55 protein-coding genes and 1 pseudogene (1 of these 56 cut by a window edge) are annotated in these 56,044 nt (G+C 68.7%); 24 read left to right on the top strand and 32 right to left on the bottom strand.

Translation table 11 applies throughout. The features are described 5' to 3' along the window. Both narI and K228_RS0109195 read left to right on the top strand, forming a co-directional pair. Window positions 1–359 carry the 3' end of a respiratory nitrate reductase subunit gamma gene (gene narI, locus K228_RS0109200; RefSeq protein ID WP_025618184.1) on the top strand. The gene continues 400 nt to the left of window position 1, outside the view, so 359 of the gene's 759 nt are visible here — the last part of the coding sequence; its start codon lies beyond the left edge, outside the window; it ends in the stop codon at window positions 357–359. A 146-nt stretch (window positions 360–505) separates the two neighbouring features. Next, window positions 506–1,723, top strand: a complete 1,218-nt coding sequence (locus K228_RS0109195; protein WP_025618183.1) for a globin domain-containing protein — start codon at window positions 506–508, stop codon at window positions 1,721–1,723. Window positions 1,724–1,771: 48 nt separating this feature from the next. Here the strand turns inward: K228_RS0109195 and K228_RS0109190 are convergent, their stop codons facing one another. Both K228_RS0109190 and K228_RS0109185 read right to left on the bottom strand, forming a co-directional pair. Continuing rightward, window positions 1,772–2,557 (bottom strand): YwiC-like family protein, encoded by a 786-nt coding sequence (locus tag K228_RS0109190; protein WP_025618182.1) that lies wholly within the window; start codon window positions 2,555–2,557, stop codon window positions 1,772–1,774. Beyond that, window positions 2,554–3,252, bottom strand: a complete 699-nt coding sequence (locus tag K228_RS0109185) for a helix-turn-helix transcriptional regulator (RefSeq protein ID WP_025618181.1) — start codon at window positions 3,250–3,252, stop codon at window positions 2,554–2,556. Before K228_RS0109185 ends, K228_RS0109190 begins: the two co-directional genes overlap by 4 nt. A gap of 202 nt (window positions 3,253–3,454) precedes the next feature. Between K228_RS0109185 and K228_RS0109180 the strand changes: the two genes are divergently transcribed. Further along, entirely contained in the window at window positions 3,455–4,864 is a 1,410-nt protein-coding gene (locus K228_RS0109180; protein ID WP_025618180.1) for an acyl-CoA synthetase, read from the top strand. 203 nt (window positions 4,865–5,067) lie between these two features. Further along, window positions 5,068–6,629, top strand: a pseudogene (locus K228_RS25445) (ricin-type beta-trefoil lectin domain protein). A gap of 150 nt (window positions 6,630–6,779) precedes the next feature. Here the strand turns inward: K228_RS25445 and K228_RS0109170 are convergent. Further along, on the bottom strand, window positions 6,780–7,709 hold the full coding sequence (locus tag K228_RS0109170) for an alpha/beta hydrolase family protein (RefSeq protein ID WP_025618179.1): 930 nt from the start codon (window positions 7,707–7,709) through the stop codon (window positions 6,780–6,782). A gap of 151 nt (window positions 7,710–7,860) precedes the next feature. On the opposite strand from K228_RS0109170, the gene K228_RS0109165 reads away from it, so the two are divergent. Then, entirely contained in the window at window positions 7,861–8,442 is a 582-nt protein-coding gene (locus K228_RS0109165) for a TetR/AcrR family transcriptional regulator (protein ID WP_025618178.1), read from the top strand. 65 nt (window positions 8,443–8,507) lie between these two features. On the opposite strand, the gene K228_RS0109160 is transcribed toward K228_RS0109165, so the two are convergent. Continuing rightward, window positions 8,508–10,133, bottom strand: coding sequence for an ABC-F family ATP-binding cassette domain-containing protein (locus K228_RS0109160; RefSeq protein WP_025618177.1), 1,626 nt, complete (start codon window positions 10,131–10,133; stop codon window positions 8,508–8,510). Between the two features lie 360 nt (window positions 10,134–10,493). Further along, window positions 10,494–11,462, bottom strand: a complete 969-nt coding sequence (locus tag K228_RS0109155) for a TerC family protein (protein WP_025618176.1) — start codon at window positions 11,460–11,462, stop codon at window positions 10,494–10,496. Window positions 11,463–11,749: 287 nt separating this feature from the next. Here K228_RS0109155 and K228_RS0109150 point away from each other — a divergent pair, with 287 nt between their 5' ends. Next, entirely contained in the window at window positions 11,750–12,079 is a 330-nt protein-coding gene (locus tag K228_RS0109150) for a helix-turn-helix transcriptional regulator (protein WP_025618175.1), read from the top strand. 52 nt (window positions 12,080–12,131) lie between these two features. After that, window positions 12,132–12,674 carry an AAA family ATPase gene (locus tag K228_RS0109145; protein WP_025618174.1) on the top strand — a complete coding sequence of 181 codons (543 nt, stop codon included), beginning with the start codon at window positions 12,132–12,134 and terminating at the stop codon, window positions 12,672–12,674. Here the strand turns inward: K228_RS0109145 and K228_RS0109140 are convergent. After that, window positions 12,671–13,237 (bottom strand): DUF1697 domain-containing protein, encoded by a 567-nt coding sequence (locus K228_RS0109140; RefSeq protein ID WP_025618173.1) that lies wholly within the window; start codon window positions 13,235–13,237, stop codon window positions 12,671–12,673. The two genes, K228_RS0109145 and K228_RS0109140, sit on opposite strands and share 4 nt — an antisense overlap. 16 nt (window positions 13,238–13,253) lie before the next feature. After that, complete coding sequence (locus K228_RS0109135) at window positions 13,254–13,751, bottom strand: GNAT family N-acetyltransferase (RefSeq protein WP_025618172.1); 498 nt, start codon at window positions 13,749–13,751, stop codon at window positions 13,254–13,256. Window positions 13,752–13,901: 150 nt separating this feature from the next. Here K228_RS0109135 and K228_RS0109130 point away from each other — a divergent pair, with 150 nt between their 5' ends. Beyond that, window positions 13,902–14,282, top strand: coding sequence for an ArsR/SmtB family transcription factor (locus K228_RS0109130; RefSeq protein WP_025618171.1), 381 nt, complete (start codon window positions 13,902–13,904; stop codon window positions 14,280–14,282). A gap of 149 nt (window positions 14,283–14,431) precedes the next feature. Continuing rightward, window positions 14,432–15,214 carry a bestrophin-like domain gene (locus tag K228_RS0109125; RefSeq protein ID WP_025618170.1) on the top strand — a complete coding sequence of 261 codons (783 nt, stop codon included), beginning with the start codon at window positions 14,432–14,434 and terminating at the stop codon, window positions 15,212–15,214. 16 nt (window positions 15,215–15,230) lie between these two features. Here K228_RS0109125 and K228_RS0109120 read toward each other — a convergent pair whose 3' ends face one another. Further along, window positions 15,231–15,653, bottom strand: coding sequence for a VOC family protein (locus K228_RS0109120; RefSeq protein ID WP_025618169.1), 423 nt, complete (start codon window positions 15,651–15,653; stop codon window positions 15,231–15,233). A gap of 112 nt (window positions 15,654–15,765) precedes the next feature. Beyond that, window positions 15,766–16,356, bottom strand: a complete 591-nt coding sequence (locus K228_RS29165) for a hypothetical protein (RefSeq protein ID WP_029723430.1) — start codon at window positions 16,354–16,356, stop codon at window positions 15,766–15,768. A gap of 113 nt (window positions 16,357–16,469) precedes the next feature. On the opposite strand from K228_RS29165, the gene K228_RS0109110 reads away from it, so the two are divergent. Further along, window positions 16,470–17,030, top strand: a complete 561-nt coding sequence (locus tag K228_RS0109110) for a P-loop nucleotide/nucleoside kinase family protein (RefSeq protein ID WP_025618167.1) — start codon at window positions 16,470–16,472, stop codon at window positions 17,028–17,030. Between the two features lie 85 nt (window positions 17,031–17,115). Here the strand turns inward: K228_RS0109110 and K228_RS0109105 are convergent, their stop codons facing one another. Together K228_RS0109105 and K228_RS0109100 are read right to left on the bottom strand one after the other, a co-directional pair. Beyond that, window positions 17,116–18,207 (bottom strand): serine hydrolase domain-containing protein, encoded by a 1,092-nt coding sequence (locus K228_RS0109105; RefSeq protein WP_025618166.1) that lies wholly within the window; start codon window positions 18,205–18,207, stop codon window positions 17,116–17,118. A gap of 12 nt (window positions 18,208–18,219) precedes the next feature. After that, window positions 18,220–18,891 (bottom strand): DUF4097 family beta strand repeat-containing protein, encoded by a 672-nt coding sequence (locus K228_RS0109100; RefSeq protein WP_025618165.1) that lies wholly within the window; start codon window positions 18,889–18,891, stop codon window positions 18,220–18,222. 218 nt (window positions 18,892–19,109) lie between these two features. Between K228_RS0109100 and K228_RS0109095 the strand changes: the two genes are divergently transcribed. Continuing rightward, a complete protein-coding gene (locus K228_RS0109095; protein WP_029723428.1) occupies window positions 19,110–19,844 on the top strand; it encodes a helix-turn-helix domain-containing protein in 735 nt (244 codons plus the stop codon). Window positions 19,845–19,989: 145 nt separating this feature from the next. On the opposite strand, the gene K228_RS0109090 is transcribed toward K228_RS0109095, so the two are convergent. The 6 genes from K228_RS0109090 to K228_RS26900 form a co-directional block, all read right to left on the bottom strand. After that, a complete protein-coding gene (locus K228_RS0109090; RefSeq protein WP_029723426.1) occupies window positions 19,990–20,364 on the bottom strand; it encodes an SCO4402 family protein in 375 nt (124 codons plus the stop codon). Beyond that, window positions 20,357–20,521 (bottom strand): hypothetical protein, encoded by a 165-nt coding sequence (locus tag K228_RS28225; RefSeq protein ID WP_155251567.1) that lies wholly within the window; start codon window positions 20,519–20,521, stop codon window positions 20,357–20,359. Before K228_RS28225 ends, K228_RS0109090 begins: the two co-directional genes overlap by 8 nt. Window positions 20,522–21,460: 939 nt before the next feature. Further along, a complete protein-coding gene (locus tag K228_RS0109085; RefSeq protein WP_025618163.1) occupies window positions 21,461–21,685 on the bottom strand; it encodes a hypothetical protein in 225 nt (74 codons plus the stop codon). Then, window positions 21,685–21,825, bottom strand: coding sequence for a hypothetical protein (locus K228_RS28780; protein ID WP_188116182.1), 141 nt, complete (start codon window positions 21,823–21,825; stop codon window positions 21,685–21,687). Before K228_RS28780 ends, K228_RS0109085 begins: the two co-directional genes overlap by 1 nt. Next, window positions 21,822–22,019 (bottom strand): hypothetical protein, encoded by a 198-nt coding sequence (locus tag K228_RS0109075; protein WP_025618162.1) that lies wholly within the window; start codon window positions 22,017–22,019, stop codon window positions 21,822–21,824. Before K228_RS0109075 ends, K228_RS28780 begins: the two co-directional genes overlap by 4 nt. Beyond that, window positions 22,019–22,243, bottom strand: a complete 225-nt coding sequence (locus K228_RS26900; RefSeq protein ID WP_080671564.1) for a hypothetical protein — start codon at window positions 22,241–22,243, stop codon at window positions 22,019–22,021. The genes K228_RS0109075 and K228_RS26900 overlap by 1 nt, the downstream gene beginning before the upstream one ends. Before the next feature lie 218 nt (window positions 22,244–22,461). On the opposite strand from K228_RS26900, the gene K228_RS0109070 reads away from it, so the two are divergent. Beyond that, window positions 22,462–23,328 (top strand): helix-turn-helix domain-containing protein, encoded by an 867-nt coding sequence (locus K228_RS0109070; protein ID WP_080671563.1) that lies wholly within the window; start codon window positions 22,462–22,464, stop codon window positions 23,326–23,328. After that, window positions 23,321–23,509, top strand: a complete 189-nt coding sequence (locus tag K228_RS0109065; protein ID WP_025618160.1) for a DUF397 domain-containing protein — start codon at window positions 23,321–23,323, stop codon at window positions 23,507–23,509. The genes K228_RS0109070 and K228_RS0109065 overlap by 8 nt, the downstream gene beginning before the upstream one ends. A 132-nt stretch (window positions 23,510–23,641) precedes the next feature. On the opposite strand, the gene K228_RS0109060 is transcribed toward K228_RS0109065, so the two are convergent. Beyond that, a complete protein-coding gene (locus tag K228_RS0109060) occupies window positions 23,642–24,685 on the bottom strand; it encodes a S1 family peptidase (RefSeq protein WP_025618159.1) in 1,044 nt (347 codons plus the stop codon). 422 nt (window positions 24,686–25,107) lie between these two features. Here K228_RS0109060 and K228_RS0109055 point away from each other — a divergent pair, with 422 nt between their 5' ends. Further along, window positions 25,108–25,827 carry a DUF3159 domain-containing protein gene (locus K228_RS0109055; RefSeq protein ID WP_025618158.1) on the top strand — a complete coding sequence of 240 codons (720 nt, stop codon included), beginning with the start codon at window positions 25,108–25,110 and terminating at the stop codon, window positions 25,825–25,827. A gap of 239 nt (window positions 25,828–26,066) precedes the next feature. Here the strand turns inward: K228_RS0109055 and K228_RS0109050 are convergent, their stop codons facing one another. After that, window positions 26,067–28,958, bottom strand: coding sequence for a glycoside hydrolase family 48 protein (locus K228_RS0109050; RefSeq protein WP_025618157.1), 2,892 nt, complete (start codon window positions 28,956–28,958; stop codon window positions 26,067–26,069). Between the two features lie 659 nt (window positions 28,959–29,617). Here K228_RS0109050 and K228_RS0109045 point away from each other — a divergent pair. Further along, a complete protein-coding gene (locus K228_RS0109045; protein WP_025618156.1) occupies window positions 29,618–30,991 on the top strand; it encodes a GH1 family beta-glucosidase in 1,374 nt (457 codons plus the stop codon). Between the two features lie 37 nt (window positions 30,992–31,028). On the opposite strand, the gene K228_RS0109040 is transcribed toward K228_RS0109045, so the two are convergent. Further along, a complete protein-coding gene (locus K228_RS0109040; protein ID WP_025618155.1) occupies window positions 31,029–32,438 on the bottom strand; it encodes an FGGY family carbohydrate kinase in 1,410 nt (469 codons plus the stop codon). Between the two features lie 223 nt (window positions 32,439–32,661). On the opposite strand from K228_RS0109040, the gene K228_RS0109035 reads away from it, so the two are divergent. After that, entirely contained in the window at window positions 32,662–34,563 is a 1,902-nt protein-coding gene (locus K228_RS0109035) for an anthranilate synthase family protein (protein ID WP_025618154.1), read from the top strand. Between the two features lie 212 nt (window positions 34,564–34,775). After that, window positions 34,776–35,687, top strand: a complete 912-nt coding sequence (locus K228_RS0109030; RefSeq protein ID WP_025618153.1) for a glucosyl-3-phosphoglycerate synthase — start codon at window positions 34,776–34,778, stop codon at window positions 35,685–35,687. Window positions 35,688–35,708: 21 nt separating this feature from the next. On the opposite strand, the gene K228_RS0109025 is transcribed toward K228_RS0109030, so the two are convergent. Next, the gene (locus K228_RS0109025) at window positions 35,709–37,103 is read right to left on the bottom strand and encodes an MFS transporter (protein ID WP_025618152.1); all 1,395 of its coding nucleotides are present in this window, start codon (window positions 37,101–37,103) and stop codon (window positions 35,709–35,711) included. Between the two features lie 155 nt (window positions 37,104–37,258). On the opposite strand from K228_RS0109025, the gene K228_RS0109020 reads away from it, so the two are divergent. After that, window positions 37,259–38,653 (top strand): chitinase, encoded by a 1,395-nt coding sequence (locus K228_RS0109020; RefSeq protein ID WP_025618151.1) that lies wholly within the window; start codon window positions 37,259–37,261, stop codon window positions 38,651–38,653. 63 nt (window positions 38,654–38,716) lie between these two features. Here K228_RS0109020 and K228_RS0109015 read toward each other — a convergent pair whose 3' ends face one another. The 4 genes from K228_RS0109015 to K228_RS0109000 all read right to left on the bottom strand — a co-directional run bounded on the left by K228_RS0109015 (window position 38,717) and on the right by K228_RS0109000 (window position 42,659). Continuing rightward, a complete protein-coding gene (locus K228_RS0109015) occupies window positions 38,717–39,106 on the bottom strand; it encodes a hypothetical protein (RefSeq protein WP_025618150.1) in 390 nt (129 codons plus the stop codon). A gap of 33 nt (window positions 39,107–39,139) precedes the next feature. Beyond that, entirely contained in the window at window positions 39,140–39,748 is a 609-nt protein-coding gene (locus tag K228_RS0109010) for a TetR/AcrR family transcriptional regulator (protein ID WP_025618149.1), read from the bottom strand. A 72-nt stretch (window positions 39,749–39,820) separates the two neighbouring features. After that, a complete protein-coding gene (locus tag K228_RS0109005; protein WP_025618148.1) occupies window positions 39,821–41,149 on the bottom strand; it encodes an MFS transporter in 1,329 nt (442 codons plus the stop codon). A gap of 121 nt (window positions 41,150–41,270) precedes the next feature. Then, window positions 41,271–42,659, bottom strand: a complete 1,389-nt coding sequence (locus K228_RS0109000) for an MFS transporter (RefSeq protein WP_025618147.1) — start codon at window positions 42,657–42,659, stop codon at window positions 41,271–41,273. Between the two features lie 124 nt (window positions 42,660–42,783). Here K228_RS0109000 and K228_RS0108995 point away from each other — a divergent pair, with 124 nt between their 5' ends. From K228_RS0108995 to K228_RS0108980, 4 genes are all read left to right on the top strand, one after another. Further along, window positions 42,784–43,785: a 2-hydroxyacid dehydrogenase gene (locus tag K228_RS0108995; protein WP_025618146.1), complete on the top strand. Its 1,002-nt coding sequence runs from the start codon at window positions 42,784–42,786 to the stop codon at window positions 43,783–43,785. 43 nt (window positions 43,786–43,828) lie between these two features. Continuing rightward, window positions 43,829–44,737 (top strand): haloalkane dehalogenase, encoded by a 909-nt coding sequence (locus K228_RS0108990; protein WP_025618145.1) that lies wholly within the window; start codon window positions 43,829–43,831, stop codon window positions 44,735–44,737. 192 nt (window positions 44,738–44,929) lie between these two features. Beyond that, window positions 44,930–45,361, top strand: coding sequence for a RusA family crossover junction endodeoxyribonuclease (locus K228_RS0108985; protein ID WP_025618144.1), 432 nt, complete (start codon window positions 44,930–44,932; stop codon window positions 45,359–45,361). A 45-nt stretch (window positions 45,362–45,406) separates the two neighbouring features. After that, window positions 45,407–45,676, top strand: a complete 270-nt coding sequence (locus tag K228_RS0108980; RefSeq protein ID WP_025618143.1) for a hypothetical protein — start codon at window positions 45,407–45,409, stop codon at window positions 45,674–45,676. A 61-nt stretch (window positions 45,677–45,737) separates the two neighbouring features. Here K228_RS0108980 and K228_RS0108975 read toward each other — a convergent pair whose 3' ends face one another. Beyond that, window positions 45,738–46,439 carry an HAD family hydrolase gene (locus K228_RS0108975; protein WP_025618142.1) on the bottom strand — a complete coding sequence of 234 codons (702 nt, stop codon included), beginning with the start codon at window positions 46,437–46,439 and terminating at the stop codon, window positions 45,738–45,740. A 216-nt stretch (window positions 46,440–46,655) separates the two neighbouring features. Between K228_RS0108975 and K228_RS0108970 the strand changes: the two genes are divergently transcribed. Together K228_RS0108970 and K228_RS0108965 are read left to right on the top strand one after the other, a co-directional pair. Continuing rightward, on the top strand, window positions 46,656–47,465 hold the full coding sequence (locus K228_RS0108970; protein WP_025618141.1) for a metal-dependent hydrolase: 810 nt from the start codon (window positions 46,656–46,658) through the stop codon (window positions 47,463–47,465). Between the two features lie 5 nt (window positions 47,466–47,470). Then, the gene (locus tag K228_RS0108965) at window positions 47,471–48,373 is read left to right on the top strand and encodes an amidohydrolase family protein (RefSeq protein WP_025618140.1); all 903 of its coding nucleotides are present in this window, start codon (window positions 47,471–47,473) and stop codon (window positions 48,371–48,373) included. On the opposite strand, the gene K228_RS0108960 is transcribed toward K228_RS0108965, so the two are convergent. From K228_RS0108960 to K228_RS0108930, 6 genes are all read right to left on the bottom strand, one after another. Continuing rightward, the gene (locus K228_RS0108960) at window positions 48,374–48,967 is read right to left on the bottom strand and encodes a nucleotidyltransferase family protein (protein ID WP_025618139.1); all 594 of its coding nucleotides are present in this window, start codon (window positions 48,965–48,967) and stop codon (window positions 48,374–48,376) included. Window positions 48,968–49,180: 213 nt separating this feature from the next. Next, the gene (locus K228_RS0108955) at window positions 49,181–50,950 is read right to left on the bottom strand and encodes a bifunctional 3'-5' exonuclease/DNA polymerase (protein ID WP_025618138.1); all 1,770 of its coding nucleotides are present in this window, start codon (window positions 50,948–50,950) and stop codon (window positions 49,181–49,183) included. Between the two features lie 98 nt (window positions 50,951–51,048). Then, the gene (locus K228_RS0108950) at window positions 51,049–52,008 is read right to left on the bottom strand and encodes a carbohydrate ABC transporter permease (RefSeq protein WP_025618137.1); all 960 of its coding nucleotides are present in this window, start codon (window positions 52,006–52,008) and stop codon (window positions 51,049–51,051) included. Window positions 52,009–52,020: 12 nt separating this feature from the next. Beyond that, window positions 52,021–52,962 carry a carbohydrate ABC transporter permease gene (locus tag K228_RS0108945; protein ID WP_025618136.1) on the bottom strand — a complete coding sequence of 314 codons (942 nt, stop codon included), beginning with the start codon at window positions 52,960–52,962 and terminating at the stop codon, window positions 52,021–52,023. A gap of 23 nt (window positions 52,963–52,985) precedes the next feature. Then, window positions 52,986–54,389, bottom strand: coding sequence for an N-acetylglucosamine/diacetylchitobiose ABC transporter substrate-binding protein (ngcE, locus tag K228_RS0108940; protein ID WP_025618135.1), 1,404 nt, complete (start codon window positions 54,387–54,389; stop codon window positions 52,986–52,988). 105 nt (window positions 54,390–54,494) lie between these two features. Further along, window positions 54,495–55,457, bottom strand: a complete 963-nt coding sequence (locus tag K228_RS0108930) for a MurR/RpiR family transcriptional regulator (RefSeq protein WP_025618134.1) — start codon at window positions 55,455–55,457, stop codon at window positions 54,495–54,497. Between the last annotated feature and the right edge of the window lie 587 nt (window positions 55,458–56,044).

Below are 56,044 nucleotides of genomic sequence, written 5' to 3'. Positions count from 1 at the left end.
TCGCGGCCGTCATCGTGTTGGGACTGTGGAACACGGTGCGGGGCAACATCACCGAAGGGGGCTACGACTACCGCGCGGACCTCTCGCCCTGGTTTCGGTCGCTGTTCTATTTCAGCCCCGATCCCGAGCTCATGACCAGCGTGCCGATCGGCTTCCAACTCCACGTCGTGGCCGCGTTCGCCCTCTTCGCGTTCTGGCCGTTCACCCGGCTGGTGCACGCCTTCAGCGCGCCGATCGGCTACGTCACCCGACCGTACGTCGTCTACCGCAGCTACGGGACCAGACCGCGACCGTCTCGGCCAGGCTGGGAAGGGCCGCCGACGCTGCCAACCCGCTCCTCGTCCCGAAATCGGGGGTGACGAGCTCCGCGCAGAATCCAGGACCTTCGGCCCTGATCTGGGCTATTGGGTGTCGGTTCGATGGAACCAGGTCACGATTCCGCGTACTCGTCCGGGAGGCGAGCCAAGGAAGCCACGACCTTTTACGCCGATCGATGTCCAAAGGAGTGGTCTTGCTCTCGCAATCCTCAGCAGCAGTGGTAACGGCGACCCTGCCCGCTGTGCAGGCGCACGGTGAAGCGATCACCAGCCGGTTCTATCAGCGAATGTTCAAGGCCCACCCGGAGCTGCTGAACATCTTCAACAAGGGCCACCAGGCCACCGGGGAGCAGCCGGCCGCGCTCGCCGCCTCCGTGGTCGCCTACGCCGAGCACCTCATCGACGGCGGCGACGAGAAGTCGTGGGAGCTGATCCTGAGCCGGATCGCCCACAAACACGCCTCGCTCGGCATCACCGCCACCCAGTACACGATCGTCGGCCGGCACCTGCTCGCCGCGGTCGGCGAGGTGCTCGGTGAGGCAGTGACCGACGAGGTCGCGGCTGCCTGGGACGAGGTGTACTGGCTGCTCGCCTGCGAGCTGATCGCCCGGGAGGCGCGGCTCTACACCCAGGCCGGGGTGGGCGAGGACGGGTCGGTGTGGCGGCACTGGCAGGTCGTGGAGTGCATTCAGGAGACAGCGGATGTCATCTCCTTCCGCCTGGTCCCGGCCGATGGTGGCCCGCTACCCACCTTCACGCCCGGGCAGTACGTCTCGGTCGCGGTCGACCTGGACGGTGGGGGGCAACAGATCCGGCAGTACAGCCTCTCCGGCCGACCCGGCGAGTCCTTCTGGCAGATCACCGTCAAGCGGGTTCGTGCCACCGGCGACGCCCCCGAAGGCGTGGTCTCGACCCTCCTGCACGAGCGGGTGACCGCCGGTGACACGCTCCGGCTCAGCCCGCCGTTCGGCGAGGTCAGCGCGGTCGGGGACGCGGGTCCGCTGCTGCTGGTCAGCGCCGGGATCGGCCTCACCCCGGCGATGTCGGCCCTGCACCACCTGGCCGCGACCGAGCCCGACCGGGAGGTGGTGCTGGTGCACGCCGACCGCAGCGCCGCCGCGCACGCCCGCCGCCACGAGCTCCCGGAGCTGGCGGAGCAGCTGCCGAACTTGTCGGCACAGCTGTGGTACGAGGACGCCGCCGAGGGTGAGTTGGATCGGCTGAAGGCGAAGGTCACCGCCGGCCGCGTGGACCCGAGCCAGATCCCGGTACCGGCCGGGGCCAACATCCACCTCTGCGGGCCGGTGCCGTTCATGTACCAGGTCCGCGCCGAGCTCCTCCGCCGAGGCGTGTCGAAGGACCGGATCGGCTACGACGTGTTCGGCCCGGGAATGCTGCGCGGCTGAGTCCTTCGGAGTGACCCCCACGGCTACGCGGCCGTGGGGGTCACTCCGTCAGGAGACCAGCACCAGCGTGACGAGCACCAGGACCGAGCAGGCGATCTCGATCATGCCAACCGGGGCGGGGCGCAGCCCACGGCCGGGCAGCAGCCACGCCCGGATCAACAACACCAGGAAGATCGGGGCGAGCCCCACGTCGAGCAGGGTCGCCACGACCAGCGCCGCCAGGTGGAAGCCGATGGACAGGCGCCGGTAGGAGGCGCTGCCGCGCTCCCGGATCATGGTCTTGACGTAGCAGACGGTGCCGGTCAGGTAGAGCAACAGCACCACGAAGGCCGGGACAACCCGCTCCGGCGACACACCCGCGACCGTGGCCACGACAAAGATCAGCAGGCAGCTCTGCACCACCGAGGCGAGGTCGTTGAGCAGGGCCCGCTCGCGCCGGCGCCAGGCGTACCCGGCGTTGACCGCCAGCAGCGCCGCAAAAGCCGGGGCGTACCAGAGCACAGCTGGCCGAACGACCACCACCGCCACCGCCAACGGCGCCGCAACCAGGGCGTAGAGCCGGAGCTGGGCAAGGAACCGGCCTGGGCGGCGACTCTTGACGGCCTGGAAGACGTAGTAGGACAGCAGGTAGCCGGCCAACCAGGCACCGAGCAGCGGCAGCTGCGGCCACCCCGGCCCGACCACGGCGACCCCGACCAGGTACGGCAGGAGCAGCATCGCCCAGGCACCGTGCTGCGGGGGCAGATAGCGGCGGAGCACGCGCTGGCGCCTGACCGGCCGCTGGGCGGTGACGGGGTCGGTGGCGCCGGGGGCCGCCGGCGACTGGGTGCTCATACCGGTTGGGTGGCGTCGAACGGGAGAGAGAGCCGCACCACACAGGCGGTGGGCGCGCCGAACGGCTCCAGCACGGCGTCGCTGGTTGGGGCGCCCGCCTGCTCCAGCGCGCCCCGGACGACGCCGACGTGCAGCCCGCAGATGGCGTCCGGATTCTGACTCACCAGTTCGAGGAAGGGACAGGTGTGCAGGTGGATCTCGGTGTGCCCGTCCGCCGCCTGCTTCAGGTCGGGGTCGAAACCCAGGCCATGCAGGACCGCTATCGCGGTGTCGACCGGTTTCGCCCCTCGGGGTGTCGCCGCCGCGAGATGCCGCCCCCAGTCGTGGCCGGCGCGGGCGGCCTCGGCCCGGGCGTCACCCCGACTCTGCCGGGCCAGGTGATCGAGCAGGGCCGCGGTGAGGGCGCGGTACGGCGCCGGGGCGGGGGCCTCCTCGGGCACCGTGCGGTAGCGCCAGGCCGGCCGTCCCGGCTGGCCCCCGCTGGCGCGGGCCTTGACCAGCAGACCGGCGTTGACGAGCCGGTCGAGGTGGCTGCGGGCGGTGGAGGGGTGCAGGCCGGTCCGCGTACTGATCTCGGCGATGGTGAGGCCACCGTCGGCAGCGCGGGTCAATTCCAGGATTGACGCCCGGCTGACGGTGCCGAGCGCCCGATGCCGGGTGGTGTCGATGGCCTGCCCGGTCGGCCCGATGTTCACGGTTGTCACGCTTGGCAATGTTACAACGTCAAACATCGTCAAAACCCGGAGGCGAATCCGCCTCGCCGCACCGCCACACCGCCACTGCGCTGCACCGACCTGGCCGGGGCGGGGCGGCCGGGGCGGGGCGGCCAGGGCCGGGTGGCTGGTGCGGAGGGGCGCGACTACGGTCGGAGGATCCGACGCGCGGAGAGGTGAGCCGGTGCGGCTACTCAGCTGGTTGTCCGAGTCCGTTGACGAGCGGCCGGACGCGGTCCAGGTCAACGACCGGGGCGCGTCCTGGGTAGAGCTGCGGCGGCTCGCCGCGGCCGTCGCCGACGACCTGCACGGCCTGGACCGGGTGGCGGTCGAGGCCAGCACGGATCTGGCGACGGTGGTCGGTGTCGCCGGAGCGCTGCTGGCGGGCACGGCGGTCGTGCCGGTGCCGCCGGATGCCGGGCCGCGGGAACGGGACCACATCCTGCGCGACTCGGCCGCCGAGGCGGTACTCGTGCCGGCGCACGGGAAACGTCGGGGCGACTACTCTGGCCGGCCTCTCATCCCGGTCGACCTCACCCGCCGGGCGGACAGCATCCGCCCGGAGCCCGATCCCGCCGAGACCGCGCTGATCCTCTACACCAGCGGCACCACCGGGGCACCGAAGGGGGTGGTGCTCTCCCGCCGGGCCATCGCCGCCTGTCTGGACGGGCTCGCCGACGCCTGGGGCTGGACCCCGGACGATCTGCTGGTGCACGGGCTGCCCCTGTTCCACGTGCACGGCCTGGTCCTCGGTGTGCTCGGCCCGCTGCGGCTGGGCAGCCGGCTGCAGCACGTGGGCCGGCCCACCCCGGAGCGGTACGCGGACGCGGCCGGCTCGCTCTACTTCGGGGTGCCGACCATCTGGTCCCGAATCGCCGCCGCGCCGGCGGCCGCCCGGGCCCTGCGCTCGGCCCGGCTGCTGGTTTCGGGCAGCGCCGCCCTGCCCACGGCCGTCGGCACCGGTCTCGCCGCGCTGACCGGCCGCCGAGTCGTGCAACGGTACGGCATGACCGAGACGTTGATCACGGTCAGCGCCCGCGCTGACGGTCCGCACCGGCCAGACGCGGTGGGGCTGCCGCTGCCCGGGGTGCGTACCCGCCTGGTTGACGACGGCGACGCTCCGCTGCCCGCCCACGGGGAGACGATGGGCGAGTTGCAGGTGCGCGGCCCCACCCTCTTCGACGGATACCTGCACCGACCGGAGGCCGATGCGGCCAGCCACACGTCCGACGGGTGGTTCCGCACCGGCGACGTGGCCACGATTGGTCCGGACGGCTGGCATCAGATCGTCGGCCGGGCCGCCACCGACCTGATCAAGAGTGGCGGCTATCGGATCGGCGCCGGCGAGGTGGAGGACGCGCTGCTGGCCCACCCGGGGGTCCGGGAGGCTGCCGTGGTCGGCCTCCCCGACTCCGACCTGGGCCAGCAGGTGACGGCGTACGTGGTGAGCGACGGCGTGACGGAGTCGGAGTTGATCGACTTCGTGGCCCGGCAGTTGTCGGCGCACAAGCGCCCGCGGCAGGTACGGCGGGTTGACGCCCTACCCCGCAACGCCCTGGGCAAAGTGCAGAAGTCTCGCCTGACGACGGAGTGACCGGTGGCGCCGGCCAGCCCCAGAATTCGATCTGGCCGAGATGGCTAAACCGCCCCCGACGCCGCTCAGATCCAGTAGCCAACAATTAAGATCCTTAATCTCCGGGGAATAAATAAAATTGACATGCATGTAAACAATAAGTTAACTTAACTGTGAGAGCGCTCTCGTGATCCCACCGCCACCGCCCCCTGGAGGTCACGCGAATGAGCCGCAAGCTGAGCGCGCTGATGGGTCTCGCCCTCGGCACCTGTCTCGTTGTCACCGCCACCCCCGCCGCCGCCCGCCCGGTCGTCCCGCCTGCGGGCGCGTCCGCCACCTCAACGACCCCCGCCACGCCGGCCGCCGCCGCGCCGGCGATGATCCCAGCCGGCCAACTCGAGGCACTGCGCCGAGACCTCGGCCTGACCGCCGCGGAGCTGGCCACGCGACTCGCCGTTGACGCCACCGCGTCCTCGATCGAGCCGCGGATGCGGGCCGAGCTGGCCGAGGCGTACGCCGGAACCTGGGTCACCGCCGACGGGCGCGCCGCGGTGGTCGGGTTGACCGACCCCGCACGCGCCAAGAAGGTTCGCGCGGCCGGGGCAGAGCCCCGGATCGTCGCCCGCAGCCTCGCCGAGCTGCGCGGGTTCACCACCAAGCTGGACCGGCGGGCGGCAGTCGCCGGCGCCGCGGTGCATGCCTGGCATGTCGCTCTGCCCAGCAACACCGTGTCGATCGAGGCCAGCAACGCCGCGGCGGCCACCAGGTTCGCCCGCGCGGCGGGGCTGCCCGACGATGCGGTGTCGGTGGTGGTCAGCCACGACGCCTACCGCCCGCTCTACGACATCCGCGGCGGCGACCAGTACGTCATCAACAGCCGCCTGATCTGCTCGATTGGCTTTGCGGTCGCTGGCGGGTTCGTCACCGCCGGGCACTGCGGCAATGTCGGTGAACCCACCACCGGCTCCGGAGCCGCGCAGGGGGTCATCCGGGGCTCCTCGTTCCCCGGCGACGACCTCGGCTGGGTCGAAACCAACGCCAACTGGACCCCCGGCCCTGGGTTTCCACTTACGACGGCAATGTGGTCACGGTGACCGGATCACAGGAAGCCTCGGTCGGTGCTGCGGTCTGCCGATCTGGCCGGACCACCGGTTGGCAGTGCGGCACCATCACCGCCAAGAACGTCACCGTCAACTACTCCGCCGGACCCGTCTACGGGATGGTCCGCAGTACCGCCTGCGCCCAACCCGGCGACTCCGGCGGGTCCTTCGTCGCCGGCACCCAGGCACAGGGCGTCACCTCGGGTGGCTCGGGCAACTGCACCACCGGCGGCAGCACCGTCTACCAGCCGGTCAACGAGATCCTGTCCCGCTACGGACTGTCGCTAACCACGTCTGGCGGCGGATCAACCCACCGAATCATCGGCCTCGCCGACAAGTGCGTTGACGTGCCGGGCGCCAACGGGGCCGATGGCCAGTACCTGAACCTGTGGCACTGCAACGGCACCAACGCCCAGGACTGGACGCTCCCGGGCGACGGAACGATCCGGGCGGTCGGCCTCTGCATGGACGTGGCCTGGGGGTCGGTCGAAAACGGCGCGGTGGTACAACTCGCGTACTGCAGCGGCAACCCAGCCCAGCAGTGGGTGTTTACCAGCGCGGGAGAACTCGTCAACCCGCAGGCGAACAAGTGCCTTGATGTCAAGAATGGAGACAGCTCCGACGGCGCTCGGCTGCAGACCTACCAGTGCCACGGCGGCGCCAATCAGCAGTGGCGTCTCGGGTGAGGAGGTCCGCACCCTGCGTCGGAGTTGAGGACGAGGCGGCCCCGCTTCGCTGATATTTCGAGAGTTAGGCGATAGGAGGGCGGAACTGCGGTGAACGTGTCTGCGTCCACCGCAGTTCCGCATCGGGGAATCACCGTTGCGACGACCCGGTCACTTGACCGAGATCTGCCCCAACCGATCGATGTCGTCCCGCAGCGCGGCCCATACCGTCGCCCAGGTGTCGTCGCCGGGATAGAGCGCACTGCGCAGGTATGCCGCGGTGAGCTGCTGGACGAGGGCGACTCGCTCGGGACTTTCGTCGGTCGTTTCGGTGACGGTGTAGCCGGCGATTCCACCCAGGGAGTGCTCCGCCCCGTGCAGGGTGAGCAGGCTCTTGGGGCCCGGGCTCAGGTGATACGGATCGGTGAACCAGTCCGGCCCGCGCACGGAGAGCGGCGACTGGTCCTTGTCCCCCGCGACCACGAGCGCCGGCGTCGTCATCTCCGCGAAGCTTGGGCTCATGAAGGGGAAGTGTTCAGCCGCGAAAGGACTCAGGTCGGCCCCGCCGGTGCCAGTTGTGGAAAGCAGCACACCGGCGGTGACCCGGGAGTCGGACATGTTCTCGCCGGGAAGGCCATCCGCTCCGAGGACCCGCGCGCCCAGCAGCATGCCGACCGTCTGGCCACCCCAGGAGTGCCCAGCCGCGGCGATCCGGCCGCGGTCGAGTCGTCCTTCGAGACTGGGAACGGCGGCCTCGATCAGGTCGAGGTCGTCGAGCGTACGCTTCAGGTCGGCGACGCGGAAACGCCAGATCTCCGGGTGCCGAGGATCGTCGGGCGCGATGTTCAGCGTACGGGAGTCGAGGTGGGTGGGCTGGGCCACCACAAAGCCCTGGGCTGCCCAGTAGTCGACCAGTGGGGCGTATGCCCGCATCGACTTGCCGAAGCCGTGCGAGAAGATGAGGATTGGTAGTTCGCGTCCAACCACGGGGGCCGAGATCCGCAACCGCAGGTCCTCGCCACGGTCCCCGGCCGGCAGGGTCACCGGGCTGACCGAGACAATCGGAGTGGGCGCTCCTGCCGCTACGTCGCTGTTGAACATGGATAGAGCTCCTTGATAGTGCTGGGTGATGCGCATACGTGGACCTGAGCGGCCGGCCGGACGCGCAAGCAAGCGGAACCTTGTTCCGATTGCCCCAAGAATACGAAACCTGGTTCCACATCCAATTGATTGTGATGGAGGTAACAGCATCGTGGGCGCACCCGACCGTGGGCCGCAGACGTCCGCGCGGAAGCGGGCCGATGCCCGACGCAACGAGCAGAGCCTGCTCGAGGCGGCCGCCACCGCCTTTCTCGCCGCCGGCGTGGACGTGCCGGTACGCGACATCGCCGCCCGGGCCGGGGTGGGTGTCGGCACGATCTACCGCCACTTCCCGACCCGCGCCGACCTCGTCGTCGCCGTCTACCGGCACCAGGTCGAAGCCGCCGCCGAGGCCGGCCCGACCCTGCTAGCAGCGAGCGACACCCCCTACGCCGCCCTGACACAGTGGATCGACCTCTTCGTCGACTTCCTGGTCACCAAGCACGGCCTCGCCGAAGCGCTCCAGTCCGACGACGCCGCCTTCGAGGCGCTGCACGCCTACTTCCTCGACCGCCTCGTCCCCGTGTGCGCCCGGCTACTCGACGCCGCGGCCACCACGGGTGAGGTACGCCCCGACGTGGCGGCCTACGAACTCATGCGCGGCGTGGGCAACCTGTGCATCGGCGCCGGTCGGGACCCCCGCTACGACGCGCGCCGCCTGGTTGAGCTCCTCATCGCCGGGCTGCGCCCCTGACCTGGTCACTCCCGCCCACAACCGCGCACCGGGAACGCTGCCCCGCGCCGCCCGGCCAACCGGCGTCAGCCGCCATCGGGGACGGCGAACTCCCGTAGCTGCCCGTCGTCGATCCGCAACCACCGCCGTACCCCGATCTCGGTGAGGAACCCTTCGTCGTGGCTGACCACCACGAACGCCCCCCGATATGCCTGTAGCGCGGTCTCCAGCTGCCGAATGCTGACCAAGTCAAGGTTGTTGGTCGGCTCGTCGAGCAACAACAGGTGCGGAGCCGGCTCGGCGTACAGGACGCAGGCGAGCGTGGCGCGCAGCCGCTCCCCACCGGAGAGCACCCCGACCGGCAGGTGCGCCCGCACTCCCCGGAACAGGAACCGGGCCAACAGGTTCATCCGTTCCGACTGCGGTCGGTCCGGCGCGTACCGGCCGAAGTTCTCCGCCACTGTCATGTCGGGGTCGAGTAGGTCGAGGCGCTGCGACAGGTAGGCCAGCCGACCGTCTGCCCGCCGTAGAGTTCCCGCTTCCGGGGGCAGGGAGCCGTCCAGCAGACGCAGCAGGGTCGACTTACCGACGCCGTTCGGGCCGGTGAGCCCGATCCGCTCCGGGCCCCGGACGGTCAGGTCGACGCCCTCGCCGGCGAAGAGGCCGCGGACCCGCAGCCCCTTCGCCGCGACGAGGGTACGCCCGGCGGGCACCGCCGTGTCGGGTAGTTCGACGGTGATGCTGGCGTCGTCGCGCAGCGCGCGACTGGCCTCGTCGAGGCGGACGCGCGCGTCGGCGACCCGAGCGGCGTGCGTCTCGTCGGCCTTGCCGGCCGACTCCTGGGCACGCCGCTTGAGGCCACCGGCGATGACTTTGGGCAGTCCGGCGTTCTTGACGTTGCGCGCGGCGTTGTTGGAACGGCGCTCGGCCCGCTCACGGGCCTGCTGCATCTCCCGCTTCTCCCGCCTGACCTCAAGTTCAGCGGAGCGGACATGCCGTTGGGCGGCCTCCTGGGCGGCCTGCGTCGCCTCCTGATAGGCGGTGAAGTTCCCACCGAAGAACCGGACCTCACCCGTGTTCAACTCGGCAATCCGCTCCATCTGGTCCAGCAGTGCCCGGTCGTGGCTGACCACCAGCAAGGACCCGGACCAGTCCCGCAGGACGGCATACAGGCGGTGCCGGGCGTCGATGTCGAGGTTGTTGCTGGGCTCATCGAGCAGCAGTACGTCGGGGCCACGCAGCAACTGGGCGGCCAGCCCGAGGGCGACGATCTGGCCGCCGCTGAGCGTGCCCAGCTGGCGGTCGAGGGCGAGCTCGCCGAGCCCGACCCGGTCCAGCTCGGCGCGGCTGCGCTCCTCGACATCCCAGTCGTCACCGACCGCGGCGAAGTGTTCCTCGCGAGCATCGCCAGCTTCGATGGCGTGCAGGGCGGCGACGGTCGTGGCGACGCCGAGCACCTCCGCGACGGTCACGTCACCGGCCAGCGGCAGGTTCTGCGCCAGATAGCCGAGGGTGCCGTTGACCGTGACGTGGCCGGCGGTGGGGTCGAGTTCGCCGGCGATCAGCCGGAGCAGGGTGGTCTTGCCGGCCCCATTGGGCGCGACCAGGCCGGTACGCCCGGCGCCGACGGAAAAGGACAGGTCCTGGAAGACGGTGGTGCCGTCGGGCCAGGCGAAGGAGAGACGGGTGCAAACGACGGAAGCGTCGGACATCGACAGGACCTCGCGGGTGAGGTGGGCGCACCAGGGCTACCCAGGGAAGGTTTAACGACGATGGGACAGCCAGGGCGGCGGTGCCACTGATGCGCACCCGCTCACTGGCTGGACACTCCGGGATCACCCGGAGATGTCGTCGTCACCTACCACGTCTGCGCTCCCTGGTCCGAGCCGACGACTACCGCGTCAGCCCGATTCGATGCCGGCCCGATCAGACGCCGACCCCACTCGATGCCGGCCCATTGGGTACCGGACCGATTCGATACCCCGCATCCTAACAGCGGCGGGCCGTCAGCGCTTCCCGCTGCACCGATGGCCCAACCGCGGCATGGTCCGTCCCCACGAGTGTGCCCTGGCTCAGGTGCCGGCCGACGCACCAGCCTCGGGCCGGTCTTCGGCGGCCGTGCTGGTGTTCGCGCGGGTGCTGTGCAGACTCCACCCGATGGAGACCGCGATGGTCGCCACGATCACGCCGAGGGTGACCGGGATGGGTAGCTTGCCGACCGGGGTCTCGGAGAGGATCAGCTTGACGCCGGCGAAGGCGAGCAGCACGGCCAGGCCGTAGTGCAGGTGCACGAACCGGCGCAGCAACCCGGCGAGGCAGAAATACAGGCTGCGCAGGCCGAGGAGGGCGAACGCGTTCGCCGTCCAGACGATGAAGGTGCTGGTGGTGATGGCCAGAATCGTCGCGACCGAGTCGAGGGCGAAGATCAGGTCGGTTGCCTCGACCGCGATCAACACCACGAACAGCAGGGTGGCCACCCGCGTGCCGTTGATCCGGGTGAAAAACCGGTTGCCGTGGTAGGTCGAGTCGGTGGGAATGATTCGGCGGACGATCCGGACGACCAGGTTTCGGTCCGGCGGCGTCTCTCCGCCGTGGCGGAAGGCCATCCGGTAGCCCGTGAAGATCAGAAACGCGCCGAACAGGTACGCGGTCCAGAAGAAGCTCTCCAGCAGCTCGGCGCCGACGATGATGAACACCATCCGGAACACCAGGGCACCGATCACGCCCCAGAACAGCACCTTGTGCTGAAACGCGGCCGGCACGGCGAAGTAGCCGAAGATCAGCGCGAAGATGAACACGTTGTCGATCGAGAGCGCCTTCTCGATCAGATAGCCGGCGAAGTAGGTGCCAGCCACGTCACCGCCCTGCCACACCCAGAGGATGCCGCCGAACGCCAGGCCGGCAGCGATCCAGATACCGGACCAGAGCGCAGCTTCCCGGAAGCCGATGACATGGTTGTCGCGGTGGAAGAACAGGTCGATTGACAGCATCACGGCGACGGCCAGAATGAGGACGGCCCAGACCCACCAGGACACAGACATGGACGGAGTGACCCTCTCGACCAGCCGAGCCCACGGCAGTGGGCCGGCGTTACTCGGCCGAAGGTCTTCCCGGGCCACCGCGGAACCGGCGACCGCGCCGCCGAGACCCGGATAGGCCGGATCCGTACTGACGACAGCGCGTCGTGCGTCGGGTACTCCCCCTCAAACTACGCTCTAGTATTCACGAAATATGGTTCCCATGTCAACTCGGCAGAGCTCTGGTCACGATGCTGCATTCGTGTCTTGGGATGCCTATATTGGCGAGCAACACACCGGACAACGACGGGATGGTGATCATGGCTCAGGCGGCCCAGCCCAGGACGGCGGACGGGACGAAGGGGTGGACCTTCCTGACCAATCACGCGCATGTGCTGCTGGCCATCGCCCGGGAACCGACAACGCGACTGCGCGATGTCGCCACCGCTGTCGGCATCACCGAACGGGCCGCACAGGCCATCGTCGCCGATCTGGAAGCCGCCGGCTACCTGCACCGAGAGCGGGTTGGCCGGCGCAACGCGTACACCGTCAACCCGGCCGGCCGATTCCGGCACCCGGCCGAGGCTGACCACCGCATCGGCGAACTGATCGAACTGTTCACCGACGCACCGAACCCCTGACCCGTTCCACCCCTCGCCCACCACCCTGGCAGGACACGAGGAGCACGTACGCATGAGGATCGGGGTCTCCGGGACGCACGGGACCGGAAAGACGACACTGGTCGAGGCGCTACGCGCCCGGCTGCCCGGCCACGTGGCGGTGGACGAGCCGTACCACCTGCTCGAAGAGGAGGGGTACGAGTTCCAGTTTCCACCGTCGCCAGCGGACTACCGGGCGATGATGGCGCGCTCGGCCCGAATTCTCTGCTCGCCACCGTCGCCATCCGCCACGATCTTTGACCGCACCCCGTTGGACTACCTGGCATACCTGGTCGCGACCGGCGCGGACCCGTCGGAGGAGGCCGGTCACACGCCCCTCCGAGCCGCCTTCACCCAGCTCGACCTGCTGGTCATCACGGTACCCACACCCGAGACGGAGCGGCTGCTCCCCGGAACGGAGTGGCCCGGCCTCCGCGCACGAATGAACGACGCGCTGCTGGAACTTGCCTACGCCGACCCGCTGGACGCCTGGCCGGACACACCGGTGCTGGAGCTCGACGGCCCGCTGGACAGCAGAGCCGACCTGGTCCTCGGCACCGTCGCGCAGCTCGGCTAACCGGGATCGGGAGCGGCGCCAACCGGGCCAGCGAGGGACACCAGTTTCCGTACCGTGTTCCAGCTGCGCAGGGTCATGTTCGCGCCGAGCTTGTGGGCGCGGATCGCCTTGCCGAGGGGGGAGTTCTGGGGCCCTTCGGCGAACCACAGATAGCACGTACCCTCGCGGACCATGATCCGATCCGCGCCAAGCTTCGCAGCGTCGATCGAGTCCAGGCGTTCCTGGGGCGGCGCGGGGTCACAGAAACCCACGTGGAAGTAGCTCGGCGCGCGCTCCGCCTCCTCGGGCATGGGATTGCGCTCGATGACCGCCTCGACCAGGGCGCGGCTGCGCACCATGACGGCGATCGACAGACCAAACGAGTCGCTGATCCCCTTCCGGATCCTGCGCGCCACTGCGGCCGAATCCGCGTCCGGCGTCGTGACCACAGCGTTCCCGCTGTTGAGCAACGTCCGCACGTCCGTGTAGCCGAGGTCGGTGAGCAGTGCGGTGAACTCGGCCATCGCGATCCGGTTGTGCCTACCGACATTGATGCCCCGCAACAGGACGATGTGCCTGGCCATAGCCCCCCTCGACTCGTCAGATGATAACCGGGCTGCGGCGCTCCAGCAGCACCACGTCGCGCCACCGGCCGTGCTGACGAGCGACCCGCTCCCGGGTGCCGACGACCCGGAAACCCGCACGGGTATGCAGGGCCAGGCTGGCGACGTTCTCCGGGAAGACGCCGGACTGGATGGTCCAGATCCCGGCTGCCTCGGTGGCGGCGATCAGCGTGGTGAGCAGGAGCCGGGCGATGCCGCGCCCCTGTTGCGTGGGGTCGACGTAGACGGAGTGTTCCACCACTCCGGCATACACACGGCGGGTGGAGACCTGCGATACGGCGATCCAGCCAAGAGCCGTGCCGCTGTCGTCAACGGCGACGTAACGGTGCTCCGGTAGCCGACCGGCATCAAATTCCGTCCAGGTCGGGGCCTGGGTTTCGAGGCTGGCATCGCCGGAGTCGAGACCCGCCTGGTAGATCGCCAGGATGGTGTCGGCGTCATCGCGGCGCATGGGCCGCACAGTGATGTCATTCATCAGCACACTCCTCGGCTCGGTCCGCCCGAAACGCCGGATCGCGCCCCGAGCAATGAATCCCCCCGTTGAGCATCTTTCTCACGTCTGTCAAGTCAATGCCTGCGGGATGATTCACTTGCACGCTGATTCGAGAGGTGTCAACCTAGACGGATGCCGAAGCAAGCGACGCCACTCCCCCACACCGTCCTCGGCGAGGACACGCGCTGCTGCCCTCCCCTGGCGCAGCAGCGCGTGTCCGCGGAAGTCGCCACCGCCCTCGCTCCGGCGTTCAAAGCACTCGGTGATCCAGTGCGACTCCAGCTGATGTCGATGATCGCTTCCGCCGAGAACGGCGAGGCGTGTGTGTGCGACCTGACCCCCGCCTTCGACCTGAGCGGACCGACGATCTCGCACCACCTCCGGACGCTGCGCGAAGCGGGGCTCGTGGACGCCGAGCGGCGGGGCACCTGGGTGTACTACCGAGCCCGGAAGGCCGTCCTCAACCAGCTGGCGGCGCTACTCGCCAGCGGAGGTGAGACGACCGCCCCGTAGGCCGAAGCACCACCTCGCACCGGCCGGCCCCACCACCTCCGCCCGACAACGCCGTCACCCAGTCGCGAAACCCCGCTACCAGCGTCGACAAACTTGACACACTCCTCTCATCTGGGCATGAAACACCATTCAGATGAGGAGCAGCCATCGTGCGCGACTGGAGCCACCTGGTACCAGGCTGGGCACTGTTCCTCACCTTCCTGACGTTCTTCGTCGGGATCGCGGTGCTGGGCGCGTTCCTGCTACACGGGCGGGCCAGGCGGACATTCGGCGACGAGCCGAAGTGGCTGAACTTCATCACGCACACCATCATGATCAGCGGCACCTTCTACGCACTCCTGCTCGCCCTGACCGCCTTCTCCGCGTACGGGACCTACACCCATGCCGGCCTCGCTGTCGCTACCGAGGCGGCGGACCTGAGCGCCCTCTACCGCACGGTCTCCAAGCATCCCGAGCCCGCCCGAACTCAACTTCAGGGCTTGCTACGCGCCCATGTTGACTTCATGGTCGACGAAGCCTGGCCCGCCTATCAGCAAGGAGCCAGCGCGGATGGCGAGCTCGAGGCGGAGAACCACGTTCACGACGTGTTGCTGATGTTCAATCCGAAGTCAGAGAAGGACGGGCAGCTCAACAGTCTCGCCCTGTCGGAGCTGGAGAAGTGGAGCGAAGCGCGCCAGCTCCGCTACACCTACACCACCGCCGCACTTCCGACGACGTTGTGGTTCGCACTCCTGTTCGGCGCACTGGTTGTTATTCTGCTGTCCTGCCTGATCCCAACCCGGACCAGACGCACTCTCATTTTCCTCGTATGTGCCGTCGCCACCATGATCAGTCTCTTACTCTTCGTGGTCGAGGGCATCGACGAGCCGTTCCGCGGATCGATGATTGTTTCCGTTGATCCCTATCTCAAAGCCGGACAAACATTCAACTGACCGCCGCGCAACGACCTCAGCCGAGGCTGGTGCGATAAGTCGCGAAGGTCCACACATGCCCCTGCGGGTCACGGCAGGTGAACTCGTAGGAATCGTGCGGCTTCGCCTCCGGTTCGAGCAGGATCTCCGCACCGGCGGCCACCGCCCTACGATGAAGCTCGTTCACCTCCGGGTCGGTCTCCCGACGAACGAAGGTGCCGGCTGACGCGGCACCGAGCGTCAACGGATCGCCGATCCGCAGGGCCGAATTGGCACCGTTAATCATAATCAAAGCCTGGTCGCCGACCTGGAGTTCGGCGTGGTAGACGTTGCCCTGCCCGTCGTCGAAGACAGCCAGCTTGGTAAAGCCGAACGTGTTGATCAGCCACTCGATGGCCTTCGCCGGGTTCTCGTAGGCGAGGTAGGGAGCGACGGTCGGAGCGACGGAACCATCGACCATGAGACTCTCCTCGGACTCATTGTCACGCCGGGAACGACGACACCCTACGACTGCCCCACGCCCCGGTGTGACGCTACACACCCGATGCAAGCCGATAGCCTCCGATTGACCCTCAGTAATAGCTGGGTTGATCATCTGTGGGGTGAGCCGGGACGACATCGAGCCCCTGGTCGCCGACCAACGCCTCGATAGCGGCCTGCTCGGCTCCGATTCCCGCCCAGTGCGGGTCAACATCGCTGGCCAGACACCAGCGGTGATCCGCGGGCCAGACGAACGCCGGCGGTGCGACGTTGTGCCCACCCCCAAGCTCGGCTGCCCAGACATCGATGTCGTCGAGGGAACCGCGAAACAGGGCGTAAGCACGATGGGGCAACTCAAGCAGTGGGCCGTGCCGCGCCGGTGGCGGCAACGGGGTGTCCGAGTACCCATCCCACAGACAGAAGTAGCACTCCTGCGGAGTGGAGGTGAACGCCCGGAGGAGTTGCAGGGCGCGACGGGTCTGCTCAAGCTCCAACGGGTGCCCGTCCGGAACACCAACATCCGCCTCCGACTCGTCCGGGCCCGCAGGGTCCCGGAAGAAGCGAAGCCGGGCGTAGGCCGCAAATCCAGCCGGCCCAAACGTGATCAGTTGCCCCGCGGAGGCACCCGAGCGCGTGAGCCAGTCACCGGCGCTGGTCTCCGGGCAGTAGCTGAGTCGTCGCACGATCACCCTTCCCTGGCAAAGCCTTCCACCCGGAAACGAAGGTCTAGCCGGAACCGGTCTGGTGGGAAGCCCACCGGCTGTCGGTCCCCAGGCGAGACCGCTATAACCGTACGATGACTGCCCGCCCCACCCTGGTCGTCGTGAGCGGACCTCCCGGCTCGGGGAAGACCAGTCTCGCGCACGCACTTGCCCGAACGATCGGCGCGCCGGCGATCTGCCGGGACGAGATCAAGGAAGGAATGGTGCACGCGGCAACATCCGCCTCCGGCCTTTTAGCCGCTGGACCGGCCGACGAGTTGGCGCTACGGACCCTACCGACCTTCTTCGGCGTGTTGGAGCTACTGCTTCGTGCCGGGGTGACGACCGTGGCGGAGGCCGCGTTCCAGGACCGGCTCTGGCGGCCGGGCCTGCAACCGTTGGGGGAGGTTGCGGAGCTTCGGGTCGTGCACTGCCTCGTTGACGCGAACACCGCGTGGACCCGAATTCGACAGCGATGGAAGTCGAATCCGCTCCGCCGCGTCCACGCCGACCTGCAGGACCCCACTGACCACCCGGTTCGTCATGCGAGTTTCAATCGCGTCGCGCTGGACGCCCCACTCCTGGAGGTCGATACCACAGACGGCTACCGTCCGGCACTCCCGGAGATCGTCTCGTTTGTGGACAAATCGCGGTAAATTCCACAGGAATAGCGCCACAGCACGTGACCTCCGCGGGCAGCGGCCGGCTGCTGGTGCGGCAACGGGCCGGATGCGGGCGGCTTCAAGCGGGTTCGCCGAAGACTGTCTTGACCAGGGTGTCCAGTGCCGGTGGGAGAGCTTCGGCTGGGTTGGTCGGGGCATCTCCGGTGGTCAGCCCGGCGGTCATGGTCCGGCGGCCGTCGGGGGTGCTGTACATGAGTGCGCCATATCCGCCGGGCGCGCCGCCGTTGTGGTGGTAGATGATGCCCGCCGGACCCAGGTCCTGCACGAACACGCCCAGGCCGTAGTCGATCGGGCCGGCCGGCTTGCGCATCTCGGCCAGCAGCGGGGTGGGCAGCAACGCGCCAGCGTTGAGGGCGGCGAAGAAGACGTTCAGATCCCGCGTGGTCGAGATGGCGCCGCCGGCACCGAGCAGCATGGACAGGTTCTGGCGGGAGACGTCGGCCACCGTCCAGGTGTCGGCGTCCTGGTAACGGTAGTAGCCGTGGGCGTACGGCTCGGGCAGGTCGGTGATGTCGCCAGCCAGCACGGTGTCGTGCAGACCGAGCGGGTCGAGGATCCGCTGTCGCATCCATTGGCCGTACGACCGGCCGGTGACCGCTTCGATGAGCAGGGCGGCGAGGGTGTAGTTGGTGTTGGAGTAGCTCCAGTCGGTCCCGGGTTCGAAGCGGGTTGGCTTGGACAGTGCCAGCCGTACCAGCTCTTGGGGGTGGTAGGCGGTCAGCCGGGTGTCGACCCACTCTTTGCCGGTGGCCGGGATGCCCGGTACGACGGTGCCGTCGGGCAGATACTCGCCGGTGTAGTTGAACAGGCCGCTGGTGTGTTGCAGCAGCATCCGTGGGGTGATCCGGGGGGACAGCCCGAGGTTGGTGAGGTGGTCGGCCACAGGGGCGTCCAGCCCGACCTTTCCCTCGCCGACCAGCTGCAGGACGGCGGTGGCGGTGAAGGTCTTGGCCACGCTGCCGGCCCAGAATCGGCCGTTCGTGGGTGGGCGGTCGGTTGCGCCGAGTTTGCCGACACCGGCGCTGCCCACCCATTCGCCGTGCTCGTCGCGCAGGCGCAGCTGTAGTCCGGCGAAGCCTGTGTCGACGAACGCCTCAATCGCGTGCTGCAGGTCTGGCCGGTGCGGCCCGGTGGTAGTCGGATTAGCCATGGCGGATGCTCCTCAGCGGCTGGTGGCGGTGATGTCGCCGTGGGCGGTGCTGGCGTGGATCTTGAGGCTGGCGGCAGCGCCGTCGGTGTTGCGCAGCGCGTTGTGGACCCGGCCCGAGTTGGTGCCGGCGTCCAGGGTGGCGGATGAGTCGCGGGCGGCCGCGATGGTGATGTCGCCCTGGTCGGTGCGCAGCGTGACGGTGCCATTGGCGGCCTCGGCGATCCGAAGGTCGCCCTGGTGGGTGCTGATCTGCGCCGAGCCGTTCAGTCGCCCGACCGTGGTGTCACCGCTGGCGAGGGTCAGCCGGGCGGTCGCGGTCTCGTCGACCTTGATCGAGCCGGCCGCGCCCTCGAAGGTGACGTCGCCGAGGCGTCCGACGCCGCGGATCTCGGCGCTGGCCGTCTTGCCCGCGACGTTCGAGCCGGCCGGCAGTTGGACGGTCACCTCCACCGAGCCGGACGAACCGAGGACCGGGTTGCTGGGCTTCGTGGCCTCGATGCGCAGCACGCCGTTGGCGTAGCTGACCTGGATCCGTTCGGCCGCCGTCACGTCGCGGGTCTTGGCGGCGTCCGTGGGCCGGACCTCCACCGTGGTGTCGGCCCGGTCCGCGGCGATGAGCTGAATGCGCCCGGCGGGGATGTCGAACGTCGCGGAAACGGGGGTGGGAGTGTCGAACGTCGGCATGACCAGCTCCTTCACTGCTTGTTTCTGACACCGGAAACGCTACGTTGCCTTCACAGATGCAGCAACAAGAACGTTGCAATGATTGGCAATTACAGCAGGTCAAGCCCCTAAAATGATTGCAATGGGCCTAGAGGCAACGCAACACCCGAGCGATCATCGTTGCAATGAGTTAGGAGTGAACGCTATCGTGGCGGCATCGACGACGAAGGGGGGCCACGATGCCGGGGGGCAGGCTCACGCAGCAGGACCGCCAGCAGATCGCCGTCGGCCTGGCCGACGGCCTCACCTACGCGGAGATCGCCCGACGCCTCGACCGGCCGACCTCGACCATCACCCGGGAGGTCATGCGTAACGGCGGCGCGACGGCCTATCGGGGCGACCTCGCCCACCACGCCACCACGCGTCGCGCGCGCCGACGCCGGACCACCTCGCCGATTCGCCCGAGCAACCCGCCGGCGGCGCGCGGACGCAACGCCGAGGCGGTACGGGAGTACGAGGAAACCTTCGCCGGCGTGTTCATGGCGTCCGGGCTGCCAAGGATGACCGCGCGGACGCTGGCCTGCCTCTACACCACCGATGCCGGCAGTCTCACCGCCGCGCAGATCGCCGGACGGCTACAGGTCAGCCCGGCTTCGGTCTCCAAGGCGATCGCATTTCTGGAGAGCCAGGGGCTGGTCCGGCGGGAGCGCGACGAGCGGCGGCGGGAACGCTACGTGGTCGACAACGACGTGATGTACCAGTCCACGATGGCCAGCGCGAAGGCCACCGCCCACCTAGGCCAGATCGCCCGGCAGGGGGCGAGCGTCCTGGGCCCGGGAAGCCCGGCCGCCGCCCGGCTGGAAAACATCGCCCGCTTCGTCGACTTCGTCTCGGAGAGCATCGCCCGCGCCGCCGAACAGGCACGCGAGATCCTGCACACCAGGATCGAGGCCCCTCCCGAGGAGACCCACTGAGTCACCCGCACCCACACGCCGGGGCGCCCGTCGACTTCCCCAGCGGCGACATCCACGATTGCTCATCACCCGCGACGCACTTCGCAGCGGGGAGGCCACGCGTCGTATCGATGTCACCCAGAAAAGCGCATCGATATAGACCGCACTAACCATCATCCCTCAGGGTTGAGAGCGCCGCACCTGCGGCATCCACGATCGCCGCCCAGCCCGGCGCCCGTAAATATTCCTCGTCGGAAAGATCTGTGCCCAATTCGTCGAATAATGAATCGATCACTTGGGCCAAGTATCGCATCGCATCGGCTTCCTCCCGAGATCTCAGGTAGGTGCCGATCGCGGCGTCCGGATCTTCCAGCACCTGCGTATCGTCGTACAGGATGTGGATACGATGAGTGAACTCGTCATACTTGCCGGGAGGCAGTTCGCGTCGGATCCACGCAGACCACTGATACGCCGGGTCCGCCAGGGCCTTCACGGCCAGAACTATCTCATGCCGCATCTCGGGAAATCGAATGTCACGCATGGCCGACTCCAAGACGACCAGCGCAGAAGTCCTCGGCAGCCGAACTCTCTTCGACGATACCGGTAACTCCATCCGTCAACCGGTCGTAGATCTGAGCGGCCTCGTCTGATGTTGGGGCCACTTTTTGATACCAGAAAGCTAGATCGAAGCTCGCCATAGCCTTCTCCCGAAGTCGCGAGCCAGGGCCGACTCACAGCACTGAGCTGGGGATACGGTACCGCAGTCCGGGGCAGATCGCGGACCCCGACTAGCATTCGGCCATCTGGCGCAGGGTTTCGGCAACACCTCCATCGGAGACGGGCTTCACCAGCCACGCCACTCCGATCAAGTACCAACGCCGATTACTCAGGCGCAGTTTCGATCGCCGCGAATTGACCAACTACAGCTCAAAGTCCGAGGGAAACACCAGATGCTCTCCCCCGCGCCTGAGGAACCGCCACGCCTCAAATGGGCTGCCGCTTGCCGGGAACACCTCTATCGCGACCCGATCCGATAGATCCACACGCAAATCGCCCGACTTTGTGATTCCTACGTCACGGACAACAAGCGGGGATGACCGGGCTCCCTTGACAATGCGGTCAGCAACAACATCGAAGGCAGTTGTGACTTCTTCATCGTAATGGCAGCTGATGGAATCAGTCAGGACCTCACGGGAGAGCAAAATGTCATCGGACCCAATCAAAATTCGACCTCCCCTCGTAAGCCTAAAGGGACATTGCACATGAATTGCGTACTCACTTCCCACGCGAGAGGCTCCCGTGTCGGATTGACCCCAGACCACATCTGCCCCGAAGGAGAACACCCCCGTATTTAGGGACCTACCAATACCCGACAGGCAAAGGCCGGCTATCGATCGGATCATCTTGGCGGCTTCTGACATTCAGCACGACCCCTAAAGCCCCACAGCCTCATCAATAATTTGATGATAACCATATCCCTGCCAGCAGACGCGCCCTGCCCGGCCCGAGAACTCCTTGACCACGGCTTTGACCTGCCTGTTCAAACGGGCCGTGCGGCGCTGATATCGCTGCACGGCCCGGAACCCTCTTCCCAACTCGCCGCCGAGCTCGCCGGGCTTGACCTGGCCTCCGCACGGCTACGCCCAAGCCAGAAACCGGCGATACAGATCCGCGTTCCTGCCGACCTGCGACAGCTGCACGTCGGCCTCTGCCATCAGCGCCGCAAGGTAGACGCGTAGCGCAATGCGGTCGTCGTGGTATTCGGCCAGCAGGGCGCGGCGAGCAGCGGGGCAGGGCCAATCGGCCCGACAGGTGTCGCAGCCCCATAAGGGCCGCATCGGCAGGTGCCGTTCGTTCACCATCAGGAGGCTCGGATCCGCGCCAGCGCGGCGAGCAGGACTACCCGCAACGCGTGCTCATCGATCGTCGGCGGATAGCCGACCTGGGCTACACCGACCGCCCGGCCAACCAATGGCAGACGACCTCCCGGCTGGGCGGTCACCGCAGGGCCCCGATCACAATGGCGGCGACGACGATCACCACGATCAGGATGGCCACCGCCTTCTGCCTGGTCGTCGGTGGCGGGGTGTGCACCGGCGGGGCGGCTCGCCGTACCCGATCGCCATCGGCCAACGGCGGCGCGCCGTGCGGATCGTGGTTGGCCCGCACCTCGGCCGGCTTGTTGTCGTCGGCCATCACAGCCTCCGTAGCCCGGCCAGCACGGCCGCGAGCACGTCGTCGCTCGGACGCGCACAGCCGACACCAGCGCAGCCGACGACACGGCCGGAAGGCAGCCGCTGCTCCGAATCGACTCCGGTCACGACCGCGAGCTGATCGCTACTGGTCGAGTCAAGCTGCGCGGTTCGACGTACGCGCTGCGGCAGCCGGTCGGGTGATAGGTATTTAGTAGCTGTCCTCATGAATGCTCCTGTTTGAAGGGCCCCACTGCGGTGCTTGCTCCACCCCGGGCGGTGGCTTTTCCACTGCCCTACGACCCACGATTAGCGCAATCGATCTCGGATGCAATGTCTCGGACTAAGAACCTCTATGCAGGACGACGTTTTTAGGGAATGATGCGATCGCCATCTCATGACATGCCCCGCCAGCGCATCAGGATGAGACAGGGAGAGACCCACCAATGACCGACGTCGGATCGACAGTGCCGAGGCGGCAACTTGGCAGGCTGCTTCGACAGGCACGAGAACAGGCCAGCATAGGGCTGGAAGCCGCTGCCGCCGATCTTGAATGGTCCCGCGCCAAGATGTATCGCATCGAATCGGGGCAGGCGCCCATCCGCGTGTTGGACGTTGATCAAATGTGCCGGCTGTATGGAACGTCAGCCGAGATGACGGAGGTCATGAAGAGCCTCGCCAAGGAGTCGAAGAGCAAGGGCTGGTACCACTCCTACGGCGAGGCGATCCCCCGCTGGTTCGAGCTGTATGTCGGATTGGAGTCAGCGGCCAGCCGGATCCGGACCTACGAACATGCTGTCGTGCCGGGGCTACTCCAGACGCCGACGTACGCCGAGCAGGCCATCCGCACCGAGCCGGGTAACCCTCCGGAGGAGGTGGCGAAGCTCGTGGAGTTACGCGCCGAGCGGCAGCGCCTGCTGCACCGAAAGCGGCCCGCCGCCCCAACCCTGGATGTCGTCCTGGAAGAGGCGCTACTACACAAGAACGTGCCCGGGATGCGCGCGCAGATCGATCGACTGCTCGACGCCAGCACGGCCCCGAACATCTCCGTGCGGGTGATGCCCCTCGGCGGCAAGCTCAGCCCGATGGTGACCTCGGGAAGCTTTGTCATTCTGGACTTCCCCAAAATCGGGCTTCGCCCCGCCGAGCCGACCACGGTCTACAATGAGGGGCTGTCCGGCGCCCTCTACCTCGATCAAATAGCGGAGGTTCGAACGTACGCCGACGCCTGGAATGCGCTGACCGCGCAAGCGCTGGACGCCGACGACTCCCGGAAAGCCCTACTCACGATCAAGGAGAAGTACTATGACTAGGCTCAGTGACGCGATGTGGCGCAAGTCCGGCCGGAGCTCGGGCCACGGGAACTGCGTGGAGGTTGCCGACAACCTTCCGGATGTCGTGGGTGTCCGGGATTCCAAGGACCCGACCGGGCCCGCCCTCACCTTCGGCCCGGCGGCATGGCGCCGGTTCGTCACCTACACCAAACAGCACTGACCAGCAGCCACAGAGAAGGCCCGGCCTCCCGTGGGAAGCCGGGCCTTCTCCTGCACTACCTTTTCTGCGCCGCTGATCGTCGGCTGTGGCGCGGCACCGGATGGCGTCCGGCGCGCCCCACAATCGGTTGGATCAGTAGACGTTGACGCCGTAGACGTTCAGGGCTTCAACGACCGGCTGGAAGAAGGTCGTGCCACCGAAGGAGCAGTTGCCGCTACCGCCGGAGGTGAGGCCGAGCGCGGTGGAGCCGCTGAACAACGAGCCGCCGCTGTCGCCCCGCTCCGCGCAGACGTTGGTGCGGATCAGGCCGTAGACCGTGCCCTCGGCGTAGTTGACGGTGGCGTTCAGCCCGGTGACCGAGCCGCTGCGCAGACCGGTGGTCCGGCCCGAACGCTGCACGGACTGGCCGACGTAGGCGTTACCGGCGGACGTGATGTCCTGGTGATTGCCGTTGTAGAGGTAGACGTAGCCCGGCTGGTAGCCGCCGCTGAGGCTGACGATGCCGTAGTCATTGCCGGGGAAGCTGGACCCGGCGGTGGGGCCAAGGTAGTTGCTCAGCGAGCTGTTGGCGTACCAGTTCGAGATCACGTCGGTGCAGTGCCCGGCGGTGAGGAAGTAGTAGTTGCTGCCGCTGCGGACGTTGAAGCCGAGCGAGCACACACCGGCGCTGCCGTAGATCGCCTCGCCCCCGGTGATCCGGGTGCTGTACACACCCGCCTCCGACTCGATGCGCACCGCACCGCCGCTGCGGGCCACGGCGGCCTCGACCTGCGCCAGCTTGGCACCGGTCACCGTGCTGTCGACGGAGACGACGACCTGGTTGGTCGCCGGGTCCGTCCACCAGGCGGTGCCGGGGATCTTGGCTGAGCGTTCCAGCTCCGCGGTGGCGCGCTGCAACTCGGCGGCACCACGCTCGACGATCTTCGGGGTGGCTCCGGCGGTGCTGACCTGCTGGGCGGCAGCAGCGTCGGTCACCGTGACGACGATACTGCCGTCGGCCTCGGCGTAGACGCCGGCGGCGCGGTCGCCGAGCTGCTCGGCGAGGTCAGCGGCGGCTTCCGGAGACGCGTTGGGGGCTGCCGCCTGCGCGGGGCTGCCGACGAGTACTCCGACCACCAGAGTTCCGGCCGCGGCCACCGCCGCGGCGCGACGCAACGTAAACCTCGTAGGTCGCATGTGACACCTCCATTGGGGGTGTGGGAGGAAGGGCCCACGCCGAGAGCGGCGGGGGCCGGTGGATCAAACCCGGCCGAACGGGGGAAACGGCCAGGGTGAAGAGAAGTATTCACATGTTTCTATTACTTGGCAAGGCGCGCCGGTCTTCGATTTGCCCGACCTAACGCACCCTTTTATCCGATTGCTACCAAATGCGTGGCCAAAATCACCACAATGGCAAACCGTTGGCACCGGCACTGATCTGCGGCCCACGCGCCCCTGAAATAGGAACTGCGCGCCGCAGCTCGGACAATAGGCGACAAAAAGGAAGTCACCACCTGATCACCCACTGCCGTCGCCGTACTAGGTTGGAGGTCGGTCTACCGGTTCGCCCCCCGCCAATTCGGTCGACCGTGCTGGTCGCGACGACGGGAGGGGAGCAAGTGGGCAGCACTGCGGAGCACCAGACGCCGACGCCGGAGCCGGAGTCCCTCACCGACCTACTCGGCGGCCGACGTGGCGCGATCGACGCCACGGTGCCGCCGGTGGCGTTCGCGGCCGGCTGGCTTCTCGGCGGCGAGTCGCTGCAGATCGGGGTCGGCGCGGCGCTGGTGACCGGCGCAGCCGTGGCGGGCTGGCGATGGCGCCGTGGACACCGACCCCGGTCAGTGCTGGTGGGCCTGCTCGCCGTCTGCGTCGGCGCGCTGGTCGCACTTCGGACCGGACGAGCCGAGGACTTCTTCCTGGTGCAGCTCCTCGCGAACGCGGCGAGCGCACTCGCCTGGATGTTCAGCATCGTAATCCGCTGGCCATTGCTGGGAGTGGTCGTCGGCGGCGTGTTGCGACAGCGGACCCGCTGGCGCCGAGACCCGGCGCTACTGCGGTCCTACAGGCGCGGCAGTTGGGTCTGGACCGCCAGCTTCCTGCTGCGGGTTTCGGTCTTCCTGCCGCTGTGGCTCGGCGGCCAGGTGGTCGCGTTGAGCGTTGCCCGGGTAGCGCTGAGCTGGCCGTTGGTGGCCGCCGTCCTCGGCGTGAGCTGGGTGGTGGTGCGCCGTTCACTGCCGGCCGGTCATCCGGGGTTACGGCATCCGGTGCTCCCCGGCGAGGCATCGGCGCAGGCCGAACAGGCGCCGCAGCGCGAGTCGGCGGGCAACCCGGGCTAGACAGAAAGGGAGAGGCCGCCACGGGGGGAGCGGCCTCTCCGGTGACGTACATTACCCCGTCGGGATCCGCTCCGCGCTCCCGGGGACACACTTATTTTGGCCAGTTTGCAGATTGCGCGCACTCCGGCCAATCGGACATCCCCGGGTCAGGCTGGTCGGGCAGCCCCAGCCCGCCCCGCCTCCTCTCATGTCCACTCAGCAACCCGGGGGGATTGTCCGTTATATTCCTAATCTGCTAGTCAGTTGTTCGGAAAGAGCCGCCCAAAGTCGGCGTACGCCATCGCGACGTCGGCCTGAGCCCAGAACCGGTGGTAGCGGAATGTCGGCTCGGCGCCGCCGTCCAGATAGGCCTGGACCTTTGGCCAGTCCGGATCGTTGAGGTAGAACGACCGGATCTCGACGAAACTCCTCCCCGCCTCGATCACGTCGCCGTTGGGCATCGTGCCCATCCAGCCCGGCGGCAGATAGAGGCCCTGCCCGGTGCTCGCGTCATAGACATCGTCGAAGCGCTCGTAGTCGCCCCGCTTCTCCACCGTCGACACACCCAGGGCGTCACTGGCGGCGTGCAGCGCGTCCAACAACCCCTTGGCCGTGTTCTTGGCGGCCACGTCCCCCGACCTCGCCGCGTACGCGATCAGGGTCCGGGCGTAGGCGGCGGCGGCACCAACGTCCTGGCCGGTCTCGGTCACCTCGACGTGCAGGTCGGTGTTCGGCTCCGGGTTGGTCGGGTTCCACGTGTTCGGCTGGCCCGTCCAGGTGAGTTCGGCCGGGATCGACCAATCGGCGCCCAGAGTGGTGTTGGCGATCGCCCACGGCACCCACCTGTCCAGCAACGCCTCGGCCCGGGCATCACCGGTCTCGAGGTAGAGCTCGGCGATCCGATGCATCGACCAGGCCTGCATGCCGAACCACTGGTTCGACGGCGGGTCGTGGTAGACCGGCTTCTCGTCGTAGAACATGCCGTAGAAGGTCGGCGTGCCCGCGGGTGGCTGACCGTACCGGCCGCCCCAGCTGTTGGTCGCACCACCAGCGATCGCGCCCTCGGCGGACTGGAGCCAGGTATACAACTCCAGCTGCCGCTCCAGACTCTGGGCCCAGTCGGTGGTCGCGCTCGGCGACCTCGGCTCAAGTTCCGGCACGGTGGTCAGGGCCCAGGCGGCGAAGGGGTTCTGGTAGCCGAAGTGGTTGTGGCTGGAGCCGATCCGCCACGACCAGTTCTGACCCGGCTCGTACGCGCCGCCCCAGGCGTAGTACCAGGACAGTAGGTAGTGTGCGGACTCCCGACCACTGCCGGCGGGGCAGGTGGACGCCCCGACACAGTTGCCGATCTGCTTGAAGTACTTGTCGAACATCGCGTACCGCAGGTAGTCACCCAACCTGGCGGCCTTGGCCACGGTGGCCGCCACCTCCCCGGCCCGGCCCTGCTGCGTGGCCCAGGTCAGCGCCCAGTAGGCGGCCTGCACCGCCCGGGCGTCGGCGTCCGGCGCGTTGGTGTACTTCCACTGCTTCGCCGGCGCGTTCTGCTCCTGGACGGAGATGTCCAGGAAGCCGTACTGCCCACCGTGGGTGAAGGTCTCACAGGACGGCTGCGGGACGGTCTCCCAGACCGACTCCTGCTGCCCACGCTGGAAGGTGTTGATGTACGCCGGCCGGGTGGTGCCGTCGCCGCACCGGCCGAAGCCGTAGGTGTTGTCCACGTCGAGCAACCAGTGCATGCCATAGATGTCACCGGTGCCGTAGGTGGACTGGAGTTCGGCCCGCAACGGGTCCTGGCCGACCGGGACACTCGGTTGCAGCTGCGCCGGGTACTCGCTGGGCAGGTCGTACTCGGCGGCGTACTGCGCGGTGCCGGGGGCGCCCGCGGTCGGCTGGTCGGCGGAGGAAGGAATGATGTAGTTCTCCAGCACCGTCCAGGCGTTGTTGAACGGCGCCCAGTCCGCGGTCACCCGGCCGTACTGCGCCTCCAACCAGAGCCAGAAGCTGAACGCCTCACTCGTGGTCTCGTGGCCGTGGTCCGGCGCCTCGACGATCAGGGTCTCGATGGAGTGGTACGGTACCCCCTCGGGGCTGAAGTACCCAGAGTTCTTGATCTTGCCGTACTGGGTGAGGAACCGTGCGACGTACTCGTTGTCGCCGCCGGGAAGGTCGTTGTCAATCTCCGTCGCGGTAATCGTCAACGCGGCGAGGCCGGCGGCGGAGGCGGTGATCGTCGCGCTGCCCCCGGCGGTGTCGGCGTCCTCGGCCGCCGACACGGTCACGTCGACACCGGTGTTCCAGTTCCCGGTGGTCAACGTCAGCGAGGTGGGGGCGACGGTGAGGTCGGAGTCACCGGTACGGGCGAGGCCCACCTGGACGTTCGCGGCCGGTGCCGCACTCAACGTCAGGGTCACGGTGGCGTCGCCGCCCTCCGGCACGCCCACCGTGGCGGGGGTGGCGACCAGTTGTGGGCCGGCGGCGGGTGCGACGGTGAAGGACTGCTCCGCGATGGCGCTGAGCCCGGTGTCGTCGTACGCCCTCGCCTGCACGGTGTAGGAGCCGGCCGGCAGACCCGGCAGGGTGTACGCGTACGGGGCGGTGGTGTCGGTGTTGACCAGCAGACCGTTGCGATAGAAGTCGACCTTGCTGATGCTCCCGTCCGGGTCGCTGGCGGTGGCCGTCAGCGGCACGTCGGCCGGCGCCTCGAAGGGCCCGGCCGGCACGTTCAGCGAGACCGTCGGCGGCTGCTGCGCACCACCGCAGGGGACGCCGTTGACGGAGAACGAGGTCGGGTCGGCATTGGTACCGCTGTACGCGGCGTTGAAGCCGATCTGTGCGGTGCCGCCGGTGCCGAGACTGCCGTTCCAGGACTCGTTGGTGGCGGTGACGTCGTTGCCGCTCTGGCTCCACTGCGCCGACCAGCCGTGGGTGATGGTCTGGTTGCCGGCGAAGGCAAATCGCAGGGTCCAGCCCGTGATCGGGTCGCCGAGATTGGTAAGGGTGAGGTTCGCGGTGAAGCCGCTGCCCCAGTCGTTGGTCGTGTAGCTGACGTCGCAGGCCGGCGCGGCCGACGCGGCCTGCGCGGGTAGGGTCGCCCCGCCGGCTACCGCAAGCACCGCCGCGGTGGCTATCGCCCAGCCGCGGCGTCGGTTCATGGGTCTCATGCGCGGTGTCTCCTCGGACCAGGCCGGAGCCGAAACTCCGGCGGGGCGCCGGGCCGTTCCTCCTGCGGGCGAGGCACCCGGGTTAAGGACCCCCGGCCAAGGCCGGGGCCGGTGACGTGGCGTGGACGGGCGCCCGTCCACCTCGGGTGCCGCACCGGACTTCCCGGCTGCCCTCGGCCCCGCGCTTCCGCGACGGCGGCTCAACCATTAGCTTGCCACGCCTGGAAACGCTCCCACAAGGCAGGACGGAATCAATCCAGTCCCATGTTTCAATTTTGTTACGCCACTTTCACAAAGCAGTTACGAGACGTTACAGTCGCAACCAGAAAATTGGGAGCGCTTCCACCTCGACTCCCACTTCCAGAGTGGAAGGAGGTGCATCCACAAGCCACTCGCGTGACCCGGCTCCCACGTGACACGCACGGGCCAGACGCCCCCGTCCGACCCGGCATGTCCAGTACCGATGGGGGCGGGGGCTGCCCTCCCCCGCCCCCATCTCGCACCCCGGCAACAGTGCGATGGGGGCGCACCGCCCCACGCACCGCCCAGAATCCCCTCGCTCCCGGACTCCCGCCGGGAGGACCGGAGGCGTATTCTGTTCTTGGGAGCGCTCCCGGTCCGGTTCAGAACTAGCAGAGGAGACTCCCCCGATGTCGACACCCCCGCACACCGCGCAGCCCGACAGCTCGGAGCACCAGCCGGCGGACACCCTGCGCTTCCCACCCAACTTCGGCTGGGGAGCCGCCACCTCCGCCTACCAGATCGAGGGCGCGGCCAAGGAGGACGGCCGGGGCGAGTCGATCTGGGACACCTTCAGCCACACCCCCGGACGGACCCGTAACGGCGACACCGGTGACATCGCCGCGGACCACTACCACCGGTACGACGCGGACCTCGATCTCATGGCCGAGTTGGGCCTGCGCAGCTACCGGTTCTCCATCGCCTGGCCCCGCATCCAGGCCGACGGCACCGGTGCGCCCAACCAGCGCGGACTGGACTTCTACCGGCGGCTGCTCGACGGACTACACGACCGCGGCATCCAGCCGGTGGCGACGCTGTTCCACTGGGACCTCCCCCAAGCCCTCCAGGACCGGGGTGGCTGGGAGTCCCGGGAGGTCGCCCACCGCTTCGCCGACTACGCCGAACACGTCTTCCGGGCCCTCGGAGACCGGGTGCCGACCTGGCTGACCATCAACGAACCGAAGACCGTCGTGCAGAACGGCTACCTCTCCGGCCACCACGCCCCCGGCCACCAGGACCCACAGGCCGCGTATCTGGTCGCGCACCACCTGCAACTCGCGCACGGACTCGCCGTTCGGGCGTACCGGGCCGTCGGTGGGGCCGGGCGCATCGGCCCGGCGTTCAACCTGCACCCGTGCTACCCGGCCGACTCCTCCCCCGACGCGGCCGAGGCCGCCTGGCGCTACGACGGCTACGAGAACCGGCTCTATCTCGACTCGACGCTCACCGGCCGCTACCCCCAGGATGTGCTCGACGACCTCGGCCCCGACCACCGCATGGTCCGCGGCATCCACGACGGCGACCTCGGCATCATCTCCGCCCCCGTTGACCTACTGGCGGTGCAGTACTACACCCCGTACTACGTCACCGCCGCGGGCACCACCGTGCGACGCTGGCCCACCTCCGAGGCATCCTGGCAGCAGATCTACCCCGAGGGCATGTACGACATCCTCACCCGGATCACCCGGGACTACGGCCTGATCCCGCTGACCGTCACCGAGAACGGCCTGCCCACCCCCGACACCCTCGCCGCCGACGGGACGGTCGACGACGACGGGCGGATCCAGTTCCTCCGCGACCACCTGGCCGCCGCGCACCGCGCCATCGCCGCCGGGGTACCACTGGAGAGCTTCCATGTCTGGTCGCTACTGGACAACTTCGAGTGGGCCGAAGGCTACGACCAACGCTGGGGGCTGGTCTACGTGGACTACCCGACCCAGCGTCGAGTGCCCAAGCGCAGCGCGCACTGGTACCGCGAGGTGATCGCGGCGGGCGGGTTCTGACCACGGGGCGCGGCCCACGCCCCACTCCGGGAGCGGTTCACCGGCGTCGGTGGCGCGGAAGTTGGGAAGGAGTGGTCAGCTCGCCGGTCCGGTCCAGGTCGGCGACCACGGCCGCGTCGCCGATCCGACCGAGTGCCACCAACGCCGCGCCGGTCGCGCCGATCTCCGGGTTGCGCTGGTGCCAGACCGACCGGGGAGCGAGGGCCACGGCGAAGGCCCGACGCCACCACTCGGACGCCGCCATCGCTCCGCCGCCCAGGACCACCTCGACCGGCTGCGAGCCCAGCTCCGACTCCAGGGCGGCCAGGTCCACCGCGACCAGCTCGCTCAGTCCCCGCATCAGGCCGGCCAGGATCTCCACGGCGGTGGTGCCGAAGCCGAGCCCGGCCAACGCTCCGGAACCCGCCGGAGCCAGTCCGGGTGGCCGGTCGCCCCCGAAACAGACGTTCGCCGCCGGCCCCCCGCCGACGACGGGCACCCGGGCCAGGGCCGCGTTCAGCTCGGCGCCGTCGGGGAGCCGCAACTCCCGGTTGGCCCAGGCGAAGAGGTTGCCGCCGGCGGAGTACGCCTTCCCGGTGACGACGTGCCGCTGGTCAACCCGGTACCGCCAGAGGCTCGGTGCCAGCCGGGGCAGCGGCTCCCCCGGCCCGACCTCCCGCATCACCCGGACCGCCGCCGAGGTGCCCACCGTCACCGCCGCCCGTCCCGGATCAACACAGCCCGAGCCGATGTTCGACGCGGCCCCATCGCCGATCGGGGCCGTCCACCGTGCCCGGGCCAGCGGCGGCCAGCGGCGCGCGTACTCCGCGCGCAGCCGACCATGCCAGCCCACCGGCGCCAACTCCGGCAACTCCCCCGGGCCGGTGTCGGCCAGCGCACACGCCTCCGGGTCCCAGTCCATCGTGCCGAGGTCGAGCAGGCCGGTGCCGGAGGCCTGCGACACCGACATCGGGACCGGGTCCAGCAACACGCCGAGGGCGTACTCGGCCAGCCCGGCGAAGCGGGTGGCGTGGCCACCGACCCGGGCCCGCAGCCAGGGCAGCCGGACCGACCAGTAGCAGCGATGCCACCAGGTGCCGGTGCGCTGGTGGAAAGCCTCCGGGTCGGCCGGGCCGGGCTGCCCGGGCGCCGGCGCCGGTCGGGTATCCAGCCAGGTGAGCACCGGGCCGATCGGGGTGTCGCCGGCGTCGAGCGCGACCACCGAGTGCCACTGCGCGGAGGTCGCCACCAATTCGACGTCGTCCAGGTGCCCGCCGGCGGCCAACTCATCCAGGCACTGCCCCAGGCAGGCGAGGTAGCCCTGCGCATCCAGCGTGCCGGCGCCGTCCGCACCAACGGCGAGGCTCACCTGCCGCCGGGCCAACGCCCCGGGCAGCAGCCGGACTGCCTCGTCGAGCACCAGGCCACGTACCGAGGAGGTGCCCAGTTCCAGCGCGAGTGTGGTCATCGTCGGTCACGCTATCCGGCCCGGCGGGGTGAAGCTCTCGCTTCCGCCCTCGAGGACGACCGCGTAGGGTGGTGCGCATGCTCGCGCACCTGCACCGCTGGTGGCCCGCCGACCCGGCGGCCACCCTCCGCGCGTAGCTTCACGCGGCCGCCCGTCGAGGCGGCCGTCGGTCTCTGACCGGCACCGGACCGCCCCTCGGGTGGCACCGGACCGAGGAGACCCGATGACCCACCTCCCCCAGCTACTCGCCGCCGTCGCGGCCGGCACCGACCCCGGCCCGTTCGCGCTCGTCCGCCGCGAGGGCGCTGACCACCTCGACCTCTACACCGGGTCGGTACGGGTGGTAGAACGACTCGCCGACATCCCGCTGCCGACCGGGGCTGCGGGGCCGGCCACCCTCGCGCTGGTGCCCTACCGGCAGGTGGTCGAACGGGGCTTCGACTGCGTTGACGACGACGCCCCACTGGAGTGCCTGGTGATCGACCGGCACGAAGTGATTGACCTCCCGACGGCGCTGGCGGCGCTACCCGACGCCGCGGTGGTCACCCGGAACGCGGGCTTCGACAGCTCCGACGAGGAGTACGCGGCCACCGTTGACCGGGTCCTCACCGACGAGATCGGCCAGGGCGCCGGCGCCAACTTCGTCATCCACCGCACCCTGCACGCCACCGTGCAGGGTGCGCCGCTGCGGGCGGCGCTGGCGGCGCTGCGCTCGCTGTTGCTGCGCGAGCGCGGCGCCTACTGGACGTTCGTCGTGCACACCGGCGCCCGGACGCTCGTGGGGGCGAGCCCGGAGCGGCACGTCAGCGTGGACGACGGGCTGGTCCTGATGAACCCGATCAGCGGTACCTTCCGCCACACCGGCGCGACCGCCGACCGGGCTGACCTGCTGCGCTTCCTCGCCGACCCGAAGGAGGTCGAGGAGCTGTACATGGTCCTCGACGAGGAGCTGAAGATGATGGCCGCCGTGGCCGAGCGTGGAGGCCAGGTGGTCGGCCCGTATCTGAAGGAGATGTCCCACCTCGCCCACACCGAGTACCTGCTGGCGGGGCGGGGCTCGAAGGATGTCCGCGACGTACTGCGGGAGACGATGTTCGCCCCCACGGTGACCGGCAGCCCGATGGAGAACGCGTGCCGGGTCATCGCGCGGCACGAGCGCACCGGGCGCGGCTACTACGCTGGGGTGCTGGCGCTGCTCGGTCGGGACGCGACTGGCCGGCAGACCCTCGACGCCCCGATCCTGATCCGTACCGCCGAGCTCTCCCCCACCGGTGAGCTGCGGGTGCCGGTCGGGGCGACCCTGGTGCGGCACTCGGTCGCCGCCGGGGAGGTCGCGGAGACACACGCCAAGGCCGCCGCGGTGCTCGCCGCACTGGGTCTCGGCCCACAGGCGCCCGAAGCAGCCACGGGGGCGGTGCCCCGGCTCGCCGACGACCCGGAGGTACGCGCGGCGTTGGCCGCCCGCAACGCGCCGCTGGCCCGGTTCTGGCTGGACCAACGGCCGGAGGACAACCCGGGCCGTCCCGGTCTCACCGGCCGCCGCGCGTTGATCGTGGACGGGGAGGACACCTTCACCGGCATGCTCGCCCACCAGCTACGCGCGCTCGGCCTCACCGTTACCGTGCGGCCGTGGGACGCGCCCGGCCCACGGGACGGGTACGACCTGGTGGTGGTCGGCCCGGGGCCCGGCGACCCGTCGGAGCTGGACCAGCCGAAGATGGCGGCGCTGCGCCGGCTGCTCGCCGAACTTCTCACCACCGGCCAGCCAACCCTCGCGGTCTGCCTCGGCCACCAGCTCCTCTGCGGGCTGCTCGGGCTGTCCCTGCACCGACGGGACGCCCCGTACCAGGGGCTGCAGCGGGAGGTACCAGTTTTCGGCGTCCGGCGACGAGTTGGCTTCTACTCGACGTTCACCGCGCGAGCGGACACGAATCGCCTACACACCCCGTACGGCTCGATGGAGGTGGCCCGGGACGACACGAACGGCGCGGTACACGCGCTGCGCGGTGCCAGCGTGGTCGGGGTGCAGTTCCACCCCGAGTCGGTGCTCAGCCCGGACGGCGTGGATCTCCTCGCTGACCTGTTGGACGAGCTGCTGCTCGCGGGGAGCTGCCAGTGCGCCTGACCGGCGGCGACGGGGACACCCGCAATCCGGCGGGCCGCCGCGCCTCCTGCGCCGCGCGGGTTAGCCAACGCGCGAAAGGGAAGTCTATTCGCGCGTTCTGCCAGGATTCGGGGGTGCCAGTGCGGGACACAGAACCGACCGTCTCACCGGTCGTCGACGCATGGACCAAGTCTCGAACGTCATCGGCGCAGGATTGGCACATTGAGCGGCTGATGGAGGCGAAGGGGGAGAACCGGGTCAGCGTGGTGCTACCCGCCTACAACGAGGAGGCGACCACCGGGCCGATCGTCTCGACGATCCGCGAGCACCTGATGGAGCAGGTCCCCCTCGTGGATGAGCTGGTCGTGGTCGACTCCCGGTCCACCGACCGCACCGCGGAGGTGGCCCGGGCCGCCGGCGCGGAGGTGGTCAGCCAGGACGAGATCACCCAGGAGCTGCCCCGGCTGGCCGGCAAGGGCGACGCGCTCTGGGCCGGTCTGGCCGCCACCGACGGAAACCTCGTCGCCTTCGTCGACGCTGACCTGCGCGAATTCCGACCACACTTCGTACGTGGTCTGCTCGGCCCGTTGCTTACCGACCCGTCGATCGACTTCGTGAAGGGCTTCTACCACCGACCACTGGAAGACCAGTCCGGCCCTGAGGAGGACAACGAGGGCGGACGGGTGACGGAGCTGATGGTCCGGCCGCTGCTGAACCTGTTCTGGCCGGACCTGGCCGGCTTCGTGCAGCCCCTGGCCGGCGAGTACGCCGGTCGACGTCAGGTGCTGGAACAGCTGCCGTTCGTCACCGGCTACGGGGTGGAGACGGCGATGCTGGTTGACCTGCTGGAACTCGTCGGCCTGGACGCACTGTCCCAAGTTGACCTTGGTATTCGGAAACACCGCCACCAGGACACCGAGGCGTTGGGTCGGATGTCTGCGCAAATCATGCACACCGTCTGGGTACGGCTGCAGCAGCAGGGCTGGGCGGTCCCGGGCACCAGCCCCGCCACCCTGCTGGCCCAGTTCCGCCGCGGCGATTCGGAGGAGCTGCCCAACCTCGACCGGGAGATCGTCGTCAACGACGTGTCGGTGCAGGAACGGGCACCTTTGCGGGAGCTGCGGCACCTGGTGCCGCGCCGGTAGTGGCGGCACCAGACAGGTCTGTCAGGGAATCCGGACCAGCAGCAGCGCGGCCACGACGCTACCGGCCGCGACTGCCAGGAGAACCCGCATGATGCCGTCGGCGAGGTCGCCCTGCTCGATCAGCGTGCCGGCCGTCGCGATCGCGATACCCGAGCCGGCGGAGAGGATCGAGAGCGTGGTCCCGGATGCCTCGCCGGCCCGCTCAGCCGGGACCATGGCCTGCGTGCCCAGGTTGGTCAGGGTAAGCCCGGTCCGGTAGCCGAACCCAGCGACCGCCAACCCGAGCAGGTACGGCCCGATCTCACCGCCAAAGGACACCACGACCAGGCCGACCGCGCCGATCAGGGTGGCGGCGGCGATCAACCGACGCACCGCGACCCGTTGGCTGAGCCGACCCGCGAACGGACCGGCGATGCCACCGCTGATCGAGGCGGCGAGGACCGCCAGGCCCGCGACGAACGGCGAATAGCCCCGGACCTGTTGTAGGTGGATCGTGGTGGCGAAGATCGTGACCACGAAGGCGATGTTGGCGACCAGCCCCATCAGGGTCACCGCCACGAACTTGGCGTCGTGGAAGAGATCCAGCCGGACCAGTGGACTTTCGGTCGCCCGTTCCCGGAACACGAACGCGGCCAGCAGCACCAGCCCGCCGACAGCGAGGGCCGCGACCACCACCGGTCGCCAGGCGTTCATCCGGTCGGCGGCCACGGTGATCGCGAGGACCCCGAGCACCACCACGACCAGACCAGCCAGGTCAATCGCCCGCGACACCGTGGGATCCCGCGACTCCGGCAGCCAGGCGACACTGGCGACGATGGCGACAAGGCAGAGCGGCACGTTCACCAGGAGCACGCTGCGCCAACTGAGCAGCTCGGTGACCCCGCCGCCGAGCAGCGGCCCCAACGCCAGCGCCACCGCCCCGATGCCGTAGGCGTTGCCGATCGCCCGCTTCGCCCGCTTCCCCGGGAACGCCTCGGTGATCACCGCGAAGGCGAGTGGGTACACGATGCCCGAACCCATCCCCTGCACGGCCCGAAAGGCGATCACGATCGGCGGATCGGAGCCCAGACCGGCACCGAGCGAAGCCGACCCAAAGATCAGCAGGCCGACCAAGAGCATGCGGCGGCGACCGAGGATGTCGCCGAGCTTGCCACCAGGGATGAGAAACGCCGCCTGGGCCAGGATGTAGGCACTGACCACCCAGTGCAGATCGGTGGTGGTCGTCCCCAGCTCCGCCGCCATTGTCGGCAACGCGAGATTCAGCGCATAGAAGTCAAGCTGCACGAGGAAGATGCACGAAGCGGCCGCGAGCATGGTCAGCTCGCGGCGCGGCCGGTGCGCATCCCCCGCCGACGCGTCACCTTGGCCGTGGGGCCGGGGCAGACGCGGACGGAATGACACACCGAACCGTACCATTTATCCGAAAATATCTTCCTTGTTCCGCGACGCCGCACATCGCGCGCGGCCAGCACGACATGGACACCCTGGACACAAATAGTTAATAGTCTTAATAATGGAGCGGTGTGCTGACGTAGCTGCCGAGCGTTGCCTGTCCGCGCGTGGAGGGTCCCATGAAGCGTCCCAACTCCCTGATCCTGCCCCTGGTCACCATCCTGACCGTCACGCTCGGCGCGGCCTGGCTGGCGAGACCGGCGTACGCCGCCGGCCCGACCGCGACCTTCGCCAAGATTTCCGACTGGGGCACCGGGTGGGAGGGTAGGTACACGATCGCCAACGGGGGCAGCAGCAGCGTGACCGGCTGGAGCGTCGCCTTCGACCTGCCCGCCGGCACAACGGTCGGCACCTACTGGGAAGCGCTGCTGCACTCCTCCGGCCAGCGGTTCACCTTCAGCAACCAATCCTGGAATGGCACCATCGCGCCGGGCGCCTCGGTCTCCTTCGGCTTCATCAGCAACGGGCCCGGCTCGCCGACCAACTGCCAGCTCAACGGCGCGGAGTGCGGCGGCGCACCGCCGCCCACCACGCCACCACCGCCCACCACCGCGCCGCCCACCACCAGCCCACCGACCACGACCCCACCCCCCACCACCCCTCCCCCGGCTGACGATCTGCCCGCGCACATCCTCACCGGCTACTGGCACAACTTCGACAATCCAGCGGTCGAGCTGCGCCTGCGGGATGTCCCCGCCGAGTACGACGTGGTCGCCGTCGCCTTCGCCGAGGCGACCGCCACCCCCGGCGAGGTGACCTTCGCCGTCGACCCGGGCCTGGCGGCCGCACTGGGCGGCTACACCGACGCGGACTTCACGGCCGACGTCCAGACCCTCAAGGGCCAGGGCAGAAAGGTCATCGTCTCGGTCGGCGGCGAGACCGGACGGGTTACCGTCAACGACGCGACCTCCGCGGTCGCCTTCGCCGACTCCGTGTACGCGCTGATCCAGCAGTACGGCTTCGACGGGGTGGACATCGACCTGGAGAACGGCCTCAATCCGACCTACATGACGCAGGCCCTACGGTCCCTGCGGGCCCAGGTCGGTGCTGGCCTGATCATCGCGATGGCGCCGCAAACCATCGACATGCAGAACCCGACCACCAGCTACTTCAAGCTGGCGCTCGACATCCAGGACATCCTGACGGTGGTGAACACCCAGTTCTACAACTCCGGTGCGATGCTCGGCTGCGACCAGCAGTTCGCCTACAGCCAGGGAACGGTGAACTTCATCGTCGCGCTGGCCTGCATCCAGCTGGAGGCGGGGCTGCGGCCGGACCAGGTCGGGCTTGGCCTGCCGGCCGGCCCCGGGGCGGCCGGTGGGGGGATCGTCGCACCAAGCGTGGTCAACGCCGCGTTGGACTGCCTGACCAGGGGGACCAGCTGCGGCAGCTTCCAGCCACCCCGCACCTACCCGGGGCTGCGTGGCGCGATGACCTGGTCGGTGAACTGGGACGTGACCAACGGCAACAGCTTCGCGCAGACGGTCGGCCCGCACCTGGACACCCTGCCCTGACCGTACGCGGTCGGCGTCGCCTGAGTTCAGGCGACGCCGACCCGCCGAGCTTCCCGTACTGGCTCAGCCGAAGAAGCTGAGGTAGCCCATAAGGGCGCCGTAGCCGATGAAGGCGGCACCCATCACCCGGAGCCCCCGCGCTGACCCGCGCCCCTGTTCCGCCGGACGGAGCACCAGCTGAGGGATCCAGTAGTAGCTGATCCCGCGCAGGGTGAAGAAGACTCCCAGCAGAGTCACCAGCACCTCCGCCAGGCCACCCCACTCGAAGTGGGTGACCAGCACACCGAAGCCGACGAAGAGGTGCACCATGCCGGAGATGTTCACCGCCATCAGATCCGACCGGTCGGCCCGCTGGGTGAGTCGCAGATAGAACTGGGTGGCCACGATAAACGCGACTCCGGAGGTCAACAGATACAGCGAGAGGATTTTTCCGAGCGTCTGGGTCAGGTCCATGTTCGCCGCCTCAGGGGTGTGAGTAGCAATTTATCAGGTGCGATAGATCCCGTTACCGAGTAGCTCCGACGCGGCGCGCCCGTAGGTTGACTCCATCGCTGCCACACCATCGAGGTTGGTCAGGTCGACGCCGAGCAGCCGCTGCACATGTTCGTGGAGGGCGAGTGCACCCAGGGACCAGATCGCGAGGAGCGCCGCCCGTTCATAGGGATAGTCGGTCTCTCGGACCAGGCCCGACGCGACTCCTTCGGCGAGGTAGCCGACCGCGTCATTGACCATCTCGTCCACCAGCGCGGCCGTGTGCGGGGAGCCGTCGGCCAGCGTCCGGGCCAGGTATCGCAGCAGCGGCGGCCCGTCCTGCAGGTCACGCAGCGCCGCCGGGTCGAACCTCCCGGCCGACCTCATCACCTGCTGCTTGTGCTCCCGCACGAAGGCCGCGACATGCTTGTCACAGGCCACCCGTAGCCCGTCCTTCGTGCCGAAGTAATGAATGATCAATGATGGGTGGACGTCGGCGGCCGCCGCTATGGCACGGACTCCGGTGGCCGCCACGCCCTGATCGGCGAAGAGGGTGATAGCGGCAGCAAGGATGCGACTCTTTGTGGAGGACTTGTCGCCTCTCGGCCGCGACTCATCGGACACACCCGAAGCCTAAACGAACGTTCGATTAATGTCCAGCTATAACAATGATCGCCATGATCGTATCCAACTTACTCACGCCGGCTGGGGCCATCGAGTGTGGTTGACGTCGATCAACACGCGGTGGGTGTGCACCCACGCCACTCCATTCCACTCGGCGTCAACCAGGTGCGCGCGGTCGGCGTTGACGTCATGCTGGTGCCGGAACGCCTCGGGGAGGCCGACGGGCCAGAGCCGGCGGGCGGAGAGTCCCGCCACGAGCACCAAGCCCGTCAGGAGCGCCCACGCCGTGGTCAAGCCGACCCCCGCGCCAACCCAGCCGACGAGGGGGTAGGTAACCAGCCAGCAGAGGTGGGACAGGGAGAACTGGGCGGCGTACAACGCTGGTCGGTCGGCAGCCGCCGACGAGGCGCGCAGCACCCGATTGACCGTGACGACAATCAGGCCACCGGCGAAGCCGATGAGCAGCCAGACACCCATCGCCAACGGCCAGGACGGCACCATCGACAGCAGTAGCGCGCCGAAGAGGGCGAGCAGAGCCGTGCCAGCGCCGATGAACAGTACGCCTCGATCCCTACGCCGGCGCAGCAGCAGCGGCGCGCCGAGCGCCGCCGCGACACTGCCGAGGCCGGAGACGGTGAGCAGGAGTGGAACCTGCGCTTCGGCGGCGTTCAGCAGGTCACGCACCACATTGACGGTGCTGACCAGGGTGACGGCGCCGGAGCCGGCGACCACCATGTTCAGCGCCAGCACCGCCCGCAACCGTGGCGTGCCCGCGAACATGCGCATCCCGACCAAAAGGCGCTCGGAGAACCGGACCCGGCTACTACGTTGCGCCCGGGGCACCGTTGCCACGCTGACGAACAGCGCAGATACGAGAAACCCCACCGCCGTCCCCACAAACAAAACGTTGAATTTCACAACGAGCAACAACGCGGCGGCGACGACCGGGCTGACGATATTCTCCAGGGAGACCGCAAGCTGCGACGCGGAGAGCGCCTTCGTGTAGTCCCCCTCATCCGGGATGACATCCGGGAGCACGGACTGGAAGGTGGGCGTGAAAGTGGCGGACGCGGCCTGCAGCACCGCGATGAGCAGATAGACCTGCCAGATCGCCTCGACCCACGGCAGCAGCAGGACGACGCCGAGCCGGACCAGGTCGGCGCCCACCATCACCACACCCCGTGGCACCCGGTCCAGCACCGCCCCGACCAGGGGCGACACGCACACGTAGGCGACCATCTTGATCGTCAGCGCGGTGCCGAGGACCGCTCCGGCCCGCGCGCCCGCGAGGTCGTAGGCGAGCAGCCCGAGCGCCACCGTCGCCAGACCGCTGCCGAGGAGCGCGACTATCTGGGCAGCAAAAAGCCAACGATAGGTGCGATTACCCAGCAGCGCGCGCACAATTAGTCGACCCCTTTCCGGAGTTTCCGCTGCCGGGAAGATTACCGACGAAAACTGAATGCGACAATGCTGCTAATGCCAAAGGAGTGCAATAAACCGGGCCACTTCCGGTGCACCCCGATCAGGTGGATCGGGGCAGCCGGGCCAGCAGCACCGCGGCCACGGCACTACCAGCCGCTATCCCCAGGAGAACCCGCATGACGCCGGTGGCGAGGTCGCCCTGCTCGATCAGCGTGCCGGCCGCCGCGACGGCGACACCCGAGCCGGCGAAGAGAATCGACAACGTCACCCCAGATACCTCGCCGGCCCGCTCGGCCGGGACCATCGCCTGCGTGCCCAGAGTGGTCACGGTGAACCCGATCCGGTAGCCGAACCCCGCGACTGCCAGACTGATCAGGTACGGCCAAATGGCGCCACCGAAGGCCACCACGAGCAGGCCGAGGGCGCCGACCAGGATGGCGGCGACGATCAACCGACGCACCGCGACCCACTCACTGAGCCGACCCGCGAACGGACTGGCGCCGCCGCCGCTGATCGAGGCGATGCAGACGGCCAGGCCCGCGACGAACGGCGAGTAGCCCCGGACCTGCTGCAGATGAATTGTCGTGGCGAAAATCATGACCACCAAGGCGATGTTGGCGACCAGCCCCAGCAGGGTCACCGCCACGAACTTGGCGTCGTGGAAGAGATCCAGCCGGACCAGTGGACTTTCGGCTACCCGCTCCCGAAGCACGAACGCGGCCAGCAACACCAGCCCGCCGACAGCAACGGCAGCGGCCACCACCGGTCGCCAGGCGTTCATCCGGTCGGCGGCCACGGTGATCGCCACAATCCCGAGCACCACCACGACCAGACCCACCAGGTCGATCCGGCGCGACACCGTGGGGTCACTTGACTCAGGAAGCCAGACGACGGCGGCAACGATCGCCACGAGGCAGAGTGGCACATTCGCCAGGAGCACGCTGCGCCAGCTCACCAACTCGGTTAGCCCACCACCAAACAGGGGTCCCAACGCCAGCGCCACCGCCCCGATGCCGTAGGCATTGCCGATCGCCCGCTTCGCCCGCCTCCCCGGGAACGCCTCAGTGATCACCGCAAAGGCAAGCGGGTACACGATGCCCGAACCCATCCCCTGCACAACCCGAAAGGCGATCATGGTCGGCGGATCGGAGCCCAGACCCGCACCGAGCGACCCCATCCCAAAGATCGCCAAACCCCCGACCAGGATGCGCCGACGACCGAGGATGTCGCCGAGCTTGCCACCAGGGATGAGAAACGCCGCCTGGGCCAGGATGTAGCCGCTGATCACCCACTGCAGATCGGTGGTGGAGGAATGGAGCTCCGCCGCCATCGACGGCAACGCGAGACTCAACGCATAGAAGTCCAGCTGCACGATGAAGATGCATGCGGCGGCCGCGCCCAGCGTCAGCCCACGCGGCGGCCGACCGCCACCCGCCACCGACGCCACACCGCGGCCGGGCAGCCGAGGAAAGCGCGGGCTGAACGGCACAGCCAGACCGTACTATTCATATGGAAATGTCTTCTTTGTACTTCTTCATTCGGTAAACCCCAGTCGACAACCCGCGGTACGCGGCCAACCAGGCAAGTCGTACGGTGGTCACCGGAGGTGCCAAATGCGCGTATCGGTGTTTAGCACGAAACCATACGACCGCGAATTCCTTTCGGCGGCCAACTCGGCCGACGGCCACGAACTGGAATTCCTCGAGCCCCGACTGACCTCGCAGACCGCCAAGCTCGCCAGCGGCGCGGCGGCGGTCTGCGCGTTCGTCAACGACGACCTCGGCACCGAGGTGCTGGAGCGGCTGGCCGCGGACGGCGTCCGCCTGATCGCGCTCCGCTCCGCCGGCTTCAACCACGTGGACCTGGCCACCGCCCGCCGGCTCGGCCTCACCGTGGTCCGGGTGCCGGAGTACTCCCCGTACGCCGTGGCCGAGCACACGGTCGCCCTGATCCTCGCCCTCAACCGCAAGGTCTACCGGGCCTACAACCGGGTCCGGGAACACAACTTCGCCCTCACCGGGCTGCTCGGCTTCGACCTGCACGGTCGGACCGTCGGCATCGTCGGCACCGGGAAGATCGGGTTCTGTGTGGCCCGCATCCTGTCCGGATTCGGCTGCCGGGTAATCGCCAGTGACCCCTACCCGGACGACGCGGTGGCCGCGGCCGGGGTCGAGTACGTGCCGCTGCAGCGCCTGCTGAGCGACTCGGACGTGATCACCCTGCACTGCCCGCTGACCCCGGACACCGAGCACCTGATCAACCCCGAACGGATCGCCCAGATGCGCCGGGGCGCAATGCTGATCAACACCAGCCGCGGGGCGCTGGTGGACACCCGAGCGGTGATCGACGGGCTCAAGAACGGCCAGATCGGCTATCTCGGTCTCGACGTGTACGAGGAGGAGACCGACCTGTTCTTCGAGGACCTCTCCGACCGGGTCCTCGACGACGATGACTTCTCCCGGCTCAACACTTTCCCCAACGTGCTGATCACCGGTCACCAGGCCTTCTTTACCGAGGACGCGATGCGCAACATCGCCGCCACCACGGTCAACAACCTCACCACCATCGAGCGGGAAGGAGCGGACGCCGTCTCCCAGTCGGCCCGGGTCTGCTGAGCGCGGTAACCGCACACCGGCCCACTGTGAAATATTGACTGTCATGTCTACACTGCGCACTCCGGACAGCCGGTTCACCAACCTGCCCGACTTTCCCTACGAGCCCCACTACGTCGACCTGGACGGCCTACGGATGGCCTACGTCACGGCCGGCCCGGCGGATGGGGAACCGGTGCTGCTGTTGCACGGGGAACCCAGCTGGTCATTCCTGTATCGGAAGGTCATCCCGGTGCTCGCCGACGCCGGACTGCGGGCCATCGCACCGGATCTCATCGGCTTCGGCCGGTCCGACAAGCCGGCCGAGCGCAGCGAGCACAGCTACGCCCGACACGTCGAGTGGATCCGCAGCTTCGCCTTCGACAAGCTGGGCCTGACCGGGGTGACGTTGGTCGGGCAGGACTGGGGTGGCCTGATCGGGCTCCGCCTGGTCGGCGAGCACCCGGACCGCTTCGCCCGGGTGGTGGCCGCCAACACCGGGCTGCCCACCGGTGACCAGCCAATGCCGGAGCTCTGGTGGCAGTTCCGGCAGATGGTCGAGACGGCCCCCGAGCTGACGGTGTCCCGCCTGGTGCAGTCCGGCTGCCAGAGCGAGCTGACCGCGGCGGAGCTGGCGGCCTACGACGCGCCGTTCCCGGACCAGTCCTACCTCGCTGGCGTCCGCGCCATGCCCACCCTGGTGCCGACCGCACCAGACGATCCGGCCAGCACCGCCAACCGCGCCGCCTGGACCGAGCTCTCCCGGTGGGAGCGTCCGTTCCTGGTGTCGTTCAGCGACCGGGATCCGATCACCGGCGGGATGGCGCCGGTGCTGCGGCGCACCGTGCCGGGTGCGGCCGGGCTCGACCACCCGGTGATCGAGGGAGCCGGACACTTCCTCCAGGAGGACGCGGGAGAGCAGCTCGGCAAGGTGATCGCGGAGTTCGTCCGATCCGCCGCCGGGGCCGGATCCTAGCCGGACAACATCTCATCGAGTGAGCGAACAGTTACCCAGAGCGCGCCAGGTGGACTAGCCTTACCTGCGCGTTCGCCAGCGACGTCGACACGCCTCGGCCAACCCTGCCCGCCCGATCGGCCGGTTTTCCGGAGAACCCTCACCGTTGCGTCGCTGATTGGGCAGGATCATCCGCAACAAGGAGGTGCCGTTGTGCAGGACACCCGCGCTGTCGCCCTGACCGTCAAGGTGAGCGGCCTGCCACCGGTCAAAGCCGAGGCGCTGTCCATCTTCGCCGCCGGACATCGGCAGGCGACGAGGGTCCGCGCCCTACTTCAAGCAGCCTGCGCGGCGGCTCAGCACACCGGCTGGACCCCGTTGTCCGGGCCGATCGAAGTGGACCTCGTGCTGCGCTGCCCGCCGGGGCATCGCACATCCGACGCCAGCACGCTACTCGGCGGGGTGTGTGCGGTGCTCCAGGACAAGAAGCGGGTGGCCAGCATCGGCCTGGCCCACCTCGGCGTCCTGGTGGACGTCGCACTCTACGACGATGACCGGCAGATCAGAGCAATGACGTACCGGGAGGAACCGGCGGAGGACTACTCGTACGAGGTGCGGGTCGCCGCCGTGCCGACCGCGGTGTAACCGACGCCGACGGCGGGACCCGGTCGCCGAGGAAAGGGAGCGCCGATGTCAGATCCACACGTCACGCTGGAGCCCCGGGACGCGGTGCAGAAGAAGCTACGCGGCCCGTTGGAGGAGCAGCTGACCTCGGCGCTTCAGGCCGCCACCGACCGGGTCCGGGAAAGCTACGCCGGCGAGCCGGTCGAGCAGGTCTGCCAGCGGCTGCTGGACGAGACCCGCGCCGGTCTGCACCCCGACATCGCGACCGGGTTCCAGCCCGACATGGACGAGTTCTGCCGGGTGGCGGTGGCGATCGTCCGCGGCACGGACGTGTGAGCGCTCTTGTGCATCAGTTGCCGCTGAGCGCTCCACCATCAAGAGTGGAGCGCTCAGCGCATCAGAAGTGGTGCAGCAGGTCGGGGAAGGCGGTGAGGTGCAGCACCGCCGTGTCGTCGTGGTCCAGCACGTCGTGCTCCAACACCCAGGTGTTCTCGTTCGGAACGTAGACGGCGTTCATCCCGGCCGCCCGGGCCGGCAGAATGTCTGACTTCGGCGAGTTCCCGATCATCCAGGCACGAGACGGTACGAAGTCGTGCTTGTTGGCCAGCCACCGGTAGGTGGTCACGTCCTTCTCCGGCACAATGTGCACGGCCCGGAAATGGTGCAGCAGGTCCGAGGCGTCCAGCTTCCGCTGCTGCTCCTCCCGGTCGCCCTTGGTGAGCAGGAACAGCTCGTGCCGGCCGGCCAACTCGTCCAACGCCGCAGCCACCCCCGGCATCAGCTCCACCCGGTGCTCGACCAGAGCGACGGCCAACTCCTCGATTCCCCGCCGCTCGGCGGCCGTGGCCGGCCGCTCCCGCAGCCGCTCGAAACACTCACCGAGACTCCGCAGAAAGACCTTGCCACCGTAGCCGTGCACGACCGCGTTGGCCCGCTCGATGTCGTCGAGTATCGTACGGATCTCGGTGCGCTCCAGGGTCGGGTGCGCCACCCAGGTCAGAAAGTCCTCGATGACCCGCTCGAAGACGATGTTGTTCTCCCAGAGCGTGTCGTCGGCATCGAAGATCAACACCTGCCCGTGTCGGCGTACACCTGCCATGTCGCCCTCCCGTCAACAGTCGGCGCCACCGTAACGAGCCCACACCGACCCGGTCACCTGGTTTCTCACCCGCCGCCGGGAGAGCAGCGGCAGGGTCCGGGCAGCTCTGGGCGACACCGTCCCTTTCGGAGGACGGGTGTGCTCCCGGGCGGTACCGCCACTGCACTACAGTGACGTAGCTTCTGGGCGTCCGGGATCCGGGGAGGGTGAGCGGGCATGATGGGACCGTCGCACGCGCTGTCTGGCGCGGCGGTGTGGCTGGCCGGCTCCTTGGCGCTGGACCACTTCGCCGGCTACGAGCAGTCGCCGCTCGCACTCGCCGTCGGCACCGCGGTCTGCGCGGGGGGTGCGCTCTTTCCCGACCTCGACCTCTCCGGCAAGGTCACCCGAAACCAGGGTGGTGCCACGGTCGCCCGCACCTTCGGCGTCTTCTCCCTCTTCGTCGCCGAGGTGACCGAGAAGGTGTCGCTCGGCGTCTACTATGCGACGAAGTTGAGTCGCGACCCGCGCCGCACCAACGGGCACCGCACCCTCACCCACACCATCCCCTTCACCGTGCTGGTCGGCTGGGGCACCACCGCGCTCTGCGCCGCGTACGGCAAGTGGGCGGTGATCGGCATCCTCTTCTTCATGTTCGGTCTCGCCCTACGCGGCCTCTTCGACGACTGGGCCGAACGCGCCGGCTGGCTCGTGGTGACCCTCGCCTCGCTCGCCGCGGCGTGGTTCACCTTCGCCACCCTGCCGGGAGACCGCGGCTATCCGATGATCGGGCTGGCCGTCGGTGTCGGCTGCTTCATCCACATCCTCGGCGACATGATCACTCGGGCCGGGGTGCCGATCCTCTGGCCGATCCCGATCAAACGTCGGATGTGGCGGATGATCAGCCTGCCGGACTCGATCGCGCTCCGCGCGGGCGGCAAGACCGAAGTGGTCTTCGTCCGGACCGCGCTCACCATCGTCGCGGTGCTCTCCGCCATCGGGCTGGTCGCCCCGCAGTTGCTCAGTCGCTTCAACATCGAGGTCTGACGGCCGTGCCGATGGCCACCGACGATGCCGATGACACCGGCGTCCCGGCGTTCTGGCAGGGGCTCGGCCTGCCCGGCCTCGCCGACGTACACGTGCACTTCCTCCCGCCCCGGCTGCTGCGTCGGGTGTGGGCGTACTTCGACGCGGCGGGTCCGCTCCTCGGCACCACCTGGCCCATCCGCTACCGATGGAGCGACGCGGAGCGGCTGGCGCACCTGCGCCGGATGGGCGTACGGGCGTTCAGTGCCCTGGCGTACGCGCACCGCCCCGCGATGGCCGCCGACCTGAACTCCTGGACCCTCGACTTCGCCCGCGCGAACCCGGACTGCCTCCCCTCGGCCACGTTCTTCCCCGAGCCGGCGGCACCCCGGTACGTCACCGAGGCGCTCACCGCCGGCGCCCGGGTGTTCAAGGTGCACGTGCAGGTCGGCGGGTTCGCACCGACCGATCCGCTGCTCGATCCGGTGTGGGGGCTGCTCGCCGACGCCGGGGTGCCGGTGGTGGTGCACGCCGGACACGCGCCGGCCGGCACCGCACACACCGGCCCCGGCCCCTTCGCCGACCTCCTCGCCCGGCACCCGCGGCTCGCCGCGGTGGTGGCGCACCTCGGCGCGCCGGACTATTCGGCCTTCCTCGACCTCGCCGACCGGTACGAGAACGTGCGGCTGGACACCACCATGGCCTTCACCCCGTTCTTCGACCGGGCCGTGCCCTTCCCCGCCGCGGAACTGCCCCGGCTACGTGAGCTGGGGCTGGCCGGCAAGGTGCTGCACGGCAGCGACTTTCCCAACCTCCCCTACGCGTACGCCGCGCAGCTCACCGCGCTGGCCCGACTCGACCTGGGCGACGCCTGGTTGCGGGCGGTGTGCTGGACCAACGCCGCTGACCTGTTTGATCTGCCGGGCTGACTACGCGCCGACCCGCTGCGGCGGGACGGTCAGCCCGTACAGGGCCATCAACTCCGGGCTGTCGACCCGGCTGCCGTCGGCGACGGTGTCACAGGAGATGTCGACGATCTGGTCCTTGTGCGCCAGCAGGTACGGACGGGCGCCGACATCCGCGCTGGCCAGCGTGGCGATGCCGGACCAGTGCCGGCGGCCGAACAGCATCGGGTAGCCGCGCAGACCCCCGTAGGTGGCGCAGACCAGCACGTCCGGGTACGGCAGTGCGGCGACCCGCTGGACCGCCGCGGCGGTCAGGCCCGGCATGTCCACCGGAACGACGACCACCGCCTCGATGTCATCGTCGTCGATGGCCGCGAGGCCGGCCTTGATCGAGGAGCCCACTCCGGTTCCCCAGGCCCGGTTCACCACGACGGTGGCTCGGGTGAGGTCAGCGGTCTCCTGCACCTGGTCGGCGGCGGCGCCGAGGACGACTACGATCTGCTCGCAGCCCGCCGCCGTCATCGTATCGATCATCGTGCTCACCAGTGGTTTCTCACCCTGGCACAGCAGCGCCTCGGGGCCACCGATCCGGCGCCCGCCACCCGCGGCGATGATCATTCCTGCGGTCCGGTTCAGCGGTGCCACCTCCGTCTTGGTAGCGGACCGGGCAGGCCACCCGCCCGGTCCGGAACGCACAACGGACCCAACGAGCAGTCAGCGCCCAGGTTCCGGGCATGAATCGGATATTCCGACCATCAGAGACAAAAGGCTAGAGTCCGGCGCACCGCCTGGACTGACGTCGGCCCACCGGACGCGGGGACGAGGAGCAGCTCAGGATGCGTCGGCGTAGCACTCAACGGTGGAGAGATCGAGCGGGAAACGTACCGGCGTCTGACCGAAGAGCAACGCGCTCGCCCGCTCCCCGCACCGGGTCACCGCCGCGGCCACCGCTGCGGCCCGCTCCGTGCGACAGTGCACGATCACCTCATCGTGTTGAAAGAAGACCAGCTCAGCGTCGCTGCCGGCCAGCCCCACGTCGCTACCGGCCCGGTTGGCGTCGCTACCGGCCAACTCCCCCCGGAGCGTGGCCAGCAACGTCGCGGCCCACTCGGCGGCGGTGGCCTGGATGACGAAGTTTCGGGTGAACCGGCCACGCGCGCGAGCCCGCGCCGACCGACCCTCCTCGCCCCCGGCGGGGACCGGGTCCGCCCCGGCAAGCTCGACCGAGCCGGGTGGGCAGGTACGGCCGAGCCAGGAGCGAACCAACTCGCCGGCCTCCCCGCTGCGCGCGGCCGTCTCCACGTAGCCGAAGGCCGCCGGATAGTTACGCCGCAGCACCTCCAGTGCCGGTGCCGCCGAACCGCCGGTCTGCCCGTACATGGCCCCGAGCAGGGCCACCTTGGCCCGCGCTCGGTCACCGCCGAACGCGTCGGCGGCCAGGGCGGCGTACAGGTCGCCGGCCCGGGCCGCGGCGGCGAGCTGGGTGTCACCGGAGACCGCCGCCAGGATCCGCGGCTCGAGCTGCCCCGCGTCGGCGACCACGAACGTCCAACCCGGGTCCGCCACCACCGCCCGCCGGACCACCTTCGGGATCTGTAGCGCCCCACCGCCTCTGGTCGCCCACCGGCCGGAGACCACGCCGCCGGGGACGTACTCCGGGCGGAATCGACCATCCCGCACCCAGGCTTCCTGCCAGGCCCAGCCGTGCGCCGTCCAGATCCGGTAGAGCTCCTTGTACTCCAGGACCAGCGGCGCCGCCGGGTGGTCAACGCCGCGCAGCACCCAGGACCGGGTATTCGGCACCTCCACCCCCGCCCGGGCGAACGCCCGCACCAGCTCCAGCGGCGAGTCGACGTGCAGCCGCGGAACGTTGAAGGTGGCCGCGATCCGAGCGGCCAACTCCGCCAGTCGACGCGGCGGCCCGCCCACCGGGGAGGGGCCGCCGAGCAGCTCACCGAGGAGAGCGTCGTGCACGTCCACCCGCCACGGCAGCCCCGCCGCCCCCAACTCGACGGCGATCAGCGCCCCCGCTGACTCGGCGGCGACCAACAGCCGGAATCGGCCCGGATGCTCGGTGGCGGCGATCCGAGCGAGTTGGTCGGCGTAGACCCGGGTCAGGGCCGCGATGCCGGGACCCGGCGGAGCCGGCGGTGACTCGAAGAGCGCACCCTGGCCGTGGCCCGGGGGCTCGGCCAACCGCGGCGGCGGATCGGGCGGCACCGACTCGCCGGTCAGGCGGGCCCAGGCGGCGGCGAAGGAACGTGGTTCACCCCACCGGCCCGCGTGACCGAGAAGCAACGCCTCGGTGAGCTCGATGTCGTGGCAACGGTCAACCCGGACGCCAGCTCGCAGCAACCCGGGGTAGAGCGCCGCGCCGGACGCCCAGACCCAGCGGGGGCGCTCCCTTCGCTCGCGATCGGCCACCGCGAGCGCCAGGTCGGCGACCTGCTCCGGCGGCCCGATCGGCACTCCGGCAGCGTCGAGCGGTTGCAGAACTCCCCCGCCGACCCCGGCGCCCGCCCCCGCAGCAGCGGGGAGTCGATGGTCCGCACCCGCCACCACCGCCGCCATGATCGCGATTCTGCCCGCCCGGTACGACAGAGCCCGGCAGCCCGGCAACAATCAGTCGCCTGGCTGGCCGGCGGCCGATCCGCCGGGCTGGCTGCCGGGGCGTGCGGCTGGCGGTGGGTGGCGGTGGGCTACTTGCTGATGCCCGCGGTCAAACCCGACTGCACCTGGCGCTGGAAGACGATGTACACGATCAACACCGGCAACATCGCCATGGTGACCCCGGCGAAGAGACCGGACCAGTCGGACTTGTACCCCTGATTGACCGACAGCTCGATCAGGCCCTGGGCGATGACCTGATTCTTCGGCCCACCATCCGCGGACTGCATCAGCAGCGTCGGCAGATACCACTGGTTCCACTGACCGAGCACATTGAAGATACCGATGCTGATCAGGCCAGGCTTCGCCATCGGCAGCATCACGCTGAAGAACAGCCGGGTGTGTGAGGCCCCGTCAACCAGGCCCGCCTCGGCGATCGCGTTCGGCAGGGTCCGGAAGAAGGAGTGCATGAAGAAGACCGTGAACGCCAGTGACCACGCCGCGTACACCAGGATCAGCATCAGGTGCTTGTTCGGCCCGAGCGGCGGGAAGAGCACCCCGGTGTTGTAGACGCCCTTGAACAGCGGTACGGCGGCGAGGTAGATCGGCAGCGTGAGGCCGGAGAGGAACATGTAGTAGATCAGTCGGTTACCGGGAAAGTCGTAGCGCGCCAACACGTACGCGGCCATCGAGCCGAGCAGCATGGTCAGCGTGACGCTGCCGGCCAGCACGAGCACGGTGTTGAGGAAGAAGTCGCCGAGTTGCCCCTCGGTCCAGGCTCGGCCGAAGTTCTCCCAACGCAGCGTCTCCGGGATCAACGACAGCGGCTGCCGGATAACCTCCGCGTCGCTCTTCAGGGCCGACATGAACACCCAGATCAGCGGGTAGACGACCATGATCGCCCAGACCAGCAGGAACAGGTGGGAGAAGCCGTTGAAGATCTGCGCGCCGGGCCGTCGGCCGCCGGACCCGAAGCGGCGGGCCGACGTGGTGCCGGCCGGCGGTGCGAGATCCGGCCCGACGGGACCGGGGTCGTGGGTCACCGTACTCATCGTCGACTCTCCTCAGTACTCAATCCGCTCGCGGCGGGTGATCTTCAGCTGCGCCGCGGCCAGGAGGATCGTGAAGATCGCCAAAGCCACACCCATCGCGCAGGCGTAGCCGAACTGACCCTTCTGGAAGGCGGTGAAGTTGAGCACCGACGCGAAAATCTCGCTGGCGTGGTTCGGGCCGCCCTGGCTGGGTGTCATCACGAAGACCAAGGCGTACATGTCCAGGGCGATGAAGCCCAGATAGATCCAGGCCACCGAGACGGTGTCCCGCAGCAGCGGCAGCGTGATCCGGAAGAAGGTGTGGAACCGCCCGGCGCCGTCCAGGATGGCCGCCTCGAAGACGTCCTTCGGAATCGACTGCATCGCCGCCGAGAAGAGCACCATGTAGAACCCGGCGCCGCTCCAGACCGCGATCAGCAGCAGCCACCAGAGCACCGCGGGGACGCCGAGGAAGGGCTCCGGGTCGAACATGAACAGGATCGGGTCCTCCGGGTCAACCAGCCCGATCTTCATCAACACACCGTTGATCAAACCCTGCCCGTCGGCCCGGTAGATCTGCTGCCACATGACGGCGACGACGACCAGGGACAGCACCTGCGGGAAGAAGAAAATGACCTTGTAAAGGCCGGAGCCGAAGACACCCCGGATGCCGGCCCTGTCCTCGCGCCCGCCCACGTTGAGCAGGAACGCGAGGAACAGGGCCAGCGCGATCGTGAACAGCGGCACGGTGATCAGGAAGAAGACGTTGTGCCAGAAGGCCTTTCTGATCAGCTCGTCGGAGAAGAGCCGGACGTAGTTCTCCAGCCCGACGAACTGCTGCCGGTCGGAGTATCCACCCCAGTCGGTCAACGAATAGCCGGCCGCCTGAGCGAACGGCCAGACCACATAGAAGAGGTAGAGCGCGACCGGCAGGGCCAGGAAGCCCATGACAAAGCGCGCGACACCATGCCGCATGGGACTCACTCTTTCCGTTCAGCTCAGGCGGAGCGGGTCTGCTTCTTGATCGACGAGTCACTGGCGACCTTGTCGGCGGCGCCCTGCATCCCGTCAACGAACTGCTGGGCGGTCAGCCGGCCCGCCATCAGCTCCGCGGAGAGGTTCTGGCTCTCCTTGTCCAGGTCGGCGTAGAAGTTCCAGAACTTGAACGAGACGAGATCCTGCGGAGCGTTGCTCATCAGCTCGTTGGCGCTGGCCAACGCCGAGTCCTGGACGTTGTCCCCGGAGCCCTTGGTGGAGGCGAGCGATTTGGTCAGCTCGGCGAACTTCGCCGATCCCTCCTTGGAGAGCACCGCCCGCAGGAACTCCTTGGCGGCGGCCTTGTTCGGCGCCTTCGACGGCACGACGATGCCCTCGCCCGCACCGGCGTAGACGTCGTTCGGCGCCTTGTCGCCCGCCCCCAGGCTCCAGTAGTCCGACAGCCTCATTTCGAAGCCCGGGGGAATGGTCTCCGCCATCTCGTTCTTGAGCCAGGTGCCAAGCTGGATGAAGGCGGCCTTGCCGTCGAGCCACGCCTGCTGCGACTGGGTGTGGTCGAGCTGGCCGGGGAGCAGCAGCTTGTCCTTGACCAGCTTCTCCCACGCCTCCAGGGCCGGCAGCACCCCGTCGGCCTTCCAGGCGTTCTCCTTGAGGTTGTCGATGTCGATCACGGCCTGCTTGCCGGCGGACTTCCAGATCGTTGCCATCAGCGCCCAGCGCGGGTAGTAGCCGTGCACCGCGTCGTAGACGTACGGGGCCATGCCCTTCGCCTTGATCTTCGGCGCGAGGGCGAAGAACTCGTCGAAGGTCTTCGGCGGCTGCCAACCCTCCTTCTCGAAGAGGGCGGCGTTGTACCAGTTCCCCCAGACCGTGTACGCGATGTTCACCACGTAGAACTTGCCCTGGAAGGTGCCGTCGTTGACGGTCCCCGGCAGCAGGGTGTCCGCCACCGTGCCCTCGCTGTCCCACGCCGGGGCGGCGAGCAGGTCCTCCAGCGGCTCGATCGCGCCCTCGTTGACCAGGGTGCTGATGTCCATCAAGTCGGCGCCGGAGTTCATGACGACGTCGCTGGGCTGGGTCGCCATCTTCGGCTGCTCTTCGGTCTTGATCTTCTGGGTCGAAGACATGTTGACCGTGACGTTCGGGCGCTTGGCCTTGAAGACAGCCTCGTCCTCCTTGGCCCACTGGTCGCCCAGACCACCGTTGAAGATGACCACCTTGACGGAGCTGCCGTCCTGGACGCCGAACGGGTTGTCCTTGCTCTTCTCGGCGCCGGAGCTCTGCTCCTGGGCCGGCTCGCTGCCGGCGCAGGCACTGAGCAGGCCGGCAGCCGGGACGGTCAGCAGACCCGCGGCGGCGGCACGACGCAGCAAGGTCCGGCGATTGAGATCGGGGGTAGCGGACATGCGACTCTCCTTAGCGGTCGATCGGGGGTACCACTGCGGACTGATGAATCCGTCGTACGGCCTCGGCGGTCAGCGGGACTGCTTCGGCGTACCGGCGTGCGCTGATCATGAGCTGGCCTCCTTCGCCGCCTTGTGCCCCTCAACAGCCTGGGCGGTACGCCGCAGGGCCGCGTGGGCTCGGTCATGGGTGCGCTGGGCAACCGCGATGTAGAGCAGGTCGAGCACGACCAGTTGGGGGTGCCGGGCGGACAGCGCGTCGGGGCGGAAGGTGGTGGCACCGCTGGCGGTGAGCAGCACGATGTCCGCCAGCTCGGCAAGCGGCGAGCGGGCGAAGCCGGTCACTGCGACGGTGGTCGCGCCCCGGCTGCCGGCCTCCGCCAACATCTCGATGGTTTCCCGGGTCCGGCCGCCGTACGAGACGCCGAGGGCGATGTCGCCGGCCCCCAACAGGGCCGCCGAGGCCAGCCCCTCGTGCACGTCGTTCCAGGCCCAGGCGGCGACTCCGATGCGGTGGAGCATGATCTGCATCTCCTCGCCGACCAGGGCGCTACCGCTGGCACCGAAGATGTTCACCCGGCCCGCTGCGGCGATCGCCGCAGCGGCCCGCTCCACCTCGGCGAGGTCAAGCAGGGCGGCGGTGTCGTGCATCGCCCGGGTGTCGGCGGCGATGATCTGTTCGAGCACCCGGCGCAGCGGATCGCCGGGCTGGATCTCGCGGCCGATGTCGGCGGTCCAGCCGGCCATGCGGGCCCGACCGCTCTCGGCGGCGATGCCAAGCCGAAGGTCCGCATACCCCTCGAAGCCCATCGCCCGGCAGAAGCGGGTGATGGTGGCCGGTGAGGTGCCACTGCCCTCGGCCAGCTCGACGATGGTGGCGCGGGTGACGGCCTCCGGGTCGCTGAGCACGTGTTCGGCGACCCGGCGCAGGGCCCCGGTCAGGTCGCCCACCCCGGCCCGGACCCGGGCCAGCACACCGTCGGCCGCATCAGCACGGACGCCACGGCGGTCGAACCCGTCGGCGTCGGCCACCGCGGTCTCCGCGGTAGTGCCCACCTCGTGATCAACCATCCGAGACTCTTTTCACAAAGAAGGTTTACTGTTGGTAAAAGTTCTTACTAAACCCCCTGCCATGTCAAGACCATGGATGAAGTTTTCAAAACGTTATCTAGGGCGCCGCTCCCGGCCGGGGCAGCGAAACCCACCCGGCAACCGGCGCTGACCAGTGCGAACGCACACCCGGACAGCGACCACGCAGTCGACCCGCCGGGCCCGCCGGCCCTCCCCGGACCGTGCCGACCAGGCATGGTCACGTCCGGGCGAATCAGCCGAGACGCGCCAATTGATCCGCTCCAGACACTGGACACAACATCGGGCGGTGTATGCCCATTTGGTGGTGTGGTCGGGGGCATGGTGGTGGTGGAATCTCGGGGGGCGTGGGGGTGTTACACCATGTGTACGGCCGAGCAGGCGCCTCGCTCAGGTGGGTGACGCCGGGTGCGGGTCGCCGGGAATGGTGGTGGCTGGTCGGTCGTTACATCTGGACCCGGCGCCGTGCGCGTCCCCCGTGAGACCCGCGGTCGCCGCCCTCTTTTTCTTGTGATCTTTTGAGCGCCGGACGGTGCTTGCACCCCTTTTGCCGCCTGACCCCCTGTGGG

Source organism: Salinispora cortesiana (assembly GCF_000484695.1).
GTDB lineage: Bacteria > Actinomycetota > Actinomycetes > Mycobacteriales > Micromonosporaceae > Micromonospora > Micromonospora cortesiana.
The sequence above is the reverse complement of the archived record's forward strand: the minus strand, read 5'-3'. Positions and strand labels throughout refer to the sequence as shown.

What these genes read in the sequence shown, in the direction of transcription:
- K228_RS26900 (WP_080671564.1), bottom strand. Translation starts at nt 22,243, where the DNA reads ATGAGGACAGCTACTAAATACCTATCACCCGACCGGCTGCCGCAGCGC.
- K228_RS0108945 (WP_025618136.1), bottom strand. Translation starts at nt 52,962, where the DNA reads ATGCGGCATGGTGTCGCGCGCTTTGTCATGGGCTTCCTGGCCCTGCCG.
- K228_RS0109070 (WP_080671563.1), top strand. Translation starts at nt 22,462, where the DNA reads ATGACCGACGTCGGATCGACAGTGCCGAGGCGGCAACTTGGCAGGCTG.
- K228_RS0109100 (WP_025618165.1), bottom strand. Translation starts at nt 18,891, where the DNA reads ATGCCGACGTTCGACACTCCCACCCCCGTTTCCGCGACGTTCGACATC.
- K228_RS0109065 (WP_025618160.1), top strand. Translation starts at nt 23,321, where the DNA reads ATGACTAGGCTCAGTGACGCGATGTGGCGCAAGTCCGGCCGGAGCTCG.
- K228_RS0109020 (WP_025618151.1), top strand. Translation starts at nt 37,259, where the DNA reads ATGAAGCGTCCCAACTCCCTGATCCTGCCCCTGGTCACCATCCTGACC.
- K228_RS0108930 (WP_025618134.1), bottom strand. Translation starts at nt 55,457, where the DNA reads ATGGTTGATCACGAGGTGGGCACTACCGCGGAGACCGCGGTGGCCGAC.
- K228_RS0109025 (WP_025618152.1), bottom strand. Translation starts at nt 37,103, where the DNA reads ATGGTACGGTTCGGTGTGTCATTCCGTCCGCGTCTGCCCCGGCCCCAC.
- K228_RS0109045 (WP_025618156.1), top strand. Translation starts at nt 29,618, where the DNA reads ATGTCGACACCCCCGCACACCGCGCAGCCCGACAGCTCGGAGCACCAG.
- K228_RS0108970 (WP_025618141.1), top strand. Translation starts at nt 46,656, where the DNA reads ATGATGGGACCGTCGCACGCGCTGTCTGGCGCGGCGGTGTGGCTGGCC.
- K228_RS0109030 (WP_025618153.1), top strand. Translation starts at nt 34,776, where the DNA reads ATGGAGGCGAAGGGGGAGAACCGGGTCAGCGTGGTGCTACCCGCCTAC.
- K228_RS0109150 (WP_025618175.1), top strand. Translation starts at nt 11,750, where the DNA reads ATGGTGATCATGGCTCAGGCGGCCCAGCCCAGGACGGCGGACGGGACG.
- K228_RS0108950 (WP_025618137.1), bottom strand. Translation starts at nt 52,008, where the DNA reads ATGAGTACGGTGACCCACGACCCCGGTCCCGTCGGGCCGGATCTCGCA.
- K228_RS0109135 (WP_025618172.1), bottom strand. Translation starts at nt 13,751, where the DNA reads ATGAATGACATCACTGTGCGGCCCATGCGCCGCGATGACGCCGACACC.
- K228_RS28225 (WP_155251567.1), bottom strand. Translation starts at nt 20,521, where the DNA reads ATGGCGAGCTTCGATCTAGCTTTCTGGTATCAAAAAGTGGCCCCAACA.
- K228_RS0109140 (WP_025618173.1), bottom strand. Translation starts at nt 13,237, where the DNA reads ATGGCCAGGCACATCGTCCTGTTGCGGGGCATCAATGTCGGTAGGCAC.
- K228_RS0108960 (WP_025618139.1), bottom strand. Translation starts at nt 48,967, where the DNA reads ATGATCATCGCCGCGGGTGGCGGGCGCCGGATCGGTGGCCCCGAGGCG.
- K228_RS0108975 (WP_025618142.1), bottom strand. Translation starts at nt 46,439, where the DNA reads ATGGCAGGTGTACGCCGACACGGGCAGGTGTTGATCTTCGATGCCGAC.
- K228_RS0109130 (WP_025618171.1), top strand. Translation starts at nt 13,902, where the DNA reads ATGCCGAAGCAAGCGACGCCACTCCCCCACACCGTCCTCGGCGAGGAC.
- K228_RS0109155 (WP_025618176.1), bottom strand. Translation starts at nt 11,462, where the DNA reads ATGTCTGTGTCCTGGTGGGTCTGGGCCGTCCTCATTCTGGCCGTCGCC.
- K228_RS0109120 (WP_025618169.1), bottom strand. Translation starts at nt 15,653, where the DNA reads ATGGTCGATGGTTCCGTCGCTCCGACCGTCGCTCCCTACCTCGCCTAC.
- K228_RS0109170 (WP_025618179.1), bottom strand. Translation starts at nt 7,709, where the DNA reads ATGTTCAACAGCGACGTAGCGGCAGGAGCGCCCACTCCGATTGTCTCG.
- K228_RS0109040 (WP_025618155.1), bottom strand. Translation starts at nt 32,438, where the DNA reads ATGACCACACTCGCGCTGGAACTGGGCACCTCCTCGGTACGTGGCCTG.
- K228_RS0109075 (WP_025618162.1), bottom strand. Translation starts at nt 22,019, where the DNA reads ATGGCCGACGACAACAAGCCGGCCGAGGTGCGGGCCAACCACGATCCG.
- K228_RS0108990 (WP_025618145.1), top strand. Translation starts at nt 43,829, where the DNA reads ATGTCTACACTGCGCACTCCGGACAGCCGGTTCACCAACCTGCCCGAC.
- K228_RS0109160 (WP_025618177.1), bottom strand. Translation starts at nt 10,133, where the DNA reads ATGTCCGACGCTTCCGTCGTTTGCACCCGTCTCTCCTTCGCCTGGCCC.
- K228_RS0109035 (WP_025618154.1), top strand. Translation starts at nt 32,662, where the DNA reads ATGACCCACCTCCCCCAGCTACTCGCCGCCGTCGCGGCCGGCACCGAC.
- K228_RS0109090 (WP_029723426.1), bottom strand. Translation starts at nt 20,364, where the DNA reads ATGCGTGACATTCGATTTCCCGAGATGCGGCATGAGATAGTTCTGGCC.
- ngcE (WP_025618135.1), bottom strand. Translation starts at nt 54,389, where the DNA reads ATGTCCGCTACCCCCGATCTCAATCGCCGGACCTTGCTGCGTCGTGCC.
- K228_RS0109060 (WP_025618159.1), bottom strand. Translation starts at nt 24,685, where the DNA reads ATGCGACCTACGAGGTTTACGTTGCGTCGCGCCGCGGCGGTGGCCGCG.
- K228_RS0108980 (WP_025618143.1), top strand. Translation starts at nt 45,407, where the DNA reads ATGTCAGATCCACACGTCACGCTGGAGCCCCGGGACGCGGTGCAGAAG.
- K228_RS0109050 (WP_025618157.1), bottom strand. Translation starts at nt 28,958, where the DNA reads ATGAACCGACGCCGCGGCTGGGCGATAGCCACCGCGGCGGTGCTTGCG.
- K228_RS0109095 (WP_029723428.1), top strand. Translation starts at nt 19,110, where the DNA reads ATGCCGGGGGGCAGGCTCACGCAGCAGGACCGCCAGCAGATCGCCGTC.
- K228_RS0109145 (WP_025618174.1), top strand. Translation starts at nt 12,132, where the DNA reads ATGAGGATCGGGGTCTCCGGGACGCACGGGACCGGAAAGACGACACTG.
- K228_RS0109105 (WP_025618166.1), bottom strand. Translation starts at nt 18,207, where the DNA reads ATGGCTAATCCGACTACCACCGGGCCGCACCGGCCAGACCTGCAGCAC.
- K228_RS0109110 (WP_025618167.1), top strand. Translation starts at nt 16,470, where the DNA reads ATGACTGCCCGCCCCACCCTGGTCGTCGTGAGCGGACCTCCCGGCTCG.
- K228_RS0108995 (WP_025618146.1), top strand. Translation starts at nt 42,784, where the DNA reads ATGCGCGTATCGGTGTTTAGCACGAAACCATACGACCGCGAATTCCTT.
- K228_RS0109190 (WP_025618182.1), bottom strand. Translation starts at nt 2,557, where the DNA reads ATGAGCACCCAGTCGCCGGCGGCCCCCGGCGCCACCGACCCCGTCACC.
- K228_RS0109085 (WP_025618163.1), bottom strand. Translation starts at nt 21,685, where the DNA reads ATGGTGAACGAACGGCACCTGCCGATGCGGCCCTTATGGGGCTGCGAC.
- K228_RS0109015 (WP_025618150.1), bottom strand. Translation starts at nt 39,106, where the DNA reads ATGGACCTGACCCAGACGCTCGGAAAAATCCTCTCGCTGTATCTGTTG.